The 51,440-nt window shown below is 71.8% G+C and carries 47 protein-coding genes, 2 pseudogenes and 1 riboswitch; of the genes and pseudogenes, 36 read left to right on the forward strand and 13 right to left on the reverse strand.

Translation table 11 applies throughout. The annotated features are described in order from the left end of the window. Positions 1-149: 149 nt before the first annotated feature. Positions 150-380: a DUF7455 domain-containing protein gene (locus ACZ499_RS10810; RefSeq protein WP_371655163.1), complete on the reverse strand. Its 231-nt coding sequence runs from the start codon at positions 378-380 to the stop codon at positions 150-152. A 433-nt stretch (positions 381-813) separates the two neighbouring features. Here ACZ499_RS10810 and ACZ499_RS10815 point away from each other — a divergent pair, with 433 nt between their 5' ends. The 6 genes from ACZ499_RS10815 (at position 814) to ACZ499_RS10840 (ending at position 7,734) form a co-directional block, all read left to right on the forward strand. Then, on the forward strand, positions 814-2,934 hold the full coding sequence (locus tag ACZ499_RS10815) for a DNA gyrase/topoisomerase IV subunit B (RefSeq protein WP_468673743.1): 2,121 nt from the start codon (positions 814-816) through the stop codon (positions 2,932-2,934). A gap of 207 nt (positions 2,935-3,141) precedes the next feature. After that, complete coding sequence (locus tag ACZ499_RS10820; protein WP_468673745.1) at positions 3,142-3,657, forward strand: DUF1453 domain-containing protein; 516 nt, start codon at positions 3,142-3,144, stop codon at positions 3,655-3,657. Then, the gene (locus tag ACZ499_RS10825) at positions 3,654-4,829 is read left to right on the forward strand and encodes a sensor histidine kinase (RefSeq protein WP_468673747.1); all 1,176 of its coding nucleotides are present in this window, start codon (positions 3,654-3,656) and stop codon (positions 4,827-4,829) included. Before ACZ499_RS10820 ends, ACZ499_RS10825 begins: the two co-directional genes overlap by 4 nt. Further along, the gene (locus tag ACZ499_RS10830; RefSeq protein WP_468673749.1) at positions 4,826-5,563 is read left to right on the forward strand and encodes a response regulator transcription factor; all 738 of its coding nucleotides are present in this window, start codon (positions 4,826-4,828) and stop codon (positions 5,561-5,563) included. Before ACZ499_RS10825 ends, ACZ499_RS10830 begins: the two co-directional genes overlap by 4 nt. A 99-nt stretch (positions 5,564-5,662) precedes the next feature. Continuing rightward, positions 5,663-6,139, forward strand: coding sequence for a DUF485 domain-containing protein (locus ACZ499_RS10835; protein WP_468673751.1), 477 nt, complete (start codon positions 5,663-5,665; stop codon positions 6,137-6,139). Then, complete coding sequence (locus ACZ499_RS10840; protein ID WP_468673753.1) at positions 6,136-7,734, forward strand: solute symporter family protein; 1,599 nt, start codon at positions 6,136-6,138, stop codon at positions 7,732-7,734. Before ACZ499_RS10835 ends, ACZ499_RS10840 begins: the two co-directional genes overlap by 4 nt. A gap of 56 nt (positions 7,735-7,790) precedes the next feature. Here ACZ499_RS10840 and ACZ499_RS10845 read toward each other — a convergent pair whose 3' ends face one another. Next, positions 7,791-8,480 carry a response regulator gene (locus tag ACZ499_RS10845; protein WP_468673755.1) on the reverse strand — a complete coding sequence of 230 codons (690 nt, stop codon included), beginning with the start codon at positions 8,478-8,480 and terminating at the stop codon, positions 7,791-7,793. A 134-nt stretch (positions 8,481-8,614) separates the two neighbouring features. Between ACZ499_RS10845 and ACZ499_RS10850 the strand changes: the two genes are divergently transcribed. From ACZ499_RS10850 to ACZ499_RS10860, 3 genes are all read left to right on the forward strand, one after another. After that, positions 8,615-9,460 carry an ABC transporter ATP-binding protein gene (locus ACZ499_RS10850; protein ID WP_468673757.1) on the forward strand — a complete coding sequence of 282 codons (846 nt, stop codon included), beginning with the start codon at positions 8,615-8,617 and terminating at the stop codon, positions 9,458-9,460. Further along, positions 9,450-10,310, forward strand: a complete 861-nt coding sequence (locus tag ACZ499_RS10855) for an ABC transporter permease (RefSeq protein ID WP_468673759.1) — start codon at positions 9,450-9,452, stop codon at positions 10,308-10,310. Before ACZ499_RS10850 ends, ACZ499_RS10855 begins: the two co-directional genes overlap by 11 nt. An 81-nt stretch (positions 10,311-10,391) precedes the next feature. Continuing rightward, positions 10,392-11,432 carry an ABC transporter substrate-binding protein gene (locus ACZ499_RS10860; RefSeq protein WP_468673761.1) on the forward strand — a complete coding sequence of 347 codons (1,041 nt, stop codon included), beginning with the start codon at positions 10,392-10,394 and terminating at the stop codon, positions 11,430-11,432. Positions 11,433-11,488: 56 nt separating this feature from the next. Here the strand turns inward: ACZ499_RS10860 and ACZ499_RS10865 are convergent, their stop codons facing one another. Both ACZ499_RS10865 and ACZ499_RS10870 read right to left on the reverse strand, forming a co-directional pair. Then, the gene (locus tag ACZ499_RS10865; protein ID WP_468673763.1) at positions 11,489-12,166 is read right to left on the reverse strand and encodes a DUF7342 family protein; all 678 of its coding nucleotides are present in this window, start codon (positions 12,164-12,166) and stop codon (positions 11,489-11,491) included. Further along, positions 12,163-13,830 (reverse strand): sensor histidine kinase, encoded by a 1,668-nt coding sequence (locus ACZ499_RS10870; protein ID WP_468673765.1) that lies wholly within the window; start codon positions 13,828-13,830, stop codon positions 12,163-12,165. Before ACZ499_RS10870 ends, ACZ499_RS10865 begins: the two co-directional genes overlap by 4 nt. 38 nt (positions 13,831-13,868) lie before the next feature. Here ACZ499_RS10870 and ACZ499_RS10875 point away from each other — a divergent pair. Both ACZ499_RS10875 and ACZ499_RS10880 read left to right on the forward strand, forming a co-directional pair. Then, positions 13,869-14,165, forward strand: a pseudogene (locus tag ACZ499_RS10875) (hypothetical protein); the annotation flags it as partial. Positions 14,166-14,178: 13 nt separating this feature from the next. After that, positions 14,179-14,427, forward strand: a pseudogene (locus tag ACZ499_RS10880) (alpha-glucosidase); the annotation flags it as partial. A 5-nt stretch (positions 14,428-14,432) separates the two neighbouring features. Here ACZ499_RS10880 and ACZ499_RS10885 read toward each other — a convergent pair. Further along, a complete protein-coding gene (locus ACZ499_RS10885; RefSeq protein WP_468673767.1) occupies positions 14,433-14,642 on the reverse strand; it encodes a hypothetical protein in 210 nt (69 codons plus the stop codon). 253 nt (positions 14,643-14,895) lie between these two features. Here ACZ499_RS10885 and ACZ499_RS10890 point away from each other — a divergent pair, with 253 nt between their 5' ends. Then, complete coding sequence (locus ACZ499_RS10890; RefSeq protein WP_468673769.1) at positions 14,896-16,014, forward strand: CobW family GTP-binding protein; 1,119 nt, start codon at positions 14,896-14,898, stop codon at positions 16,012-16,014. A 34-nt stretch (positions 16,015-16,048) separates the two neighbouring features. Here the strand turns inward: ACZ499_RS10890 and ACZ499_RS10895 are convergent, their stop codons facing one another. Next, positions 16,049-18,499 (reverse strand): DNA gyrase/topoisomerase IV subunit A, encoded by a 2,451-nt coding sequence (locus ACZ499_RS10895; RefSeq protein WP_385545396.1) that lies wholly within the window; start codon positions 18,497-18,499, stop codon positions 16,049-16,051. A gap of 180 nt (positions 18,500-18,679) precedes the next feature. Here ACZ499_RS10895 and ACZ499_RS10900 point away from each other — a divergent pair, with 180 nt between their 5' ends. From ACZ499_RS10900 to ACZ499_RS10915, 4 genes are all read left to right on the forward strand, one after another. After that, complete coding sequence (locus tag ACZ499_RS10900) at positions 18,680-20,032, forward strand: M16 family metallopeptidase (RefSeq protein ID WP_468673771.1); 1,353 nt, start codon at positions 18,680-18,682, stop codon at positions 20,030-20,032. A 17-nt stretch (positions 20,033-20,049) separates the two neighbouring features. Beyond that, a complete protein-coding gene (locus tag ACZ499_RS10905; RefSeq protein ID WP_468674081.1) occupies positions 20,050-21,417 on the forward strand; it encodes a M16 family metallopeptidase in 1,368 nt (455 codons plus the stop codon). A 214-nt stretch (positions 21,418-21,631) separates the two neighbouring features. Further along, positions 21,632-21,792, forward strand: a riboswitch (cyclic di-AMP (ydaO/yuaA leader). Between the two features lie 13 nt (positions 21,793-21,805). Beyond that, positions 21,806-22,576 carry a M23 family metallopeptidase gene (locus ACZ499_RS10910; RefSeq protein WP_468673773.1) on the forward strand — a complete coding sequence of 257 codons (771 nt, stop codon included), beginning with the start codon at positions 21,806-21,808 and terminating at the stop codon, positions 22,574-22,576. A gap of 206 nt (positions 22,577-22,782) precedes the next feature. Beyond that, positions 22,783-23,460 carry a GntR family transcriptional regulator gene (locus tag ACZ499_RS10915; protein WP_468673775.1) on the forward strand — a complete coding sequence of 226 codons (678 nt, stop codon included), beginning with the start codon at positions 22,783-22,785 and terminating at the stop codon, positions 23,458-23,460. 217 nt (positions 23,461-23,677) lie between these two features. Here ACZ499_RS10915 and ACZ499_RS10920 read toward each other — a convergent pair whose 3' ends face one another. Beyond that, positions 23,678-23,959, reverse strand: a complete 282-nt coding sequence (locus tag ACZ499_RS10920) for an HPr family phosphocarrier protein (protein WP_371655179.1) — start codon at positions 23,957-23,959, stop codon at positions 23,678-23,680. Positions 23,960-24,133: 174 nt separating this feature from the next. Here ACZ499_RS10920 and ACZ499_RS10925 point away from each other — a divergent pair, with 174 nt between their 5' ends. The 4 genes from ACZ499_RS10925 to ACZ499_RS10940 all read left to right on the forward strand — a co-directional run bounded on the left by ACZ499_RS10925 (position 24,134) and on the right by ACZ499_RS10940 (position 29,871). Further along, positions 24,134-27,337: a bifunctional acetate--CoA ligase family protein/GNAT family N-acetyltransferase gene (locus ACZ499_RS10925; protein WP_468673777.1), complete on the forward strand. Its 3,204-nt coding sequence runs from the start codon at positions 24,134-24,136 to the stop codon at positions 27,335-27,337. Between the two features lie 36 nt (positions 27,338-27,373). Continuing rightward, the gene (locus ACZ499_RS10930) at positions 27,374-27,961 is read left to right on the forward strand and encodes a DUF5998 family protein (RefSeq protein WP_385545414.1); all 588 of its coding nucleotides are present in this window, start codon (positions 27,374-27,376) and stop codon (positions 27,959-27,961) included. After that, on the forward strand, positions 27,961-29,154 hold the full coding sequence (locus tag ACZ499_RS10935; protein ID WP_385545417.1) for an alkaline phosphatase family protein: 1,194 nt from the start codon (positions 27,961-27,963) through the stop codon (positions 29,152-29,154). The genes ACZ499_RS10930 and ACZ499_RS10935 overlap by 1 nt, the downstream gene beginning before the upstream one ends. Positions 29,155-29,223: 69 nt before the next feature. Further along, positions 29,224-29,871, forward strand: a complete 648-nt coding sequence (locus ACZ499_RS10940; RefSeq protein ID WP_468408545.1) for a thymidine kinase — start codon at positions 29,224-29,226, stop codon at positions 29,869-29,871. Between the two features lie 92 nt (positions 29,872-29,963). Here the strand turns inward: ACZ499_RS10940 and ACZ499_RS10945 are convergent, their stop codons facing one another. After that, positions 29,964-30,737, reverse strand: a complete 774-nt coding sequence (locus ACZ499_RS10945) for a VOC family protein (RefSeq protein WP_468673780.1) — start codon at positions 30,735-30,737, stop codon at positions 29,964-29,966. Positions 30,738-30,961: 224 nt separating this feature from the next. On the opposite strand from ACZ499_RS10945, the gene ACZ499_RS10950 reads away from it, so the two are divergent. Then, entirely contained in the window at positions 30,962-31,810 is an 849-nt protein-coding gene (locus ACZ499_RS10950) for a sulfurtransferase (RefSeq protein ID WP_468673782.1), read from the forward strand. 96 nt (positions 31,811-31,906) lie between these two features. On the opposite strand, the gene sepH is transcribed toward ACZ499_RS10950, so the two are convergent. Next, positions 31,907-32,941, reverse strand: coding sequence for a septation protein SepH (gene sepH, locus ACZ499_RS10955; protein WP_385826520.1), 1,035 nt, complete (start codon positions 32,939-32,941; stop codon positions 31,907-31,909). Between the two features lie 499 nt (positions 32,942-33,440). Here sepH and ACZ499_RS10960 point away from each other — a divergent pair, with 499 nt between their 5' ends. After that, entirely contained in the window at positions 33,441-34,280 is an 840-nt protein-coding gene (locus ACZ499_RS10960) for a hypothetical protein (RefSeq protein WP_468673784.1), read from the forward strand. 4 nt (positions 34,281-34,284) lie between these two features. On the opposite strand, the gene ACZ499_RS10965 is transcribed toward ACZ499_RS10960, so the two are convergent. Together ACZ499_RS10965 and ACZ499_RS10970 are read right to left on the reverse strand one after the other, a co-directional pair. Beyond that, entirely contained in the window at positions 34,285-35,604 is a 1,320-nt protein-coding gene (locus ACZ499_RS10965; RefSeq protein ID WP_468673786.1) for a D-arabinono-1,4-lactone oxidase, read from the reverse strand. Further along, complete coding sequence (locus ACZ499_RS10970) at positions 35,573-36,811, reverse strand: MFS transporter (RefSeq protein WP_468408535.1); 1,239 nt, start codon at positions 36,809-36,811, stop codon at positions 35,573-35,575. Before ACZ499_RS10970 ends, ACZ499_RS10965 begins: the two co-directional genes overlap by 32 nt. A 193-nt stretch (positions 36,812-37,004) precedes the next feature. Here ACZ499_RS10970 and ACZ499_RS10975 point away from each other — a divergent pair, with 193 nt between their 5' ends. Both ACZ499_RS10975 and ACZ499_RS10980 read left to right on the forward strand, forming a co-directional pair. Further along, positions 37,005-38,156 (forward strand): ferrochelatase, encoded by a 1,152-nt coding sequence (locus ACZ499_RS10975; protein WP_468673788.1) that lies wholly within the window; start codon positions 37,005-37,007, stop codon positions 38,154-38,156. Between the two features lie 9 nt (positions 38,157-38,165). Then, entirely contained in the window at positions 38,166-38,996 is an 831-nt protein-coding gene (locus tag ACZ499_RS10980; RefSeq protein WP_468673790.1) for an inositol monophosphatase family protein, read from the forward strand. A gap of 75 nt (positions 38,997-39,071) precedes the next feature. On the opposite strand, the gene ACZ499_RS10985 is transcribed toward ACZ499_RS10980, so the two are convergent. Continuing rightward, positions 39,072-39,245, reverse strand: coding sequence for a hypothetical protein (locus ACZ499_RS10985; RefSeq protein WP_385545444.1), 174 nt, complete (start codon positions 39,243-39,245; stop codon positions 39,072-39,074). Between the two features lie 392 nt (positions 39,246-39,637). On the opposite strand from ACZ499_RS10985, the gene ACZ499_RS10990 reads away from it, so the two are divergent. The 4 genes from ACZ499_RS10990 to ACZ499_RS11005 all read left to right on the forward strand — a co-directional run bounded on the left by ACZ499_RS10990 (position 39,638) and on the right by ACZ499_RS11005 (position 43,217). Then, positions 39,638-40,291, forward strand: a complete 654-nt coding sequence (locus tag ACZ499_RS10990; RefSeq protein ID WP_101390599.1) for a response regulator transcription factor — start codon at positions 39,638-39,640, stop codon at positions 40,289-40,291. A gap of 5 nt (positions 40,292-40,296) precedes the next feature. Then, the gene (locus ACZ499_RS10995) at positions 40,297-41,541 is read left to right on the forward strand and encodes a sensor histidine kinase (protein WP_468673792.1); all 1,245 of its coding nucleotides are present in this window, start codon (positions 40,297-40,299) and stop codon (positions 41,539-41,541) included. 393 nt (positions 41,542-41,934) lie between these two features. Further along, positions 41,935-42,231, forward strand: coding sequence for a DUF4193 domain-containing protein (locus tag ACZ499_RS11000; RefSeq protein ID WP_067165176.1), 297 nt, complete (start codon positions 41,935-41,937; stop codon positions 42,229-42,231). An 11-nt stretch (positions 42,232-42,242) separates the two neighbouring features. Beyond that, a complete protein-coding gene (locus tag ACZ499_RS11005) occupies positions 42,243-43,217 on the forward strand; it encodes a hypothetical protein (RefSeq protein WP_468673796.1) in 975 nt (324 codons plus the stop codon). Between the two features lie 69 nt (positions 43,218-43,286). Here ACZ499_RS11005 and ACZ499_RS11010 read toward each other — a convergent pair whose 3' ends face one another. Further along, the gene (locus ACZ499_RS11010) at positions 43,287-43,754 is read right to left on the reverse strand and encodes a DUF3093 domain-containing protein (RefSeq protein WP_468673798.1); all 468 of its coding nucleotides are present in this window, start codon (positions 43,752-43,754) and stop codon (positions 43,287-43,289) included. A 58-nt stretch (positions 43,755-43,812) separates the two neighbouring features. On the opposite strand from ACZ499_RS11010, the gene ACZ499_RS11015 reads away from it, so the two are divergent. The 8 genes from ACZ499_RS11015 to ACZ499_RS11050 all read left to right on the forward strand — a co-directional run bounded on the left by ACZ499_RS11015 (position 43,813) and on the right by ACZ499_RS11050 (position 51,306). Then, positions 43,813-44,397, forward strand: coding sequence for a PaaI family thioesterase (locus ACZ499_RS11015; protein WP_468408523.1), 585 nt, complete (start codon positions 43,813-43,815; stop codon positions 44,395-44,397). Then, positions 44,394-44,909 carry a dUTP diphosphatase gene (gene dut, locus ACZ499_RS11020; protein WP_067165186.1) on the forward strand — a complete coding sequence of 172 codons (516 nt, stop codon included), beginning with the start codon at positions 44,394-44,396 and terminating at the stop codon, positions 44,907-44,909. The genes ACZ499_RS11015 and dut overlap by 4 nt, the downstream gene beginning before the upstream one ends. Before the next feature lies 1 nt (position 44,910). Beyond that, positions 44,911-45,696, forward strand: a complete 786-nt coding sequence (locus ACZ499_RS11025) for a DUF3710 domain-containing protein (RefSeq protein WP_385545460.1) — start codon at positions 44,911-44,913, stop codon at positions 45,694-45,696. A 141-nt stretch (positions 45,697-45,837) separates the two neighbouring features. After that, a complete protein-coding gene (locus tag ACZ499_RS11030) occupies positions 45,838-46,569 on the forward strand; it encodes an ABC transporter ATP-binding protein (RefSeq protein ID WP_468673801.1) in 732 nt (243 codons plus the stop codon). 137 nt (positions 46,570-46,706) lie between these two features. Then, a complete protein-coding gene (locus ACZ499_RS11035; RefSeq protein ID WP_468673804.1) occupies positions 46,707-49,250 on the forward strand; it encodes an ATP-binding protein in 2,544 nt (847 codons plus the stop codon). 31 nt (positions 49,251-49,281) lie between these two features. Then, positions 49,282-49,971: a response regulator gene (locus ACZ499_RS11040; protein ID WP_468673806.1), complete on the forward strand. Its 690-nt coding sequence runs from the start codon at positions 49,282-49,284 to the stop codon at positions 49,969-49,971. Between the two features lie 186 nt (positions 49,972-50,157). Next, positions 50,158-50,556 (forward strand): OB-fold nucleic acid binding domain-containing protein, encoded by a 399-nt coding sequence (locus ACZ499_RS11045; protein WP_079126363.1) that lies wholly within the window; start codon positions 50,158-50,160, stop codon positions 50,554-50,556. A gap of 3 nt (positions 50,557-50,559) precedes the next feature. Next, positions 50,560-51,306: a DUF3159 domain-containing protein gene (locus ACZ499_RS11050; RefSeq protein ID WP_468673808.1), complete on the forward strand. Its 747-nt coding sequence runs from the start codon at positions 50,560-50,562 to the stop codon at positions 51,304-51,306. Positions 51,307-51,440: the final 134 nt, after the last annotated feature.

The raw sequence follows: 51,440 nt of genomic DNA on the forward strand, positions 1-51,440 counted from the left end.
CTCTCCCCTTACTTCCCCACACCCACACCGCACCGCCCCCCACCCTGGCCGAACCCCCCCCCAACCCCCCCCCCCCCCCCCCCGCCCCCCCCCCCCCCCCCCCCGTCGCCGGTCCTGGACCGGCCCTGGCTCGTCGTCAGTGCGAGGTGTCAGTGATCCTCTTCGCCTGCGGATTCGGGCACCGCGGTGAGGCGGTCCGTCTCGTCCTGTATCTCAGCGGCGATCTTCTTCAGTTCCGGCTCGAACTTGCGTCCGTGGTGAGCACAGAAGAGCAGTTCGCCGCCGCTGGTCAGAAGGACACGCAGGTATGCCTGTGCGCCGCAGCGGTCGCAACGGTCAGCGGCCGTCAGGGGGCTCGCGGGGGTCAGAACAGTAGTCACGTCGCCTCTTCTCTAGCTCGACGAGCTGTCGTACCAGGGTCAACATCCAACCAGGCCGAAAACGTTCCCGCTCGTGCCTTCTCCTTGAAACTTCTTGGTCAAGGTGGCTGTCTGCTGCCGGTTGGCGGCGAATGAGCCGTATTGCGTTGCTTTACGGTTTCGCGTTGCTTGTCTCGGTTTGGTCCTCCCGGCGGGGTTGCCGGTTGTTCATGAGGACGTGCCCGGAGCCTAAATGGTTCATGCCTGGATGGGAACGTGATATCCGCATCACCCCAACGAGGGATCGAACATGCATACGAGGCTGGACTAGCATGAGTATTGCCGAGGGTGGCGTGACAACGGCTCTACCAGGCCTCGGTACCCTCTGACCGGCGACCGACGCCGACCCCCTGCCCATCGGGGGCGAATTGAAATTCAGCGAGGAGCGAACTGCGTGACCGCCGAGACGTCCGTTCCGTCCACTGCGCTGCTCTCCGGCGCCGACCGGGACGGCTCCAACTACACCGCGCGGCACCTGCTCGTCCTTGAAGGCCTCGAAGCGGTCCGCAAGCGCCCGGGCATGTACATCGGCTCGACCGACAGCCGCGGCCTGATGCACTGCCTCTGGGAGATCATCGACAACTCCGTCGACGAGGCCCTGGGCGGGTACTGCGACTTCATCGAGGTGATCCTGCACGACGACGGCTCGGTCGAGGTGCGGGACAACGGCCGGGGCATCCCGGTCGACGTCGAGCCCAAGACCGGTCTGTCGGGCGTCGAGGTCGTCATGACCAAGCTGCACGCCGGCGGCAAGTTCGGCGGCGGTTCCTACGCCGCCTCCGGCGGTCTGCACGGCGTGGGCGCGTCCGTGGTGAACGCGCTCTCGGCCCGCCTCGACGTCGAGGTCGACCGCAGCAGCGCGACGCACTCGATCAGCTTCCGGCGCGGCACGCCCGGCATGTTCACCGAGCAGGGTCCCGACGCCCCCTTCGACCCGTCGAGCGGGCTGCTCAAGGGCAAGCGGGTGCCCAAGACCCGCACCGGCACGCGCATCCGCTACTGGGCGGACCGCCAGATCTTCCTCAAGGACGCGAAGCTCTCCCTGGAGACGCTCCACCAGCGCGCGCGTCAGACGGCTTTCCTGGTCCCCGGTCTGACCATCGTCGTCCGGGACGAGCGCGGCCTCGACGGCGAGGGCAAGACGGAAGAGACGTTCCGCTTCGACGGCGGGATCAGCGAGTTCTGCGACTACCTGGCCCAGGACAAGGGTGTCTGCGACGTGCTGCGGCTCACCGGCCAGGGCACCTTCAAGGAGACCGTCCCGGTCCTGGACGACCGCGGCCACATGACCCCCGCCGAGGTCACCCGCGAGCTCGTCGTGGACATCGCGCTGCGCTGGGGCACCGGGTACGACACCAACCTGAAGTCGTTCGTGAACATCATCGCCACCCCCAAGGGCGGTACCCACGTCAGCGGCTTCGAGCGCTCGGTCACCAAGACCGTCAACGAGGTGCTGCGCTCCGCGAAGCTGCTGCGCGTCGCCGAGGACGACGTCGTCAAGGACGACGCCATGGAGGGCATGACGGCGGTGGTCACCGTCCGTCTCGCCGAGCCGCAGTTCGAGGGCCAGACCAAGGAGGTGCTCGGCACGTCGGCGGCCAACCGGATCGTCGCCAATGTGGTCGCCAAGGAGCTGAAGGCGTTCCTGACCTCCACCAAGCGCGACGCCAAGGCGCAGGCCCGGGCGGTGCTCGACAAGATCGTGGCCGCGGCCAGGACCCGGATCGCCGCTCGTCAGCACAAGGAGGCGCAGCGGCGGAAGACCGCGCTGGAGTCCTCCTCGCTGCCGGCCAAGCTGGCCGACTGCCGCAGCGACGACGTGGAGCGCAGCGAGCTCTTCATCGTCGAGGGCGACTCCGCGCTCGGCACCGCCAAGCTCGCCCGGAACTCGGAGTTCCAGGCGCTGCTCCCGATCCGCGGCAAGATCCTCAACGTTCAGAAGGCGTCCGTCTCGGACATGCTCAAGAACGCCGAGTGCGGCGCGATCATCCAGGTCATAGGAGCGGGCTCGGGCCGGACCTTCGACATCGACGCGGCGCGGTACGGCAAGATCGTGCTGCTCGTCGACGCCGATGTCGACGGCGCCCACATCCGCATCCTGCTGCTGACCCTCTTCCAGCGCTATATGCGCCCGATGGTCGAGGCGGGCCGGGTCTTCGCCGCCGTCCCGCCGCTGCACCGGATCGAGCTGGTCCAGCCCAAGAAGGGCCAGGACAAGTACGTGTACACGTACTCGGACAACGAGCTGCGCCAGACCCTGCTGGAGTTCCAGCGCAAGGGCGTCCGGTACAAGGACTCCATCCAGCGTTACAAGGGCCTCGGCGAGATGGACGCCGACCAGCTGGCGGAGACCACGATGGACCCGCGGTTCCGCACCCTGCGCCGGATCAACATCGGCGACCTGGAGGCCTCCGAGCAGGTCTTCGATCTGCTGATGGGCAACGAGGTGGCGCCCCGCAAGGAGTTCATCACCAGCTCGGCGGCGACGCTGGACCGCTCGCGCATCGACGCGTAACCGCGGCGGGGGCGGCCGGGATGGCCGGGCAGGTCCGGGCTGCCCCGGCGGCCTGGCCCGTCCGGGCGCCCGGGGTGGCGTGTCCACCCGCGGGTGGAGCCGAGAGCTCCACCCACGTTCAACCCCTGCTCCGATGTGTCTGACCAGGCCGTTTCCGTAACTTCGATGGCGTAGGGAAGTCCTGCCGTCGTAGTTCCGGAGGCCCAGATGTCCGCGCTCGTGAATGTGCTGGTGGCAGTGGCCGTCGTCGCGCTGATCGTCTCGCGCCAGGTGCGGCCCCAGCAACTGGCCGGCGCCAAACGCTGGTGGCTCGTCCCAGCGGTCCTGGTGTATTTGGCGATACGGGAAAAGGGCCTGGTCGACCCGGACCACCACATGGCCTCGGTGCTGCTGCTCGGCACGGAGACCGCGACCGGGCTGCTCATGGGCGCGGCCTGGGGCTGGACCAGCAAGGTGTGGACCGAGGCGGACGGCTCGGTGTGGACCAGGGGCACCAAGGCGACGGCGGCCGTCTGGGCCGTGGGCATCGCGGTTCGGGCAGGGCTTGCCGGCATCGGGGCCCTGGCCGGGATACGGATGGGCACGGGCGCGCTGCTGCTTGGCCTGGCGGCCTCGCTCCTGGTCCGCAGCGGCATCCTGGTGTGGCGGGCCCAGCCGCTGCACGCGTCGTACGGTGTTGCTGCCGACGGCTCCACCCGGCCGCCGTGGAAGGACCGCGTGTGAGCATCGACGTCTGGTTCACCTGGCCCTCGCGGGAGGCGCTCTCCCGCGAAGGGCTCAGCCGCGCACGGCTCGGCATCATGTGGGGTGTGCGCGGGCTGCTGCTCGGCGGGATGCTGTGGACCGCGATCAGCGAGAAGGGGCCCGACGGCTGGTCCTGGGCCGTGGGCGTCGCCATGGTGGCGGTGATGGTCGTGCTGGCCCGGGCGTTCTGGCAGCAGACGCTCGCCCACCGGCTTTGGCCCTCGCTGGGGCTGCTCGCGCTGCTGATGGCGTCGGCGCTCGGTGCGCAGCAGACCGACTGGCACATCTTCGCGATCATCGTGTGGTGCGGCTGCGCGATCTCCGCTCTGGAACGGCTCCCGCTGGGCGCCGCCGTCCCTTGCACCCTGGTGGCCCTCGGGGCGTACGCGGTGGTGAACACCGACAACTGGCTGACCACCGCCCTCACCACCGCAGGGCTGGGCCTCGCCGGATATGTGCTGCGGCTGGACGCGGAGGCGCGGGGCAACGCCCAGCGGCTGCTCGCCCAGGAGCGGGCTGCCCGGGCCGCCGAGGCCGAGTCGGCCGCGTTCGCCGAGCGGGCCAGGATCGCCCGAGAGATCCACGATGTGCTGGCACACAGCCTCTCCGCCCAGCTGGTGCATCTGGAGGCGGCCCGGCTGATGATCGAGCGCGAGCCCGCCGGGGACTTCCGGGACCGGATCCTGGAGCGGGTGGTCGCCGCCCGGTCGATGGCGCGGGAGGGCCTGGCCGAGACCCGGCAGGCGCTCTCCGCGCTGCGCGGCGAGATCACGCCGGTCGAGGACTTCCTGCATACGCTCGTCGAAGGCGGCGGGCCCGGCGGTCCGGCCGGGGTCGAAGTGGCGGGGGAGCGGCGGCCGTTGGCGGCCGAGGCCTCCCAGGCGGTGCGGCGTGTGGCGCAGGAGGCTCTGACGAATGTGCGCAAGCACGCGCCGGGCGCCGCCGTGGCCGTCCGGCTGGAGTATCTGCCGGACGAAGTGGCCCTGGAGGTACGGGACTCGGGCGGTTGCCGGGTCGCCGACGAATTGGCAGTGAGCGGTTCCGGATACGGTCTGCTCGGGATGAGGGAGCGCGCCGAACTGCTCGGCGGGACTCTGGAGGCGGGACCGGAGGAAGAGGGCTTCGTGGTGCGGCTGAGGGTGCCGGCATGACCGGGGAAGGGGGCGGTGTGACCGTGGGAGGTGCCGGGGCCGAGGGCGGGCCCGGAAATGGGGGCCGTGCGATCCGCGTGGTCGTGGCGGACGACCAGTCGGTGGTGCGTGAGGGGATCGTGATGTTGCTCGGGCTGCTGCCCGGCGTCGAGGTGGTGGGCGCGGCGAAGGACGGCGAGGAGGCGGTCGCGCTGGTCGCCGAAGTGGCCCCGGACGTCGTCCTGATGGACCTGCGGATGCCGCGCTGCGACGGGGCCGAGGCCACCCGCCGCATCCGCTCCGCGTATCCAAGTACGCAGGTGGTGATCCTGACGACCTACGCCGACGACGACTCGCTGTTCCCGGCGCTGCAGGCCGGGGCGCGCGGGTATCTGACCAAGGACGCGGGCGGCGACGAGATCGTCAGGGCGATACAGGACGTGCTGGCCGGACAGGCCGGTCTGGCGCCCTCGGTGCAACGGCGACTGCTCGAACGGGTGATGGCGCCACCGCCCGCGACGGCTCCGGCGGTGCTGCCCGACGGGCTCACCGGCCGTGAGGGCGAGGTGCTCGGCCTGGTCGCGGAGGGCCTGTCCAACCCTGAGATCTCCCGTGCGCTGCACATCTCCACCGCGACGGTGAAGACGCACATCAACAACATCTTCGCCAAGACGGGAGCCAGGGACCGGGCGCAGGCCGTGCGGTACGCCTATCAGCACGGCCTCTCGCGACCGCCGGGTTCGGCCATCACCTAATGGGGTGAAGAGGGGGGCGTTGAAGAGTGCGAGGGCGTCCCCTCTGCCCATCCTTGGGCACGCGGCCGAACAGGGCCGTGGACTAAGGAGTGTTGTTCGGTGGACAGACAGGAACGGCGCGAACCGGCGGCGGCACGGATCGACGACCCCTGGTACGACGCGCTCGCCTCCGGGTGGGGCGAACTGGACGGCACGGTGCCCGCGTTCGCTCCGCCGCAGCAGCGGGCGGCCGAGCCGGACACGGGGCGCAGCACGGCCGACATCTATCTGGAGGTGCAGCGCAGCGCAGCCTTCCAGGAAGTGCGCGCCCGATACCGCAGGTTCGTGGTCCCGGCCGCGCTCGCGTTCCTCACCTGGTACATCGCGTATGTCGTGGCCGCTACCACCGCGCCGGACCTGATGGCCCATCAGGTGGTCGGGGCGGTCAATGTCGCCATGGTCGCCGGGCTCGGCCAGTTCCTCTCCACCTTCCTGCTGACCTGGGCGTACGCCCGTCATGCGAGGCTGCGCCGGGACAGGGCCGCGCTCGAACTGCGCTGGGACACCCAGGAGATGACACGGGGGATGGCCAGGTGAGCGCCGGCAGGGATCACCAGGCGCTGGCGCTGCTGCTGTTCAGCGCGTTCGTGGCGGTGACGCTGGCGATCACCACCTGGGTGAGCCGCGACCGGCGCGGCTCGGCGGAGGAGTTCTATGCGGGCGGGCGGCTGTTCTCCTCCATGGAGAACGGTTTCGCCATCGCGGGCGATTACATGTCGGCCGCCTCGTTCCTGGGGATCTCCGGACTCATCGCGCTCTTCGGGTACGACGGGATGCTCTACTCCGTCGGGTTTCTGGTGGCCTGGCTGGTGGTGCTGCTGCTGGTGGCCGAACTGGTCCGCAACTGCGGACGGTTCACCCTCGCCGATGTCATTGCCGCCCGGATGAGCGAGCGCCCGGTGCGGATCGCGGCGGGAACTTCCTCGGTCACCGTGTCCGTTCTCTATCTGGTGGCGCAGATGGTCGGCGCGGGCAGCCTGGTGGCGCTGCTGCTCGGCGGATCCAGCGGCGCGGCCCGCTCGTGGACCGTCATCGGCGTGGGCGCGCTGATGGTGATCTATGTGTCGCTCGGCGGGATGCGGGCGACCACCTGGATCCAGATCGTGAAGGCCGTCCTCCTCATGGCCGGAGCGGTCACGCTCACCGTGCTGGTGCTGATGCGCTTCCACGGAAACATCAATCTGCTGCTCAACACGGCGGCCGAACGGAGCGGCCACGGAAAGGAGTTCCTCTCCCCGGGGCTCAGATACGGCGGCGGCTGGACCGCGCGGCTCGACTTCATCAGCCTGGCCCTGGCCCTGGTGCTCGGTACGGCGGGGCTGCCGCACATCCTCTCCCGCTTCTACACGGTGCCGACCGCCCGGGCCGCGCGCCACTCGGTCGTCTGGGCGATCGGTCTCATCGGCGGCTTCTATCTGATGACCATCGTGCTCGGCTTCGGCGCGGCCGCCGTGGTCGGCTCCGCCGAGGTGAAGTCCGCGAACGCGGCGGGGAACACGGCCGTGCCGCTGCTGGCGCTCGATCTGGGCGGCGGCGCGGGTTCCACAGGCGGAACGGTTCTCTTCGCGGTCGTGGCCGCCGTCGCCTTCGCCACCATCCTGGCCGTCGTCGCCGGGATCACCCTCGCCTCCTCCGCTTCCGTCGCCCATGATCTGTACGCCTCGCTGCGGCGGCGCCACGCCAAGCAGCACAGCGAGGTGGCGGTGGCCCGGGTCGCCGCCGCCGGGATCGGGGCGGTCGCCATCGGTCTCGGGCTGCTGGCCCGGGACCTGAACGTGGCGTTCCTGGTCGGGCTGGCCTTCGCGGTCGCGGCCTCGGCCAATCTGCCCGTGCTGCTCTACTCGTTGTTCTGGCGGAACTTCACCACCCGGGGCGCGGTCTGGTCGGTCTACGGCGGACTCATTCCCGCGCTGGTCCTGGTGGCGCTGTCACCGGTGGTCTCGGGCGGGCCCCACGCGCTGTTCCCCGGGGTGGACTTCCAGTTCTTCCCGCTGGAGAACCCGGGCCTCATCTCCATCCCGCTGGGCTTCCTGGCCGGCTGGCTGGGCACGGTGACCTCACCCGAGCCGCCGGACGAGGCCCGCCACGCGGAGACGGAGGTGCGATCGCTGACGGGGGCGGGGGCGGTCTAGCCGCCGACAGGATCGCTCCTCCTGAGGTCAGTGCAGCCCGGCCGCGGCCCCGCCGGTCACACGGCCCAGGCGTACCGGTGTTCCGGGCGGCCCGTCTCCCCGTACCGCAGGGTGAGGCGGAGGCGGCCGGACTGCTCCAGGAGCCGGAGGTAGCGCTGGGCGGTGGAGCGGCTGAGGCCGGTGCGGCCCGCCACCTCATGGGCCGAGAGCGGATGGTCCGCGTGGTGCAGCACCTCACGGATCAGCTCCGCCGTGGGCAGCGAGTGGCCGCTGGGCAGCCCGGGGGCGGTCGCGACGCTGCGCAGCGCCCCGAAGATCCGGTCGACCTGGTCCTGCCCGGTGCCCTCGGCGCCGTCCTCCCCGGCCCGGTCCACGGTGCGGCGCAGGGTCGCGTACGCGTCGAGCTTGGTCCGCAGGCCCGCGAAGGTGAACGGCTTGACGAGGTAGTGCAGCGCGCCGTGGCGCATCGCGGCCTGGACGGTGGCCACGTCGCTGGCTGAGGTCACCATGATCACATCGGTGTGGTGGCCGAGCTGGCGCATCCGGCGGACCAGTGACAACCCGGTCTCGTCCGGCAGGAAGTGGTCGAGCAGTACCAGGTCGACCCGGTGGCGCTCCAGCGTCGCCAGCGCCTGGGCGGCGCTGTGCGCGCGGGCGACGACCCGGAACCCGGGAACCTTCCCGACGTATGCCGCGTTGATCTCGACGACACGGAAGTCGTCGTCCACGACCAGGACGTCTATCAACGTGTTTCCTTCCCGTTGAATCCCCGCAGTTGTAGCGCGAGCAAAACGAGCACAACAGGGGTCAGCGAGCAGAAGTGTGTCTTGCGCCCACAAGACTGCCGCTGTGCCCTGCGCCACATCTACGGTCCCGCTCCATGAGCACAGAGCAGAGGGGCACAGAGCAGGCGGGCCCTCACAGAAGCCCCGCCATCGAGCTGCGGAGCGCGAGCAAATCGTTCCGTACGCCGTCCGGGGCGCTGCACACGGCCGTCCGGGACCTGGACCTGACCGTGGGGCGCGGTGAGTTCGTCGCCGTGGTCGGCCCCACCGGCTGCGGGAAGTCGACGACCCTGACCCTGATCAGCGGTCTGGAGGAGCCCACCGAGGGCGAGGTCCTGGTGGCCGGGGAGCCGGTCGACGGCATCGGCGACAAGGTCGGCTTCGTCTTCCAGCAGGATGCGGTCTTCCCCTGGCGGACCGTCCTGTCGAACGTGATGGCAGGGCCGCGCTTCAGGGGCGCGTCGAAGGCGGAGGCCAAGGAGAGGGCCCGCGCATGGCTGGCCCGGGTCGGACTCGCGTCCTTCGAGGACCGCTATCCGCACCAGCTCTCCGGCGGCCAGCGCAAGCGCGTCGCCCTCGCCGCGACCTTGGTCAACGACCCCGAGATCCTGCTGATGGACGAGCCGTTCTCGGCGCTCGACGTACAGACCAGGGCGCTGATGTCCGACGAGCTCCTCGACCTGTGGTCCGGAACGGGCTCCTCCGTCGTCTTCGTCACCCATGACCTGGAGGAGTCGATCGCCCTCGCCGACAAGGTCGTCGTCATGACCGCGGGCCCCGCGACCGTCAAGCAGGTCTTCGACATCGACCTGCCGCGCCCCCGCAAGGTCGAGTCGATCCGACTGGAGCCCCGGTTCATCGAGATCTACCGGGAGATCTGGGAGTCGCTGGGCGAAGAGGTCCGCATCACCCGGGAGCGGGGTGCCGCCGATGTCGCCTGACACGATCGACGCCGCCCCGGTCAAGCCCACCGAGCGCACCAGGGCGCGGGCGCGCGCCGCCCGCAACCGGCGCTTCCTCGTCTACGGCAGCCGGGTCCTGCTGCTCGTCGCCGTGATCGCGCTCTGGGAGGTCCTGGCACGCACCAAGGCCATCGACCCCTTCAACTTCTCGATGCCGTCGAAGATCTGGGAGCAGATACGCGACTGGGCCGTGCACGGCACCGCACAGGGCTCCCTGTGGGAGCAGATCTGGTACACGCTGTACGAGGCGCTGCTCGGCTGGATCATCGGCGTCCTTGGCGGTGTCGTCCTCGGCATCACCCTCGGCCGGATCCGGTTCCTCGCCGATGTCCTCGGCCCGTACATCAAGGTCCTCAACGCGATCCCGAGGATCGTGCTCGCGCCGATCTTCCTCATCTGGTTCGGGCTCGGCCCGGCCTCGAAGGTCGCGTCGGCGGTCGTCCTGGTCTTCTTCCCGGTCTTCTTCAACGCGTTCCAGGGCGCCCGCGAGGTCGACCGCGATCTGGTGGACAACGCCCGCATCCTGGGCGCGAGCAACCGCCGGGTCACCCTCCAGGTCGTCGTCCCCTCCGCCACGTCCTGGATCTTCACCAGCCTCCACGTCAGCTTCGGGTTCGCCCTGATCGGCGCGATCGTCGGCGAGTACATCGGCGCGACCAAGGGGCTCGGGCTGCTCGTCGCCGCCTCGCAGGGGACGTTCAACGCCGCAGGTGTGTACGCGGCGATGGTCATCCTCGCGGTCGTCGCCCTCTTCACCGAGGGGCTGCTCACCTTCGCCGAACGCCGGCTGTTCCGCTGGCGGCCCGCTGAGCCCGGCACCGAACGCTGAAGGCGTGCCCCCGACAACTGGCGGGCCTACCCCTCCCTGTACTCCCTTCCTCTCTCACACATATCACCGGGACGTGATGACATGCGCAGCCACCACTTCAGCAGAATCCCCGCGGCCGTCCTGGCGGGCGCCCTGGCCGCCACCACCCTGACCGCCTGCGGCTCGGACGACTCCGGCTCCGGCTCGTCGAACAAGGTCAAGATCATGGTCGGCGGCCTGGACAAGGTCATCTATCTGCCCGCGATGCTCACCCAGCAGCTGGGCTTCTTCAAGGCCGAGGGCCTGGACGTCCAGCTGCTGAGCGAGCCGGCCGGGGTGCAGGCCGAGACCGCGCTGATATCCGGCGACGTCCAGGGCGCCGTCGGCTTCTACGACCACACGCTCGACCTCCAGGTCAAGGGCAAGCAGGTCGAGTCGGTGGTGCAGTTCTCGCACGCGCCCGGCGAAGTGGAGATCGTCTCCAGCAAGGCCGAGGGTGACATCGCCACTCCCAAGGACTTCAAGGGGAAGAAGCTCGGCGTCACCGGCCTCGGCTCGTCGACCGACTTCCTCACCAAGTACCTGGCGGTCCGCGACGGGCTGAAGACCAGCGACTTCACACCGGTCGCGGTCGGCGCGGGCCAGACGTTCATCGCCGCCCTGAAGCAGGGCTCCATCCAGGGCGGTATGACGACCGACCCGACGGTCGCCAACGTCCTGGACCAGAAGCTCGGCAAGGTCCTCATCGACATGCGGACGCCCGAGGGGTCGCGGTCCGCGCTCGGCGGCCCGTACCCCTCGTCGAGCCTCTACATGAACGCGAGTTGGGTGAACGGGCACCAGGAGACCGTGCAGAAGCTGGCGAACGCGTTGGTCAAGACGTTGCGGTGGATGTCCTCGCACAGCGCGGAGGAGATCGCGGCGAAGATGCCCGCCGACTACGCGAAGGGCGGCAAGGCGCTCTACGCGCAGTCCATCAAGAGCACCCTGCCCATGTTCACCAAGGACGGAGTGATGCCCGCCGACGGGCCCGAGACGGTCGAGAAGGTCCTGAAGGCGTTCAACCCCAACCTCAAGCACGCGGACGTGGACCTGTCCAAGACGTTCACCACCGAGTTCGTGAACAAGGTCCCGAAGGGCTGAGACGTTCGGATCCCGGTGTCACTCGGACCGCCCCGGGTCTCGCTCGGACCCGGGCGTCAGCGGCCGGTCGTCCACTCGTAGCGGTGCTCGGGGCGGCCGGTCTCCCCGTAGCGCAGACCGAGCCGTACGCGACCCGTCCGCTCCAGAAGCTTCAGATAGCGCTGGGCCGTCTGCCGGCTCACCCCCGCCCGCTCCGCGATCTCCTGCGCCGAGAGCGGGCCTTCGGCCGCGAGCAGCACCTGGCGCAGCAGTTCGGCGGTGGTGGGGGAGTGGCCCTTGGGCAGGTCGGGCTCGCCGGAGACCGAGAGGGCGCCGAAGATCCGGTCCACCTGGGCCTGTTCGGCCTCGCCGCCGCCGTCGAGGGTGCGGCGCAGCGCGGCGTACGCCTCCAGCTTGGTGCGCAGCCCCGCGAAGGTGAACGGCTTGACGAGGTACTGGAGTGCCCCCTGGCGCATCGCGGCCTGGACGGTGCTGACGTCGCGGGCGGCCGTCACCATGATCACGTCGGTGTGGTGGCCGAGCCGGCGCAGCTCGCGTACGACGGCGAGGCCGTTCTCGTCCGGCAGATAGTGGTCGAGCAGGACCAGATCGACGGGGCGCTCGGCGATGATCGCGAGCGCCTCCGCGGCCGAATGCGCCTTCGCCACCACCCGGAAACCGGGAACTTTTTCGGCGTACGCGGCATTGATGTCGGCGACCCGCCGGTCGTCGTCCACGACGAGGACATCGATCATCGCGCCTCCTCATGCAGTACGGTCCCGTTCGCATCCTCGTCCAGGGCCTCGCTCAGCGCCTCCGGCAGGACGACGGTGAACTCGGCCCCGCCGTCCGGGCCCGTCGTCACGCGCGCGTGCCCGCCCTGGCGCTCGGCGAACCGCCGGACCAGGGCGAGCCCCAGGCCCCGCTTGCCGTGGGCGGGGAGATCCTTGGTGGACCAGCCCTCGGTGAAGATCAGTTCGCGCTGCCCGTCGGGGACGCCGGGGCCGCTGTCGACGACCCGCAGCACGGCCGTACGCCCCTCGGCGCGCAGGGTCACCCCGACCGAGGCGTCCGGAGTGCCGGCGGCCGCGTCCAGCGCGTTGTCGACGAGGTTCCCGACGACGGTGACGAGCCCGTGCGGGTCGACCAGCCGGTCGGGGAGCAGGGTGTCCGGGGTGATGCGCAGGGCGACCGCGCGCTCGGCCGCCACGGTGGCCTTGCCGACCAGCATCGCCGCGAGCAGCGGGTCGCGGACCTTCTCGGTGACCTGCTCGGCGGTGGTCCGGTGCACCCCGACGACCTCGGTGACGAACTCGACCGCCTCGTCGTGCATCTCCAGCTCCAGCAGGCCGAGCAGGGTGTGCAGCCGGTTGGCGTGCTCGTGGTCCTGGGCACGCAGGGCGTCGATGAGGCCGTGGGTGGAGTCCAGCTCGCGCCCCAGGCGCTCCAGCTCGGTGCGGTCCCGCAAGGTGGCGACGGCGCCGCCGTCGTCGGTCGGCATGCGGTTGGCGACCAGGACGCGGTGGCCGCGTACGGTCAGCAGATCGGTGCCCGAGACGCGGCCCGCGAGCACATCGGTCGTCCGCCCCGCGCCCAGCACCTCGTCCAGGGGGCGGCCCGCGGCCTCGGGGCCGACGCCGAGGAGCCGCTGGGCCTCGTCGTTGAGCAACCGGATCCGGCCGGTGCGGTCGAGCGCCACCACGCCCTCGCGGATCGAGTGGAGCATCGCCTCGCGCTCCGCGAGCAGCGCGGAGATGTCGGAGAAGGCCAGGTCACGGGTCTGTTTCTGGATCCGGCGGGAGATCAGATACGCGGCGAGCGCGCCTGCCGCGAGGGCGCCGCCCGCGTAGGCGAGCAGCCCGGGGATGGCGGCGAGCAGCCGGGCGCGCACGCTGTCGTACTCGATCCCGACCGACACCGCCCCGACGATCGCTCCGCCGGAGTCCCGCAGCGGCACCTTGCCGCGCGCCGAGCGGCCCAGCGTGCCGCTGTCGATCTCCATGACCTCCTCGCCCGCCAGCGCCTCGCTGGGGTCGGTGGAGACGACCTTGCCGATCTGCTTGCCGTCGGTGTGCGACCAGCGCACCCCGCGCCGGTCCATGACCACCACGTACTCGGCGCCGGTGGCCCGGCGGACCCGCTCGGCCTCGCGCTGAACGGGGCCGTCGGCGGCGGCCCGGGACGCGACCAGGTCCGCCGCGAGCTGCGGCTGGGCGGCCGTCGACTCGGCGATGGCGAGGGCCCGGCGCATCGCCTGGTCGTCGAGCTGGTGGCTGAGCGGGGCGAGGAACAGGCCGGTCGCGAGCACGGTGACACCGGCGGCGATGGCCAGCTGCATCAGCAGCACCTGGGAGAAGACGCGCTGCGGCCAGCCGAACCGCCGCCGTCCGGGTGTGGGGGTGCTGGGGACGGCACTCATGCCTATGCACGGTAGACGGCTCTGCGCCGCATTCCGAAATCTGTTCGCACAAACCGCTGACGAGGACGGCGTGGCCGGTGCCGGGGCTGCTCAGGCGCCAGCTGACCGCGCGCGACTTCCTGATCGGCGCCGTGCTCTGCTTCGCCTTCTTCCCTGGTACCCGATGGCCCGGGAGCTTCGTCCTGGCCTTCCAGAAGACCGAGGACGGGCGGACCACCTGGGCCGGCTGGTCCAACCTCGGTTATGCCTCCCACGACCCGGCGTTCCGGCAGGCCTGGCGCCACATGCTGCTGTTCGACGGACTCGCGCTGGTGCTCGGCTTCGCCGTCCCGTTCCCGGGGACCCGGGCTCACGCTCCACCGCAAGGCCCTGCGGCTGCGCCGGACCCTGCCCGGCTTCGGGGACGGCCCGCTGACCTGGCTGGACGCGCCGCAGGGGGTTCTGACCTTCGCCCGCCCGCATGGCCTGCTCTGCCCGGTCAACCTGGCGGACGCCCCGGTCGGGCTGCCGCGCCACACCGAACTGCTCCTCACCGGCGGTGCCTTGGACGCCGCCGGGCGGCTGCCACGCGACACCGCTGTCTGGCTGCGGGCGTGAATTCCTTATGCGATTTTTATGCGCGCCTCTGTTCTGCTGCGGCCCTCGGCGCGCTCCAGGCTGCCCTCGCGCCGCTGGACGGTGTCGATGAGCCAGCCGCTGACCAGCACGGCAGCCGCGCTCACCAGGGCGGTTCCGGCGAGCGTGGCGGCCGTCCAGAGGGCGAACTTCGCGGTGGAACGGAGCCAGCCGGACGGGGCTGTCGTTCCTGTCATGGGGCCTCCCGGGGGTGGGCAGTCGATCTGCCCGCGAGCCCGCCGGGCGACGCGCGGCCGGGAGGGCGGGTGCGGGTGTTCCGGCCACGGGCAGTGGGCGCTCGGGGGCGGGGGTGTGCGCCGGGACGCGCTGCGGGTGGTCGGGCTGGGCCGCGCTCGCCCGGGCCGCCCCGCCCCGGGGCCCCAATATCCTGGAGCGGCCCGAGGAAAACCCCCGAGCCCCGCCCGCCCCCGCTTGAGAGAGGTCCCCCTCGTGAGTCCGACCGGTCCGGCCCAGCAGATCCCCGTCGTCGTCCTCGCGGGCTTCCTCGGCTCGGGCAAGACCACCTTGCTCAACCATCTGCTGCGGGCCAGCAGGGGCACCCGGATCGGAGCGATCGTCAACGACTTCGGCTCCATCGAGATCGACGCGATGACCGTGGCCGGACAACTCGGCGACTCGACGCTGTCCCTCGGCAACGGCTGCCTGTGCTGCGCCGTCGACGCGAGCGAGCTCGACGTCTATCTGGAGAAGCTGACCCGGCCCGCCGCCCGGCTCGACGTCGTCGTCATCGAGGCGAGCGGTCTCGCCGAGCCGCAGGAGCTGGTGCGGATGGTCCTGGCCAGCGAGAACCCCCGGATCGTGTACGGCGGGCTGGTCGAGGTCGTCGACGCAGCCGAGTACGAGGCGACCCGCGAGAGGCACCCCGAGATCGACCGGCACCTCGCCGTCGCGGACCTCGTGGTGCTCAACAAGACCGACCGGGTGCCGAGGGCCGGCCTCGACCGGCTGCGCGCGTCGCTGGGCGGGACCGCCTCGGTGGTCGAGTCCGTGTACGGCCGCGTCGACCCGGAGCTGTTCTTCGACCGCAGGCCGAGCACCGAGCGGGTCGGCCAGCTCGCCTTCGAGGACCTGCTGGACGACGAGGAGGAGCACGGGCACGGGGAGGCGTGCGGCCCCGGGTGCGGCCATGGGCACGGCCACGCGGCCCATCTGCACACCGCGTACGAGTCCGTCGCCTTCACCTCGGCCGCGCCCATGGACCCGCGCCGGCTGATGGCCTTCCTCGACAGCCGCCCCGAAGGTCTCTACCGCATCAAGGGGTTCGTCGACTTCGGCGCGGCCGACCCGCGCAACCGCTACGGCGTCCACGCCGTCGGCCGCTTCCTGCGCTTCTACCCGGAGCCCTGGCCGCCCGGCGAGGAGCGCCTCACCCAGCTCGTCCTCATCGGCTCCCGCGTCGACGCCGAGGGGCTGCGCAAGTCACTGGACGCGGCCGTGGCCCCGGCGCCGCAGGGCACCCCGGACGAGCACGCCATGTGGGGCGTCCTGCGATACGTACAGCAGGCGGACGAGGACGAGGACGAGGCGGACCTGGGCGCGGAGGCATAGCCCCACCCCCAGGTCCGCCGGCGAACCGGGCCCGCTACGACGCCGGGCCCGCCAGCACCGTCACCGTGTGCCCCAGTGGCGTGCCCGAGCCGTCGCGGCGCGGGTCCGGCTCCGGGAGCTCCACCGGCGTGCCGTTGGCCTGCGCCGCCTTCGCCGGGGCCGCGCCCGCCCAGGCCAGGACCAGCATGTCCTCGCCCTTCAGGAACCGCTGACAGCGCACCCCGCCGGTGGCCCGGCCCTTGCGCGGATACTGGTCGAACGGCGTCAGCTTGACGGTCGCCGCCGAGTCCCCGAGCAGCGTGCCGCGCGAGCCCGCCACCGTGAACACCACCCCGTCCGCCGCCGGGTCGACCACGGTGAACGAGATCACCTTGGCGCCCTCGGTGACCTTGATGCCCGCCATACCGCCCGCCGGGCGGCCCTGCGGCCGCACCTGCGAGGCCTGGTAGCGCAGCAGCTGGGCGTCGTCCGTGATGAAGACCAGGTCCTCCTCGCCGGTGCGCAGCTCCGCCGCACCGACGATCCGGTCGCCGTCCTTGAGGGTGATGACCTCCAGCTCGTCCTTGTTGGCCGGATAGTCGGGCACCACGCGCTTGACCACGCCCTGCTCGGTGCCGATCGCCAGACCCGGCGACGACTCGTCCAAGGTCGTCAGACAGACCAGCGTCTCGTCGGCCTCCAGGGTCAGGAACTCCGACACCGGGGCACCGCCCGAGAGGTTGGGCGCGGCCGCCGTGTCCGGCAGCTGCGGCAGGTCGATCACGGCGAGCCGCAGCAGCCGCCCGGCCGAGGTGACCGCGCCGACGTCGCCGCGCTGGGTCGCGGGCACCGCGGACACGATCACATCGTGCTTGGTGCGCCGCTCGGCCTCCGCGAGCGGTTCCGCGTTCGCCGTACGCGCCAGCAGGCCCGTCGAGGAGAGCAGCACCCGGCACGGGTCGTCCGCGACCTCCAGGGGCACGGCCGCGACCGGCGCGCCCGCCGACTCCAGCAGGACCGTCCGCCGCTCGGTGCCGAACTTCTTGGCCACCGCGGCCAGTTCGGTCGAGACCAGCTTGCGCAGCTCGGTGTCGGAGTCCAGGATCCCGGTCAGCTCGTCGATCTCGCCGGTGAGCCGGTCGCGCTCGCTCTCCAGCTCGATGCGGTCGAACTTGGTGAGGCGGCGCAGCGGGGTGTCCAGAATGTACTGCGTCTGGATCTCGCTGAGCGAGAAGTGCTCGATCAGGCGCTGCTTGGCCTGCGCCGAGTTGTCACTCGACCGGATGAGACGGATGACCTCGTCGATGTCGAGGAGCGCGACGAGGAGGCCCTCCACCAGGTGCAGCCGGTCGCGGCGCTTGGTGCGGCGGAACTCGCTGCGGCGGCGCACCACCTCGAAGCGGTGGTCGAGGTAGACCTCCAGGAGCTCCTTGAGGCCCATGGTGAGCGGCTGGCCGTCCACCAGCGCCACGTTGTTGATGCCGAAGGACTCCTCCATCGGCGTCAGCTTGTAGAGCTGCTCCAGGACGGCCTCGGGGACGAAGCCGTTCTTGACCTCGATGACCAGACGCAGACCGTGCGAGCGGTCGGTGAGGTCCTTGACGTCGGCGATGCCCTGGAGCTTCTTCGAGCCGACCAGGTCCTTGATCTTGGAGATCACCTTCTCCGGGCCGACCGTGAACGGCAGTTCCGTGACGACCAGGCCCTTGCGGCGGGCCGTCACGTTCTCCACCGCCACCTTGGCGCGGATCTTGAAGGTGCCGCGGCCCGACTCGTACGCGTCCTTGATGCCGGACAGGCCGACGATCCGGCCGCCGGTCGGCAGGTCCGGGCCGGGGACGAAGCGCATCAGTGCTTCCAGGTCCGCGTTCGGGTACCGGATCAGATGGCGGGCGGCGGCGATGACCTCCCCCAGGTTGTGCGGCGGCATATTGGTCGCCATGCCGACCGCGATCCCCGTCGCGCCGTTGACCAGCAGGTTCGGGAACGCGGCGGGCAGGGCCACCGGCTCCTGCTCCTGGCCGTCGTAGTTCGGGGAGAAGTCGACGGTGTCCTCGTCGATCGACTCCGTCATGAGCGAGGTGGCGTCGGCCATCTTGCACTCGGTGTAGCGCATCGCGGCCGGCGGGTCGTCGTTGCCGAGCGAGCCGAAGTTGCCGTGGCCGTCGACGAGCGGCAGGCGCATGGAGAAGGGCTGCGCCATCCGCACAAGGGCGTCGTAGATCGACGCGTCGCCGTGCGGGTGGAGCTTGCCCATGACCTCGCCGACCACGCGCGCGCACTTCACGTAGCCGCGCTCGGGGCGCAGGCCCATCTCGTTCATCTGGTAGACGATGCGGCGGTGGACCGGCTTCATGCCGTCGCGGGCGTCCGGCAGGGCCCGCGAGTAGATCACCGAGTAGGCGTACTCGAGAAAGGAGCCCTGCATTTCGTCCACGACGTCGATGTCGAGGATCTTCTCCTCGAAATCGTCCGGCGGCGGGGTCTTCGTGCTGCGGCGGGCCATCGCGGCTGCGGCTCCTTCACCAACGAGTTCTTCTAGCGACCACCAACAAGGTCTGCTGCTGACGCCGACCATTGTGGACCGTCCCACTGACAACGCCGACCGCGACCCGGGAACTTCGCCAGGTGTCGGTGCGCTTGCATACAGTGGCAGGACTTCTTCACCGCGATCGAAGGGACGTACATGCCCATGGGTCACACGGCCACCGCCCAGGCCGGCTCCGGCGGCCTGACAGCGACCGAGCACCGGCTGGCCAACGGCCTGCGCGTGGTGCTCTCCGAGGACCACCTGACCCCGGTCGCCGCGGTCTGCCTCTGGTACGACGTGGGTTCCCGCCACGAGGTCGAGGGCCGCACGGGCCTGGCGCACCTCTTCGAGCACCTGATGTTCCAGGGCTCGCACCAGGTCCACGGAAACGGTCACTTCGAGCTGGTGCAGGGCGCGGGCGGCTCGCTCAACGGCACCACCAGCTTCGAGCGCACCAACTACTTCGAGACCATGCCCACCCACCAGCTCGAACTGGCGCTGTGGCTGGAAGCCGACCGCATGGGCTCGCTGCTCTCCGCACTGGACGAGGAGTCCATGGAGAACCAGCGCGACGTCGTCAAGAACGAGCGCCGCCAGCGGTACGACAACGTGCCGTACGGCACGGCGTTCGAGAAGCTCACCGCGCTGGCCTACCCGGAGGGCCACCCGTACCACCACACGCCGATCGGCTCCATGGCCGACCTGGACGCGGCGACGCTGGAGGACGCGCGGAACTTCTTCCGTACGTACTACGCGCCGAACAACGCGGTCCTCTCGGTCGTCGGCGACATCGACCCCGAGCTGACGCTCGCCTGGATCGAGAAGTACTTCGGCTCGATCCCGACCCACGACGGCAAGCAGCCGCCGCGCGACGGCGAGCTGCCCGGCGTGATCGGCGAGCAGCTGCGCGAGGTCGTCCACGAGGACGTCCCCGCGCGCGCCCTGATGGCCGCCTACCGGCTGCCGCACGACGGCACGCGCGAGTGCGACGCCGCCGACCTGGCGCTCACCGTCCTCGGCGGCGGCGAGTCCTCCCGCCTCCACAACCGTCTGGTGCGCCACGACCAGAGCGCCGTGGCGGCCGGGTTCGGCCTGCTGCGCCTCGCCGGCGCTCCCTCGCTCGGCTGGCTGGACGTCAAGACGTCCGGCGGCGTCGAGGTCCCCGACATCGAGTCGGCCGTCGACGACGAGCTGGCCCGGTTCGCCGAAGAGGGCCCCACGGCCGAGGAGATGGAGCGCGCCCAGGCCCAGCTGGAGCGCGAGTGGCTGGACCGGCTCGGCACGGTCGCCGGCCGAGCCGACGAACTCTGCAGGTACGCGGTGCTGTTCGGCGATCCCCAGCTCGCCCTGACCGCCGTCGACCGGGTGCTCGACATCACCGCCGAGGAGGTGCGGGACGCGGCCCGGGCCACCCTGCGCCCGGACAACAGGGCGGTGCTGGTGTACGAGCCGACCACCGCCGAAGCAGACGACGCGGCCGACGCCGACGCAGAGGGAGCAGAGCAGTGAGCGAGACCGGCGTGACCATGCAGTTCCATCCCCAGCCGGCCGCCGGCACCGCGCGTCCCTGGGCGTTCCCCGCCCCCGGCCGCGCCACCCTGCCCAACGGGCTCACCGTGCTGCGTTGCGACCGCCCCGGCCAGCAGGTCGTGGCCGTCGAGATCTTCCTCGCCGCCCCGCTGGACGCCGAGCCGACGGGCCTGGACGGCGTCGCCACGATCATGGCGCGCGCGTTCTCCGAGGGCACCGACAAGCGCTCCGCCGAGGAGTTCGCCGCCGACCTGGAGCGCTGCGGCGCCACCCTGGACGCGCACGCGGACCACCCGGGCGTGCGGGTCTCCCTGGAGGTGCCGGTCTCCCGGCTGGCCAAGGCGCTCGGCCTGCTCGCGGAGGCGCTGCGCGCCCCCGCGTTCGCCGACGCGGAGGTCGACCGGCTGGTCCGCAACCGCCTGGACGAGATCCCGCACGAGCTGGCCAACCCGGCCCGGCGCGCCGCCCAGCAGCTCTCCAGGGAGCTCTTCCCGGCCACCGCGCGCATGTCGCGCCCGCGCCAGGGCACCGAGGAGACCGTCACGCGGATCGACACGGGGGCGGTGCGGGCCTTCTACGAGGCGTACGTACGCCCGGCGGCGGCCACCGCCGTGATCGTGGGCGACCTGGGCGCCACCGACCTGGACGCGATCCTGGCGGACACCCTGGGCGCCTGGACCGGCACCCCGGCCGAGGAGCGCCCGATGCCCCCGGTCACCGCCGACGACACCGGCCGCGTGGTCATCGTCGACCGGCCCGGCGCCGTCCAGACGCAGTTGCTGATCGGCCGGATCGGCCCGGACCGCCACGACCGCGTCTGGCCCGCCCAGGTCCTCGGGACGTACTGCCTGGGCGGCACGCTCACCTCCCGCCTGGACCGCGTCCTGCGCGAGGAGAAGGGCTACACGTACGGAGTGCGTGCGTACGGTCAGGTGCTGCGCTCCGGCGCGGAGGGCACCGGCGCGGCCATGCTCGCCATCAGCGGCTCGGTCGACACGCCCAACACCGGCCCGGCCCTCGACGACCTGTGGACGGTGCTGCGCAAGCTCGCCGCCGAGGGGCTGACGGACGCCGAGCGGGAGACCGCCGTGCAGAACCTGGTGGGCGTGGCCCCGCTCAAGTACGAGACGGCGGCCGCCGTCGCCGGGACGCTGGCCGACCAGGTCGAGCAGCACCTCCCGGACGACTTCCAGGCGCAGTTGTACGCGCTGCTGGCCGACACGGGCACCGTGGAGGCCACCGCGGCGGTCGTCAGCGCCTTCCCGGTGGACCGTCTGGTGACCGTCCTCGTCGGGGACGCGGCGCAGATCGAGGAGCCCGTCAAGGCGCTCGGCATCGGTGAAGTCACCGTCGTCGCGGGCTGATTGAGCGGACCGGCGCGCGCGGACGCGTGCGCGGGAGGAGGACCCCGGTGGCCGATGTGCCGCCGGGGTCCTCCTGTATGTCCGATTTGTTGGGGAGGTTGCCTGTCTGTCATGTGGCGTGTGCAACAAAAAGACGTGTCTGTTTGGTGATTGAAAGATCAGCCGTCTAGCGTCGGTCGCGCTGTCCGTCACCATCCGTCGCAGTCGCGGCACCGGACAGCGATCGCCGAGTCCCCAACTGGCGCGAGCCAGGGGAGCCGGGGACCCACTCAGTCCCTGGGGTGAATCGGACGCCTCCGCCCGCGGAGGAGCCCGTAGGAGACCTTCCAGCTCCGAACCCGTCAGCTAACCCGGTAGGCGAGATGGAAGGAAAGGACACCGCCCCTTCATGGCGTTCACCCGTGCCACCGGGAAGCACCGTCGTCCGAGCGCCATGTCGCGCAAGAGCGCGAACATAGCGGGCATCGCCACTCTCGCCACCGCCGGAGTCGTGGGCACCCTCGCCTCCCCGGCCCTGGCCGCCGAGACCTCGGCGCCCGCCGCGGCCTCCGTCGAGGACACCGGCATCACCCAGGCGATCGCGGTCGGCGACTCCCTCGCCGACCGCATCGACGCCCAGGCAGCCGCCCAGAAGCACGCCGCCGACAAGGCCCGCGCCGCCGCCGAGGCGAAGCGCAAGGCCGAGGCGAAGGCCAAGGAGGAGCGCGCCGCCAAGGAGCGCGCCGCCCGCGAGGCCGAGCGCAAGCGCCTCAACTCCTTCGTCGCCCCGATCGACGGCAGTTACGTCTCCACCGGCTACAAGACCGGCGGCTCGATCTGGTCCTCCGGCAGCCACACCGGCATCGACTTCCACGCGGGCGAGGGCACCTCGGTGCACGCCGTCGGCCTGGGCACCGTCGTCGAGGCGGGCTGGGGCGGTGCCTACGGCAACAACATCGTCATCCGCATGAACGACGGCACGTACACGCAGTACGGCCACCTGTCGTCCATCGGCGTCTCCGTCGGCCAGCGCGTCGAGCCGGGCCAGCAGATCGGCATCTCCGGCGACACCGGCAACACCACCGGCCCGCACCTCCACTTCGAGGCCCGCACGGGCCCGTCGTACGGCTCGGACATCGATCCGATCGCGTATCTGCGCTCGCACGGCGTCAACGTCTGACGCGGCCGTCCCCGCACCTCCACCGAAGCCCCCGGCGTCCGCGCCGGGGGCTTCGGCGTCGCCGTCGGGCGAGCCGGGAGCCGTCCGTGGCCAAAAGATATGCATTGCATACGGCATGTCACCGGGAATTAACAACCGCTCGAATAGAGTCACCGAACAGGCGTCGATCGACCGCGTTTCGCGGGGATTAAGGCGGAGGTTCGGTCATGCGCATTCCAGCGCAATCGGTATGCACGGCAATCCGCGACGACATCGTCGCGGGACTCTTCGCGCGCGGCAGCCGGCTCACCGAGGAAGTGCTCGCCCGGCGGTACGGGGTCTCGCGCGTCCCGGTCCGCGAGGCGCTGCGCACGCTGGAGTCCGAGGGGTTCGTCACCACGCGCCGGCACGCCGGGGCCTGTGTCGCCGAGCCGACCGAGCAGGAGGCCGCCGACCTGCTCGAACTGCGCGCGATGCTGGAGCCGCTGGCCGCCTCGCGGGCGGCCGCCCGGCGCACCGAGGCCCATCTCAAGGTGCTGCGCGGCCTGGTCAGGCTGGGCCAGGACCGCATCCGGCGGGCCCAGGGCGAGGATCTGCGCTCGCTGGGCGGCTGGTTCCACGAGACGCTGGCCCAGGCCTCCGGCAGTCCCGGCCTCATCTCGCTGCTCACCCAGCTGCGGCACAAGATCGCCTGGATGTACGTGGTGGAGCAGCCCGCGCTGCCCGTCGAGTGCTGGGCGGAGCACGGGGCGATCGTGGACGCGCTGGCGCGCGGCAACGCCGAGCGGGCCAGATCGCTGGCCGCCCACCACGCCGACCGCGCGTTTTCCGCCTATCGCCTGCGGCACCCGGTGGACGTGAGGACTTCGCAACATGCAGTAAACACCGCGAGCGCCCGCGCTTAACGGGGTCGCCGTATACAAAGGGAGTGATTCGGCGGGGTTCTTCCGCGCTGCCCGAAATCGCCGCCGGAAATCAGCGGCGCGGGTAAGAGGTTCGCGCGACCCGTACCACTCGCTTAAAACGAAAGGAGCCGCGGACCCTGAATTCAGGGTCCGCGGCTCCGTTTCGCGAAGTGCGGTGACGCGCCGGCCCGGGCCGGGTTCGGCCGACCGGGTGCGGTCAGACGGTCTCGGGGAGCTCCTCAAGGCCCGCCTCGACCAGCTTCGCCAGACGGTCCAGGGCCGCCTCGGCGCCCTCCGCCTCGGAAGCCAGCACGATCTCCTCGCCGCCCTGCGCACCCAGGCCGAGCACCGCGAGCATGGAGGCGGCGTTGACCGGGTTGCCGTCGGCCTTGGCGATCGTCACGGGGACGCCGGAGGCCGTGGCGGCGCGGACGAAGATGGAAGCGGGGCGGGCGTGCAGGCCCTCGGCCCAGCCGACATTGACGCGGCGCTCAGCCATGGTGATGCCCTTCGAAATCTCTGACGGTTGTCTAGACCAGTCTCTCATGTCCTGCGCAGTGCTCGTGCCGACGTCGGTCCCGGATCCGGCGGCCCTTCGGCCCTGGCCGCCCTCTCCACCTTGCCCCCTACCTTGACCTGACCGCAGCGGCCCCGCGACCCGTAGGCTGCCCGTATGCAGGCTCCGCAGGAGAAGACGCAGGACCCCGCGTACCCGGCCCACTGGGAGGCCGACGTCGTGCTGCGCGACGGGGGGACCGCGCGGATCAGGCCCATCACGACCGACGACGCGGAGCGGCTCGTCTCGTTCTACGAGCAGGTGTCGGACGAGTCCAAGTACTACCGCTTCTTCGCGCCCTACCCCCGGCTGTCGGCGAAGGACGTGCACCGCTTCACCCATCACGACTACGTGGACCGCGTCGGGCTCGCGGCGACGGTGGGCGGCGAGTTCATCGCGACCGTCCGCTACGACCGGATCAACGCGCAGGGCAGGCCCGCCTCGGCGCCGGCCGACGAGGCCGAGGTGGCGTTCCTGGTCCAGGACGCCCACCAGGGGCGCGGGGTCGCCTCCGCACTGCTCGAACACGTCGCGGCGGTCGCGCGCGAGCGGGGGATCCGGCGGTTCGCGGCGGAGGTGCTGCCCGCCAACAACAAGATGATCAAGGTGTTCACGGACGCGGGCTACCAGCAGAAGCGTTCCTTCGAGGACGGCTCGGTCCATCTCACGCTCGATCTGGAGCCGACCGCCGAGTCGCTGGCCGTGCAGCGCGCCCGAGAGCAGCGCGCGGAGTCGCGCTCGGTGCAGCGGCTGCTCGCCCCCGGCTCGGTGGCCGTGATCGGCACCGGCCGCGCGCCGGGCGGCGTGGGGCGCACGGTGCTGCGCAACCTGCTGGGCGCGGGGTTCACCGGGCGTGCGTACGCGGTCAACCGGGCCTTCCCCGAGGGCGGTTCGGAGGTCGACGGCGTCCGGGCGGTCCGTTCGCTCGGCGAGATCGCGGAGCAGGTCGACCTCGCGGTCGTCGCGGTCCCGGCCGAACGGGTGCCGGAGGCGGTCGCGGAGTGCGGCGAGCACGGGGTGCAGGGGCTGGTCGTCCTCTCCGCCGGTTACGCCGAGAGCGGCGCGGCCGGGCGCGAACGCCAGCGCGAACTGCTGCGCCAGGTGCGGTCGTACGGGATGCGGCTGATCGGGCCGAACGCGTTCGGCGTCATCAACACCGCGCCCGGGACGCGCCTGAACGCCTCGCTGGCGCCGGATCCGCCGCAGCGGGGCCGGATCGGACTGTTCACCCAGTCGGGAGCGATCGGGATCGCGCTCCTCTCGGGCCTGCACCGGCGGGGCGCGGGCCTGTCGACGTTCATCTCGTCCGGCAACCGGGCGGACGTCTCGGGCAACGACATCCTCCAGTACTGGTACGAGGACGCGGACACGGACGTGGTCCTGCTGTACCTCGAATCCATCGGCAACCCGCGGAAGTTCACCCGGCTCGCGCGCCGGACGGCGGCGGTGAAGCCGGTGGTCGCGGTGAAGGGCGCCCGCCACAGCGGCTCGACCCCGCCCGGCCACGCGGTCCCGGTGACCCGGGTCCCGGACGCGGCGGTGTCGGCGCTGCTGCGCCAGGCGGGCGTGATCCGGGTGGACACGGTGACCGAGCTGGTCGACGCGGGCGTCCTCCTGGCGGGCCAGCCGCTCCCGGCGGGCCCGCGTGTCGCCATCCTGGGCAACTCGGAATCCCTGGGCCTGCTCACCTACGACGCCTGCCTCACCGAGGGCCTGCGCCCCCACCCGCCCGTCGACCTCACGACCGCGGCCACCCCCGAGGACTTCCGCGACGCGCTGGCGCGGGCCCTGGCGGACGAGTTCTGCGACGCGGTGGTGGTCACGGCGATTCCCTGGGTGGGCGAACCCGGCTACCCCGACGAAGCCCTGGCCACGGCCCTCCAGCAGGCCGCGACGACGGCCCCGGCGAAGCCGGTGGCGGTAGTACACGTGGAACTGGGAGGCTTGGCGGAAGCGCTCGCGAGTGCGGCGAGCACGGCCCGCCGCACCACGCCCGCGCAGCGCGCCCCGCTCACCCCGACGAGGACGGACGGCGAGCCGGGGGCGAGCGCCGCAGCGGCGGCGGCGCCCGGGGCGGAGCCTGCGGTGACGATGCCCGGCGCGGCATCCACGGCGTTGCCCGGGGCACAGCCTGCAAAGACGATGCCCGGCGCGGCATCCACGGCGTTGCCCGGGGCACAGCCTGCAAAGACGACGCCCGGGACGGTGCCCACGGCGTTGCCCGGGGCGCAGCCCGAGCTGGGTGCATGGGCCGCAGGCCCCGCCGGGGTTCCGGGGCGGAGCCCCGAGGGGGCGCGGGGGCGCAGCCCCGCCGCGGGTTCGGGGGCGGCGGCCCCGAGGGTGTCCTCCCGCATCAGCCCACCCCCACCCCCGGAGGGTCTCGGGAAGGGGCGGGGTGGGGGACAAGCCGGCCCCACCCCCACCGGACCCGCACCCGAACCCCCCGCCAAACCCCGCGGCATCCCCGCCTACCCCGCCGCAGAACGCGCCGTACGGGCCCTCGCCGAGGCCGTCCGGTACGGGCAGTGGCGGCGGCAGGCCGCCGAGCAGGGGAAGGTGCCGGAGTACGACGACATCGACGAGGCCGGGGCCGCCGCCGACATCGAGCGGCTGCTCGGGGAGGCGGAGCCGAGGGGGACGACCCTCGCCGCCGCCGAGGCGGAGGCGCTGCTCGGCCGGTACGGGATCCCCGTACGCCCCGCCCTGCCCGCGCCCCACCCGGACGCCGCCGTCGGGGCCGCCGCCCGCCTCGGCTACCCCGTGGCCCTCAAGACCACCGCCCCGCACCTGCGCCACCGCCCCGACCTCGGCGGCGTCCGCCTCGACCTCGCCGACGAGGAGCAACTGCGGCGCGCCTACGCCGAGTTGACCCAGGTCCTCGGCAGGCCGGAGGAGCTGCTCCCGGTCGTCCAGGCGATGGCGCCTCGCGGGGTGGACACCGTCGTACGCGCCGCCATCGACCCGGCCGTCGGCGCCGTGCTCTCCTTCGGCCTCGCCGGAGCCGCCTCCGAGCTGCTCGGCGACACCGGCCACCGTCTGGTCCCCGCCACCGACCGGGACGCCGCCGAGCTGGTCCGGTCGATCCGGACCGCGCCCCTCCTCTTCGGCTGGCGCGGCTCCGCACCGGTGGACACGGCCGCCCTGGAGGAGCTGCTGCTGAGGGTCTCCCGCCTGGTCGACGACCACCCGGAGGTCGTCGCCGTCTCCCTGGAACCGGTCGTCGTCGCCCAGCACGGCCTCTCCGTACTCGGCGCGAGCGTCCGCCTCGCGCCACCGCCGCCCCGCTCCGACCTGGGGCCGAGGCGCCTGCCCAGCTACTGAAACGATCGGGCCCCGGGGCCCCGTAGGATGGAGCTCATGGCGAAGACCGGCACGATGACCCAGGGGCTGCGCGCGGCGATCGAGCGCAGCGGCTACTACCCGGCCCTTGTGGCCGAGGCGGTGGAGGCCGCCGTCGGTGGTGAGCCCATCGCGTCGTACCTGGTCCATCAGGAGACCACCTTCGACGCCAACGAGGTGCGCCGCCACGTGACGGTCCTGGTTCTGACGGGCAACCGCTTCATCGTCAGCCACACCGACGAGCAGAACGCCGACACCAGCTCCCCGACGCCGTACGCCACGACCTCCACCGAGTCCGTGAAGCTCAACCGGATCTCCTCCGTGGTCGTCAGCCGCGTGGTCGCCAACCCCGAGTCGTACACCCCGGGCACCCTGCCCCGCGAGGTCGTCCTGACCATCGGCTGGGGCGCCGTCTCGCGTATCGACCTGGAGCCCGCCGCCTGCGGCGACCCCAACTGCGACGCCGACCACGGCTACACCGGCAACTCCACCGCCGACGACCTCAGCCTGCGCGTCAGCGAGGCCGGGGACGGGCCGGACACCGTGCGCCAGACCCTCGACTTTGCCCAGGCCCTCTCCGAAGCCACCGCGGCCACCGCCCGCTGATGGCCCAGCCCGCCTGGCAGGACCCGGAACCCCTCGCCCTCGACACCGCCCCCGTGCCCGAGTACGGCAGCGGCTCGCTCGCCGATCTGCTGCCCACCCTCGCGGCCGGCATGGGCGTGCCCGGTGTGAGCGCCACCATCCCCGAGCTGGCCCCGGCCGACCGGAACTGCGTGTTCCTGATCGACGGGCTCGGCTGGGAACAGATCAAGGCCCACCCCGACGAGGCGCCCTATCTGCATGGGCTGCTCGCCACCTCGCGCGGCGGCACCGGACGGCCGATCACCGCCGGGTTCCCGGCCACCACCGCCACCTCGCTCGCCTCCGTCGGCACCGGCCTGCCGCCCGCCGCGCACGGCCTGCCCGGCTACACCGCGCGCAATCCGGAGACCGGCGAGCTGATGAACCAGCTCCGCTGGAAGCCGTGGACCGACCCTCACGTCTGGCAGCCGTACCCCACGGTCTTCCAGCTGGCCGACGCGGCCGGCGTGCACACCGCCCAGGTGTCCTCGCCGACCTTCCAGCACACCCCGCTCACCAAGGTCGCGCTCAGTGGCGGAACGTTTCACGGCCGGCTGACCGGCGAGGACCGCATGGACCTGGCCGCCGGGCAACTGGCCGCCGGGGACCGCTCGCTGGTCTACACGTACTACAGCGAGGTCGACGGCAAGGGCCACCGCTTCGGCGTGGACTCGGACGCCTGGCGCGGCCAGCTGATGTACGTCGACCGGCTGGTCCAGCGCCTCGCCGAGCAGCTGCCGCCGCGCTCCGCGCTGTACGTCACCGCCGACCACGGCATGATCGACATCCCCTTCGACGAAGAGTCCCGCATCGACTTCGACGAGGACTGGGAGCTCCGCGCCGGAGTGGCCCTGCTCGGCGGCGAGGGCCGGGCCCGCCATGTGTACGCGGTCCCGGGCGCCGAGTCCGACGTGCTCACCGTCTGGCGCGAGGTGCTCGGCGAGCAGTTCTGGGTGGCGAGCCGCGACGAGGCGATAGCGGCGGGCTGGTTCGGGCAGCCGGGCGCGTGCGACGAGCGCGTGTACGGGCGGATCGGCGACGTCGTCGCGGCGGCCCACGCCGATGTGGTGATCACCGCCTCGCAGAACGAGCCGCACGAGTCCGCGATGGTCGGCATGCACGGCTCGATGACCCCCGTCGAGCAGCTCGTGCCGCTCCTCGAAGTACGCTCGTAACCCTTCCGCACCTCCCCCTGTCTCCTGTACGCGGACGCGTGCGCAGATCCGAAAGGCCGTCAACCTCCCATGCCCGAGCTGGTGTTCTTCTCCGGAACGATGGACTGCGGAAAGAGCACCCTCGCTCTTCAGATCGAGCACAACCGCTCCGCGCGCGGCCTCCAGGGCATGATCTTCACGCGGGACGACCGCGCGGGCGAGGGCAAGCTGTCCTCCCGGCTCGGTCTGGTGACGGACGCCGTCGAGGCAGCCGAGGGCTTCGACTTCTACGCGTATCTGGTCGCCCACCTCTCCAAGGGCGGCCGCTGCGACTACGTGATCGCCGACGAGGCGCAGTTCCTCGCGCCGGGCCAGATCGACCAGCTCGCCCGGGTCGTCGACGACCTCGACCTGGACGTCTTCGCCTTCGGCATCACCACCGACTTCCGCTCCAAGCTCTTCCCCGGCTCCCAGCGCCTGGTCGAGCTGGCCGACCGCGTCGAGGTCCTCCAGGTCGAGGCGCTCTGCTGGTGCGGGTCGCGGGCCACGCACAACGCGCGCACCCGGGGCGGCGAGATGGTCGTCGAGGGAGCCCAGGTCGTGGTCGGGGACGTCAACGGGTCCGAGGACGAGATCGGCTACGAGGTGCTGTGCCGGCGCCACCACCGCCGCCGCATGACGGCCGCGGCCGCGCGCGCGGCCGCGCTGTCGCCGGACGTCCTGCCGGTGGACGCGTAGCGCTCCGCGGGGGCCCGGATTTTGTCTGCGGGCCGGTGGGGGCTGGGCGCGCAAGTCCCCGCGCCCCTGAAGGACGCCCCAGTCGGGCCGGATCAATCGTGCGACCGGACCACCGTGAACACCGCCCCCTCCGGGTCCGTCACCGTCGCCGTGCGGCCGCTCTGGTCCTCGTGCGGGGGTCTGAGCACCTGGCCGCCCAGCTCCGTGATCCGGGCCGCCGCCTCGTCGGTGTCCGCGACCTCGAAGTACGTCATCCAGTGCGCGCCCTTGTCGCGCGGCAGGGCATGGCCCACGCCGTGCAGCGAGCAGACCGGGCGTCCCTCGATGTGCAGCGTCACGTGGTCGAAGTCGGCCGGGACCACCGCCCCCCTCTCGTAGCCGAACACCGACTCGTAGAACTTGCTGACCGTGGCGGTCTCGCGGGTCACCAGCTCGTTCCAGACCGGGGTGCCCGGCGCGCCCGCCACCATCGTGCCGACGTGCGCCTCGGCCTGCCAGGCGCCGAAGACCGCGCCCTCCGGGTCCGAGGCGATCACCAGGCGTCCCGCGTCGCCCGCGTCGAGCGGACCGACGCCGACCGTGCCGCCGCAGTGCCGGATCGTCTCGGCCGTCGCGTCGGCGTCGTCGGTGGCCAGATACGTGGTCCAGGCGATCGGCAGATGGCGGTCGGGCGGCAGCTGCCCGATGCCCGCGACTTCGGCGCCGTCGAGCAGGGCCCGCACATAGGGGCCGAGCGAGGCGGGCCCCGGCCGGAACTCCCAGCCGAACAGCGCCGCATAGAACTCCTGGGTAGGAGCCAGGCCGTGCACCATGAGGCTCACCCAGCAGGGTGTGCCGGGCGTGCGCCGGGTCTCTGCCTGGGACATCGTGACTCTCTCCTCGGACCATCGCTGTGAGAACGCGCCCTGAAGAGGCGGGCGGCCGGGCCGCGCCGGCGCCCACCCCCTCGCAGATGCTTGCACCACCGGCGGTGAAGCGCGCCCCGGCCGCGCCGCTTTTGGCGCGTTCCAGCAGGAGGATGCCCGCTTTGGCATTTCTCATCCGTTTCGCGGCCGTTTCGTGGCGCCGTGCGCTGCGCGAGGATGGCTCCATGAACGCCATCATCAGCGCACCCGAACTGGCGAACGAGCTGACCGGGGCCCGCCCTCCGGTCCTCCTGGACGTCCGCTGGCAGCTCAGTCTGGCGAAGGCGGCCGGCGCCGCCGCCTTCGACGGCCGGGCCGAGTACGAGGCCGGGCATCTGCCCGGCGCGGTCTTCGTCGACCTCGACGCGGAGCTGGCGGGACCGCCCGGCGCCGGCGGCCGCCACCCGCTGCCCGACGTGGCCGCGTTCGGCGCCGTGATGCGCCGCGCGGGCGTGTCCGGCGGGACACCGGTGGTCGTCTACGACGGCGGCCAGGGCTGGGCGGCCGCGCGCGCCTGGTGGCTGCTGCGCTGGACGGGTCACCCCGACGTCCGCGTCCTCGACGGCGGGCTCGCTGCCTGGACCGGCGCACTGTCCACCGACGTCCCGGCGCCCGCCGAGGGCGACTTCGCCCCCGTGCCCGGCGCGGTGGACCTGCTCGACGCGGACGGGGCGGCCGCGCTCGCCCGCTCCGGACTGCTGCTCGACGCCCGGGCGGGGGAGCGGTACCGGGGCGAGGTCGAGCCCATCGACCGGGTCGGCGGCCACATCCCGGGCGCGGTCTCCGCCCCCACCACCGAGAACGTGGGCCCCGACGGGCGCTTCCTGGCTCCCGAGGTCCTCGCCGACCGTTTCAAGGCCCTGGGCGCCTCCGGCACCGAGGTCGGCGTCTACTGCGGCTCCGGGGTCTCCGGCGCCCACGAGGTGCTGGCCCTGGCGGTCGCGGGGATCCCCGCCGCGCTCTACGCCGGGTCCTGGTCGCAGTGGTCCTCGGACGAGTCGCGCCCGGTCGCCACGGGCCCCGACCCGCAGTAGCGCGCGCACACCGAGGGGCCCGCGCTCGGCGCGGGCCCCTCGGCTCGTATGGACGTACCTCGTATCGACGTACGAGACATCGACGTACGAGGCGTCCTACTCCTGCTTCTTGCGCCGGGTGCCGAAGACGATCTCGTCCCAGCTCGGCACGGCCGCCCGCCGCCCGGGACGGACGCCGTCCGCCTCGGCCTGGCGGTCCGTGGTGCCGGTGAGGCGGTCGCGGTGGCCGGCCACCGAACGGGGCATCAGGACGTCCGCGTACGCCGCGCCGGCGCCCGCCGACGCCGCCGGTGCGGGCGGCTCCTCGACCTCGGGCTCCGCCTCCGGCTCGCTCGCCGGGGGCTCCGGCGGCGCGGCGGGCCGCTCGGGCACCACCATGTCGCCGCGGAAGCTCGGTACGGCCTCCAGGAGGCTGGTGAGCGAGTCGCTCTCGTCCGCGGCGGGTTCCGGCGCGGGCGCCGTGGGGCGCTCCAACTGCCGGTCCAGGGCGCGGTCCAGTGGCCGGTCCCGGGGCAGTCTGGCGATCCTCGGCACGAACGGGAAGCTCGGCTCGGGGGTGTCGTCGGTCTCGCCGATCAGCGAGCGGGCCTCGTCGTCGACGGCCTGGACGAGCCGTCGCGGCGGGTCGTAGGTCCAGCTCGCCGCGTGCGGCTCGGTCGCCACCCGGTAGACCAGCAGGACTTCCCAGGTGCCGTCGTCGCGCCGCCAGGAGTCCCACTGGACGCTGTCCTTGTCGGCGCCGCGCAGCAGCAGCCGCTCCTGGACGGCCTCGCCGAGCTGGGGTCCGGTGTTCTCGCCGGGGCGCCGCACGGGGGTCTTGCGCGCCCGCTCGGCCATGAAGGCGCGCTCCGCGAGCACCGGGCCCTCGAAGCGCCGGACCCGGTCGACGGGGATCCCGGCGAGCTGGGCGACCTCTTCGGCCGAGGCACCCGCACGTATCCGTGCCTGGATGTCGCGAGGACGGAGATGGCTCTCGACCTCGATCTCGATCTGCCCGAGTCGGGCGCGGTCGTTGCGCACGGCGGCGCGCAGCCGCTCATCGATCGGAAGCGTGTACTCCGTGCTGTCCGCAGCCTTGAGCACCAGTCGTGTGCCGTCGTTGGAGACGGCCACGACACGCAGTTCGGGCATGGGGACCTCCCGGGTGGTGCCTGCCGACGTCACCTGCGTCGCTGCTTCCGCTAGTCGAGTGTGGCCTGCCCGGGTGCAGCCTGCCACAACCTTGCCGAGTTGCCCGGCGTGTCGGGCATGGGCCCTGGAACGCCGTTATGGCACGGTTACCTGTTTGCAACGCAGAGTGACCGAAGTGGTCGCCCTGGGTAGCTGGCGCCCGTGCGGTGCCGCGGCGCCGCCGGTTCGAGTGCCGCTTTCGGCCCCCTCCCGCAGAGCCCGGAAACCCGAGAGGGAGACCAGGCCCAGGGCTCGCCACAGTACTCCATTCGGGCCACCTGGGTGGACCGCCGCGCCGCCGAAGTTCTCCCTGGGGGCGGGAGTTGGAGGCCGTGCGCCGTGCGGGTGCGCACTTCATACGTGTCGTGCTTCACAGAATCGACAGAAACGGAACTATTCGCTTCGCCCATAGGTCCCCACTACGTACAAGTTGGCGGAGAAGGGCGAACAAAGGTTGCAGATGGGCGACAAGCCGGATTCAGGTACGAAGCAGGACGAGAAGCGACTCGATCTGAGCGTGCCCCAGGTCGCGGGCAGCGCGCTCGCGGCGATCGCGGCCGCCGTGCTCGCCTCCAGACTCGGTGTCTACGGGACGATCCTCGGCGCCGGTGTGGTGAGCGTCGTCGCCACCTGCGGCGGCACCGTGTTCCAACACCTGTTCCGCCGCACCGGGGAACAACTGCGCGACGTCACCGTCCAGTCGCTGCCCAAGCCGCGCCGCGACCCGGGCTCTCCGGCGTACGAGGACACCCGCGAGGGCGAGTTCGGCGCGGCCACCGTCCACGGCACCAGGCTCCGGGGCTGGAAGCGGTCCGCGCTCGGCGCCGCCGTCGTCTTCGCGCTCGCGATGGGCGGCATCACGACGTACGAACTGGCGTCCGGCGGGGAGCTGGGCGGCGGCAAGGGCGGCACCACCTTCGGCTCGGTCGTGAACGGCGGCGGGGGTGGTGGCAAGTCGTCGGAGAAGGACTCGGAACCGGAGCGGCGCACCCCGCACACACCCGGCACGGGCGCCGACGGAGGCGCCTCCTCCTCGCCGGACCCCGGGAAGGAGACCGGCGGAACGGCCACCACCGGCGGCACTTCGGGCCCGGGAGACACGTCGGGCCCGGGAGGCGCCACCCCGTCACCCACTCCTACCCCCTCCACCTCCGCCGGTGGTCCGGGATCCTCGGGCGGCACCCCGAGTCCGCCGCCGACGCCCTCGCCGTCCACGGGCGGGGCCTCCACCGGCTCCGGCACCGCCACCCCCGACCCCGGATCGGGAGCGGGGTCGGCGGCGGCCCCGCCCGCGACGTAGGACGTCAGTCCCCGAGCACCCGGCGCAGATACGCGTTGGCGAACAGCCGGTCCGGGTCGAGCCGGTCGCGCAGGGCCGTGAACTCGCCGAAGCGCGGATAGGCCTCGGCGAAGTACTCGGCGTCGCGGCTGTGCACCTTGCCCCAGTGGGGACGGCCCGCGTGCGCGGTCATGATCCGCTCCACGGCGGTGAAGTACGCCTGGTACGGCGTGCCCTTGTACATGTGGACGGCGATGTACGCGGTGTCCCGGCCCGACGCCGTGGAGAGCGTGATGTCGTCGGCCGGGGCGGTGCGCACCTCGACCGGGAAGCTCACCCGCAGGCTCGACCGCTCTACCAGCGCCCGCACTTCGCGCAGCGCCTCCACGACGGCCTCCCGCGGCACCGCGTACTCCATCTCCACGAACCGCACCCGGCGGGGACTTGTGAAGACCTTGTACGGAATGTCGGTGTACGTACGGGCGGAGAGGGCGCGGCTGGAAACCTTGGCGATCGCGGGAATCGTCGCGGGGACGGCCCGACCCAGTGAACAGACCACCTGGAAGAGGCCGTTGGACATGAACTCGTCCTCGATCCAGCCGCTCACCCTGCCGGGCGGGGCGGCGGGACCGGCGCTGCGGTTGTTGCGCTTGGTGTTGCAGTTGCCTGTGTGCGGGAACCAGTAGAACTCGAAGTGCTCGTTCTCGGCGTGCAGCGCCTCGAACTCCGAAGTGACCTTGTCGAAGGCCATCGGCTCCTCGCGTGCGGTGAGCAGGAACTCGGGTTCCACGGCGAAGGTGATCGCCGAGACGACCCCGAGCGCCCCGAGCCCGATCCGCGCCGCCGCGAAGACGGCTCGCTCTTCGTCGGTCCCCTCGGCCGAACACTTCAGGAGCGAGCCATCGGCCGTGATCAGCTCAAGCCCCGTGATCTGCGCGGCTATCGAGGCCGAGTCGCGGCCGGTGCCGTGGGTACCGGTGGAGGTGGCCCCGGCCACCGTCTGCTCCATGATGTCGCCCATGTTGGTGAGCGAGAGACCCTCGCGCGCGAGGACCGCGTTCAGCCGCTTCAGGGGCGTGCCCGCCTCGACGGTCACCGTCATGGCCGTACGGTCGATCTCCCGGATGCCGGTGAGCAGATCCGGACGTATGAGCACGCCGTCGGTGGCGGCGGCCGTGGTGAAGGAGTGGCCGGTGCCGACCGCCTTCACCTTGAGGCCGTCCTCGGCCGCCCGGCGCACGGCGGCGGCCAGTTCGGCCGCCGAGGCGGGGGAGACCTCCCGCACCGGCCGGGCCGTGACGTTGCCCGCCCAGTTACGCCACGTGCTGCTGCTCGCTCCGCTCATCTGCTCCGAGCCCCTCCCGTTGCGGCGCCGGCCTGCTCAGCCGGCGGTACCCCAGGAACGCCACCGCGGCCGCGAGCGCTCCCGCCACGACGGGCACCAGATACCCCGAGCGCGCGCCCGCCGCGTCCACCACCCAGCCGGCGGCGGACGAGCCGAGCGCCACACCGACCGCCAGCCCGGTACTGGTCCAGGTCATGCCCTCGGTGAGCTTGCTGCGCGGTACGTGCTGCTCGACGAGGGCCATGGTGGTCACCATCGTCGGTGCGATGGACAGGCCCGCGACAAAGAGCGCCACGGCCAGGAACGGCAGGCTCCCGGCCAGTTGGAGCGGGATCATACTCACCGCCATCGCACACACTCCCACCAGCCACCTCGTGGCAGCGGCGCCCTTGAGGCGCAGCAGCCCGAACACCGCTCCCGCGAGGCACGAGCCCAGCGCATACACGGCGAGCACCAGGCTGGCCGCCGCCTTGTGTCCGCGCTCGTCGGCGAAGGCCACGGTGACCACGTCGACCGCGCCGAAGACCGCGCCGGTGGCGACGAAGGTGGCGACCAGGACCTGGAGTCCCGGGGAGCGCAGCGCGGAGCCGCCGGTGTGGTGCTCGCGCGGGTGCGGCACGGGCTCGGTGGCGCGCTGGGCGGTCAGCCAGAAGACGCCGACGACCAGGAATCCGGCCGCGATCAGCGGCCCCGCCTCGGCGAACCAGGCGGTGGAGAGCCCGATGGAGAGGATCGGCCCGACGATGAAGCAGAGCTCGTCGACGATCGACTCCCACGAGTACGCGGCGTGCAGGTTCTGCCCGTCGCCCCGGTAGAGCTCGGCCCAGCGGGCCCGGACCATCGAGCCGACGCTGGGCACGCAGCCCGCGGCCGCCGCGAAGACGAACAGCGACCACTCCGGCGCGCTCTGCTGGGCGCAGACGAGCAGCCCGGCCACGGCGGCCACCGCGGCGAGGGTTGCGGGGCGCAGCACCCGGCGCTGGCCGTGCCGGTCGACCAGGCGCGAGATGTACGGGCCGAGCACGGCGGCCGACATCGCGAGGGTCGCGGAGAGCGCCCCGGCCAGGCCGTAGCGGCCGGTGAGCTGGGAGACCATCGTGACGATGCCGATGCCCATCATGGACAGCGGCATCCGGCCGAGCAGCCCGGCCGCGGAGAACCGCTTGGTGCCGGGGGCGGCGAAGATCGCGCGGTACGGACTGGGCATGGGGGCTCCGGCGGCCGGCTCAACCCTGTGGCTGAAGCGTGTAATTAATATCTAAAGCTTACGGTGTTGAAGTTACGGTGCCGAGTGCCACCGGTGCACGCGGTTTTCCGGACCCGCCCGGTGCGCGTCCTCCCCTCGCCCCCGTTCCCGGCCGGTTCCGCGGTTGTCAGTGGCGGATGGCAGGATCGATGCCATGTCCGATCTGCGCGATCAAGCTCCCGGAGCGGCCGCCGACGCGGCTCCGTACGACGCCCTGCTGCTGCTCTCCTTCGGCGGCCCCGAGGGCCCCGACGACGTGGTCCCGTTCCTGGAGAACGTGACGCGCGGCCGGGGCATCCCCAAGGAGCGGCTCAAAGAGGTGGGGCAGCACTACTTCCTGTTCGGCGGGGTCAGCCCCATCAACGAGCAGAACCGCGCCCTCCTGGACGCCCTGCGCGAGGACTTCGCGAGGAACAGCCTGGACCTCCCGGTCCACTGGGGCAACCGGAACTGGGCGCCGTATCTGACGGACACCCTGCGCGAGATGGCCCTGGCGGGCCACCGCCGTATCGCCGTGCTCACCACCAGCGCCTACGCGTCGTACTCGGGCTGCCGCCAGTACCGCGAGAACCTGGCGGACGCGCTGGCCGCGCTGGAGGCGGAGGGCATCGAGCCGCCGCGCGTGGACAAGCTGCGGCACTACTTCAACCACCCCGGCTTCGTCCGTCCGATGATCGACGGGGTCCTCGCCTCGCTGGCCCAGCTCCCCGAGGAGGTCCGGGCCGGCGCCCACCTCGCGTTCACCACCCACTCGATCCCGGACGCCTCCGCCGACACCTCCGGCCCGGCCGATGAGCACGGGGAGGGCGGCGCCTATGTGCGCGAGCACCTGGCCGTGGCCCGGCTGATCGCCGACGCCGTGGCCGGCGAGACGGGGGTCGAGCAGCCCTGGGAGCTCGTCTACCAGTCCCGCTCCGGCGCCCCGCACATCCCCTGGCTGGAGCCGGACATCTGCGACCACCTGGAGGCGCTGCACGGCAAGGGCGTGCCCGCGGTCGTGATGGTGCCCATCGGCTTCGTCTCGGACCACATGGAGGTCCTGTACGACCTGGACACGGAGGCCACCGCCAAGGCCGCCGAGCTCGGTCTGCCGGTCGTGCGGTCGGCCACCGTCGGCGCGGACCCCCGGTTCGCCGCCGCCGTGCGCGAACTCGTCCTGGAGCGGGCGGCGGCCGAGCGCGGACAGAGCGTCGAGCGCTGCGCCCTCGGCGAGCTCGGCCCCTCGCACGACCTCTGCCCGGCCGGCTGCTGCCCGGCCCGCGCCCCCCGGCCCGCCGCAGCCGGCGCCGACAGCCCGTACGCGTAAGGAGCGACGATGACCGCGCACCACACCGCTGCTCAGCAGGACGAGCACGCCGAGAACGCAGAACTGCTCGCTCTGGCCCTGGAGGCCGCCCGCCGGGCCGGGGCGCTGCTGCGGGACGGGCGCCCGGAGGACCTGGGCGTCGCCGCCACCAAGACGAGCTCCATCGACGTCGTCACCGAGATGGACATCGCCGCCGAGAAGCTGATCACCGGCTTCCTCTCCGAGCACCGCCCCGACGACGGCTTCCTCGGCGAGGAGGGCGCCTCCAGCGAGGGCACCAGCGGGATCCGCTGGGTCATCGACCCGCTCGACGGCACCGTCAACTACCTGTACGGGCTGCCCACTTGGTCCGTCTCCATCGCCGCCGAGCGCGACGGCGTGCGGGTCGCGGGCGTGGTCGAAGCGCCGATGCGGGGCGAGACGTACCACGCGGTGCTCGGCGGCGGCGCGTTCCTCGGCGAGCGGCGGCTGCGCTGCCGCCCGGCCGCCCCGCTCGAACAGTCCCTGCTCGGCACCGGCTTCGCCTACGTCCAGTCGGTCCGGGCCCACCAGGCGTCCGTCGTGGAGCGGCTGATCCCGCGGTTCCGGGACATCCGGCGCGGCGGCTCGGCGGCGATCGACCTGTGCGACGTGGCGGCCGGGCGACTGGACGCGTACTACGAGCGCGGCCTGAACCCCTGGGACCTGGCGGCGGGCGACCTCATCGCGCGCGAGGCGGGCGCCCTGACCGGCGGGCGCGCGGGCGACCCGGCCTCCCGGAAGCTGACGATCGCGGCGACCCCGGAGCTCTTCGGCCCGCTCCAGGCGCTCCTGGAGGAGTACGGCGCCTGGCACGACTGAGCCGCCCGGCGCCCGCCCCCGGACAGCGGAGACCCCCGGCACCGTCCCGCGGTGCCGGGGGTCCCCTCCGGCGCGTCAGTGTGCCGCGACGGCCACCTCGACGCCGTGTTCGGCGGCGAGGCGATGAAGATCGTCGAGCTCGGCCTGCTCGACCTCCGCGAGGAAGTCGTCGCCGCTCTCACGAGCCTGCGTGAGGTCCGTCTCCGTGGCCCTGATGCGCTGCAGGAGTCCTGCGGTGAATGCGTCCATGGTGCCCCCTCGTCGTGGGTCGGTGGCGGGCGGCACGGGGGTGTGCCGACGGTGGGTCCACGATCACGAGCAGCGGGTAGTGGCATGCCACATACAGGGCGTGATCGCGGGTGTGCAGTCGTCCTCCCCCGGCCCGGAGTGCGAGAAACCTCAACTCGCGCGGCAATCCCCGGAATTCCCGGGCGACCCGGGAAGCCGCAGGTCGGGCGGCGGCTGTGCGGCAGCACCGTCTTACCGCCGGTTTATGGCCGTAAGGGGCAGGATGGAAGCACACAGTCACTGCTTCAGCGCCCACAGAACTGCCCGTACGGGCTCAGGAACCGCCCGAGCGGGCCCACAGGCGCCCACGGGGCATCAGCGGCCCGCGAGGGCTCACAGGAAGGAAAAGCGCCGTGCGCGTACTCGTCGTCGAGGACGAGCAACTGCTCGCCGATGCGGTGGCCACCGGACTGCGCCGGGAGGCAATGGCCGTCGACGTCGTGTACGACGGCGCCGCCGCCCTGGAGCGCATCGGGGTCAATGACTACGACGTGGTGGTGCTCGACCGGGACCTCCCGCTGGTGCACGGCGACGACGTCTGCCGCAAGATCGTCGAGCTGGGAATGCCAACCCGGGTCCTGATGCTGACCGCCTCCGGCGACGTCAGCGACCGGGTGGAGGGCCTGGAGATCGGCGCCGACGACTATCTGCCCAAGCCGTTCGCCTTCAGCGAGCTGACCGCCCGGGTCAGGGCCCTGGGGCGGCGTACGACGGTGCCGCTGCCGCCCATCCTGGAGCGCGCGGGCATCAAGCTCGACCCCAACCGGCGCGAGATCTTCCGCGACGGCAAGGAGATCCAGCTGGCCCCCAAGGAGTTCGCGGTCCTGGAGGTGCTGATGCGCAGCGAGGGCGCGGTCGTCTCGGCCGAGCAGCTCCTGGAGAAGGCCTGGGACGAGAACACGGACCCGTTCACCAACGTGGTGCGGGTGACGGTGATGACGCTGCGCCGCAAGCTCGGTGAGCCGCCCGTCATCGTCACCGTGCCGGGCTCGGGATACCGGATCTGACCGCGATGGCCACCACGCCCGCGCCCCCCGCGGCGCCACCGAAACCGACCTGGGACCCCAGGGGAGCCGAGCCACCCTTCCCGTGGGTGCGCCCGACCATCCGCATAAGGCTGACCCTGCTCTACGGCGGCATGTTCATGATCGCGGGCATTCTGCTGCTCTCGATCATCTATCTGCTGGCGGCCTCCGCGCTGCACACCGGCGGGAACCAGCCGTTCAAGATCGTCGGCGGGCAGAACGTCACGGTCACGAGCGGCGGCTGCCAGCTCCCGACCACACCGGGCAACATCACGGAGTTCAACGACGCCATCAGCGCCTGTATGACCCAGCAGCGCCAGCACGCCCTCGACGATCTGCTGACCCGCTCCCTGATGGCGCTGCTCGGCCTCAGCGTCATCGCCTTCGCCTTCGGATACGCGATGGCGGGCCGCGTCCTGTCGCCGCTGGGCCGGATCACCCGGACCGCCCGGCGGGTGGCCGGGACCGACCTGAGCCGGCGGATCGAGCTGGACGGCCCGGACGACGAGCTCAAGGAGCTCTCGGACACCTTCGACGACATGCTGGACCGCCTGGAGCGGGCCTTCACCGCCCAGCAGCGGTTCGTCGCCAACGCCTCGCACGAGCTGAGGACCCCGCTGGCGATCAACCGCACGCTCCTGGAGGTCCATCTGTCCGACCCGGGGGCTCCCATAGAGCTCCACCAGCTGGGCAAGACCCTGCTTGCCACCAACGAGCGCAGTGAGCAGCTGGTCGAGGGCCTGCTGCTGCTGGCCCGGAGCGAGAACGAGATCGTCGACCGCAAGCCGGTCGACCTGGCCGAGGTCGCCTCCCGCGCCATCGACCAGGCCCGCGGTGAGGCCCAGGCCAAGGGCGTGGAGATCCGCGGTGAGCGGGCGCCCGCGGTGGTCCAGGGCAGCGGCGTGCTCCTTGAGCGGATCGCCCTGAACCTGGTGCAGAACGCCGTACGCTACAACGTGCCGGAGGACGGCTGGGTCTCGGTGACCACCGAGCTCAGGGACGGCCAGGCGGTCCTGCTGGTCTCGAACACGGGGCCGGTGGTTCCCGCGTACGAGATCGACAACCTCTTCGAGCCGTTCCGGCGGCTGCGGACCGAGCGGACCGGAAGCGACAAGGGCGTCGGCCTCGGCCTGTCCATCGCCCGATCCGTCGCGCGGGCTCACGGAGGCCGTATCATCGCGGAGCCCCGTGAGGGAGGCGGCCTCGTGATGCGTGTCACCCTGCCCGTCTGAGATGCTTTTCGATGCCATCGAGAAGTTCGCTTTGAGCGGAATTTTCGGGACCTGTTCCGAAGGTATTCGTGTGTGATCAATCACAGGGACAAAATTCCGGCCATCTACTCTCCGTGATCAAGGCTTCCCCCGGAAAACCGGGAAAAGTCCGGGTTTCCGGGGGGTGAGATCACGGGAAGTACACGGGGTGGCGCCCGTGAAGTGCGACATTCGGACCGTGTACGGTCCCGATCGCCACCCAAGACGATCACTCTTGAGGAGTGCGGCTGGGTGTCGATTGAGTAACAGACCTTGATGTGAGGCAAAATCTCCGCCTCGGGTCGGGCACAAGTCCGGCCTCTCACGCGTTACGTGCGCTGGAGACACCGCAACCACCCAGAGGGGGAGAGCGACATGGCAACGGACTACGACACCCCACGCAAGACCGATGACGACGTCGATTCCGACAGTCTTGAAGAACTGAAGGCCCGGCGGAACGACAAGTCCGCCTCGGCCGTCGACGTCGACGATTTCGAGGCCGCGGAGGGCATGGAACTGCCCGGCGCGGACCTTTCCAACGAGGAACTCGCCGTCCGGGTCCTGCCCAAGCAGGCCGACGAGTTCACCTGCATGAGCTGTTTCCTCGTGCACCACCGCAGCCAGCTGGCCAGGGAGAAGAACGGCCAGCCGATCTGCCGCGACTGCGACTGATCAGGCAGGCCGTGGCAGGCGTCGAACCGCCCCGGAAGCGACCGTTCCGGCGAAAGGGTGCCTCGGGTACGCCCGAGGTGTCACAGGGCGGCACAGGCCCGGCAGAGGGCGTCCAGACGCCCGCCGAGCCCTCCGCCCTCCCCGCGGTGAGCTCTGCCGCCCGTGCACATGAGGACGAGCGGGGCCGGCCGGCCTCGCTCGAAGCAGTACTGGACGACCAGGCGGGGCCCGCGGCCGGGGCCCGACGCCTGGACGCCCTGCGCAGAGCAGCCGCCACCAAGGGCGTCCCGGCCCTCAAGAAAGGGGTCCGCAAGAGCGGCGCGGGCGCCAGGGCCGGAATCGGCCACCTCGCCGATCGCGTCATCGAGATCGCCCCACGCATTCCCGTCCGAGACCTGGCGACCCTGCGCGGGCAATTCCCGGGTCTCGGCCCGGAGCAAATCGCGGACAAACTGATCGCGGGCGCCGCGAACGCCACGTCGACGGTGGGCGCGGGCATCGGCGCCGCCGCGATGCTCCCCGTCCCGCCGGCCATGCCGGCCGAGCTGGCCGCCGAGATCACCGGCGTCGCCGCCATCGAACTCAAGCTCATCGCCGAGCTCCACGAGGTCTACGGGTTGCGCCCGCCTGGCAATCTGAAAGAGCGCGCCATGGCGTATCTGACGTCCTGGACCGAGGAGCGCGGCGTCCAGGTGACCAGACCGGCGACCATCAATGCCGCCCTCGGCGGCCAGATGAAGCGCGAACTGCGCCAGCAGATCACCAAGCGCCTGGTCCGCAACCTGCCGAACCTGACGCCGTTCATGGTCGGCGCGGCGGTGGGCGCGGTGATGAACCGGCGCGACACGAAGAAGGTCGCGGCGCACGTCCGCGACGATCTGCGCAAGCACGCGGTTCCCTGGGACGCGCTGCCCGCGCTCCCGGCCCTGGAGCAGCCCGCCGACCCGCTCAGGCCCGGGGAGCTCCCGAAGGAGCTCGGCCACTAGGCCGTCGGCACGGGTTCTGCCCCGGACCCCGCTCCTCAGGCGCCGACGGGGCTGTTTTCCCCGCCGGACTCAGTGCGCGTCGGACGCCCGCAGGGTCTCCAGCACCTGCTTCAGCTTCCGCGGGTCCCGCGTCGACAGATACACGTACGGAGTCGGGTCCTGCGGGTCCGTGACCTCCACCCGTACCGCCGTCGGGATGTAACTGCGCAGCAGCATGAAGGCGCGCGGGTCGGCCTTGTGCAGCCGCCAGGCGCGGGCCTCCTCCGCGTCCAGCACCTCGGGCTCGCCGAGCGCGGTCACCGGGATCCGGGCGTCGCCCGCCACCAGCGTGCCCGCCACGACCCGGATCCGTACCGAGCCGTACGAACTCACCACCACCGCGGCCGCGGCCGTCCCGCCGATGAGGCCCGCCAGGAGCGGCAGGCCGCCCAGCGGCAGCAGCATCAGCGCGCACGCCACCCCGACCAGGGCGGCGATCAGCCACCACGAGCGGGGGGCGGTGAGGCGTTCGGTGTACTGAGGGGCGTTCGGCTGCATGACAGCAAGCTTGGCACGGCGCGACCGGCGCCCGGGACCGCGGGTAAGGTCAGCGGCTGTGACTGCTAGATCTGCGTCTTTGACGCCCCCGGCCGACGCGAAGCCGCCGGTCCGGCACCCCGACGCGCCCGCCCCGGGCGAGCTGCTCGGCGCGCACTACGAGCACTGCTTCGGCTGCGGCGGCGGACAGCCCCACGGACTGCACCTGGAGGCGCGGGCCGGCGCGGGCGTGACCGTCACCGCCGAGTTCACCGTGCGCCCCGCCCACCAGGGCGCCCCCGGCCTCGCGCACGGCGGGGTGCTCGCCACGGCGCTCGACGAGACGCTCGGCTCGCTGAACTGGCTGCTGCAGACGATCGCGGTGACCGGCCGCCTGGAGACCGACTTCGTACGGCCCGTGCCGGTGGACACCGTGCTGTTCCTGGAGGCCGAGGTCACCGCCGTCGACGGGCGGAGGATCTACTCCAGGGCGACCGGGCGGATAGGCGGCCCCGACGGGCCGGTGGCGGTCCGGGCCGACGCCCTCTTCATCGAGGTGAAGGTCGACCACTTCATCGAGAACGGCCGTCCGCAGGAGATCCAGGCCGTCATGTCCGACCCCGACCAGGTCAGGCGCGCCCGCGCCTTCGAGGTGAACCCGTGACCCGTAACCCCGTAGACGTCCTCATCCGCCGAGTCGACCCGCAGGTGCCGATTCCGGCGTACGGGCACCCCGGCGACGCGGGAGCCGACCTCGTCACCACCGAGGCCGCCGAGCTCGCCCCCGGGGAGCGGGCCGTTCTGCCCACCGGGGTGAGTATCGCCCTGCCCGACGGGTACGCGGCCTTTGTGCATCCGAGGTCCGGCCTGGCCGCACGCTGCGGTGTTGCCCTGGTGAATGCCCCGGGGACGGTGGATGCCGGGTACCGTGGGGAAATCAAGGTGATCGTGGTCAATCTCGACCCGCGCGAGACCGTGCGGTTCGAGCGATTCGACCGGATTGCCCAACTTGTCGTCCAGCAGGTCGAGAAGGTGCGCTTCCACGAGGTGGCGGAGCTTCCCGGCTCGGCGAGGGCCGAGGGGGGCTTCGGTTCCACCGGCGGTCATGCCGCTGTGGACGGCACTACGGGTGGGAATCGATACGCTTCGGTCGTATCCGACCGGGAAGGACAGTGACGTGTTCGGACGTCGCAAGAAGAGCGGCTCCGCCGAAGACACGGCGGGCGAGGCCGAGCAGGTCGTCGACGGCATCGACGGTGAAGATGCCGACTACGCCGATGACTCCGCCGACGCGGACGAGCCGCGCAGGATGAACCTGCCGCCGGCGCCCCGGCCGAACGGTCCGTGGGACATCTCCGAGGTCACCGAGGCCGGAGAGGGCCGGGTCGACCTGGGCGGACTGTTCGTCCCCGGAGTCGAGGGCATGGAGCTGCGGGTCGAGGTCGCGGGCGACGCCATCGTCGCGGCGACCGTCGTGCTGCGCGACAGCGCCGTACAGCTGCAGGCCTTCGCGGCCCCCAAGAACGAGGGCATCTGGGGCGAGGTCCGCGAGGAGATCGCCTCCGGCATCACCCAGCAGGGCGGCATCATCGACGAGGTCGAGGGCCCGCTCGGCTGGGAGCTGCGCGCCCAGGTGCCGGTCCAGCTCCCGGACGGTACGAACGGGGTGCAGCTGGTCCGCTTCGTGGGCGTGGACGGGCCGCGCTGGTTCCTGCGCGGTGTGATCTCCGGCCAGGGCGCGGTGCAGCCGCAGGCCGCGGGGCTCCTTGAGCAGATCTTCCAGGACGCGGTCGTGGTGCGCGGCGAGGGCCCGATGGCCCCGCGCGACCCGATCGTCCTGAAGCTGCCGGACGACGCGCAGATGATGCCCGACGGCGTCCAGCAGGAGGAGCAGGAGGGCTCGCGCTTCTCCGGCGGCATGGGCCAGCTCCAGCGCGGCCCGGAGATCACCGAGGTGCGCTGACCGGCTTCCGGTCCTCCGGCGGGCCGTACCCCTTCGCGGGGTGCGGCCCGTCGGCGTTTTCGGGTCCCGTACGCATTGCCCAGACGGGTGCCTCCTGCACATACTGGCGCGGCCGGGGACATACGTACGGGGGGAGCGGACATGAGCGAGAGCACCAGCGGGCGCGGCACGGCCGTCGTGGCGGAGCCGGGCAGCGGGCCGATGGTCCGCGTCGAGGACCTGCGCCGCTCGTACGGGGAAGGCGCCGCCGCCGTGCACGCGCTGCGCGGGGTGTCCTTCGAGGTGCCGCGCGGCGAGCTCGTCGCCCTCAAGGGGCGCTCCGGATCCGGCAAGACGACGCTGCTCAACCTCGTCGGCGGGCTCGACCGGCCGGACGGCGGCCGGATCACCGTCGACTCCACGGACCTGGCGGACCTCGGCGAGGAGGGCCTGCTGGCGCTGCGCCGCGACCGTATCGGCTTCATCTTCCAGTCCTTCGGACTGATCCCGATCCTGTCGGCAGCCGAGAACGTCGGCGTCCCGATGCGGCTGCGCAAGGCCGACCCGCGCGAGCGCGACGCGCGCGTGGAGCTGCTGCTCGCCCTGGTCGGGCTCGGCGACCACGCCCAGCAGCGCCCCGGCGAGCTCTCCGGCGGCCAGCAGCAGCGCGTCGCCATCGCCCGCGCGCTCGCCAACCGGCCCGCGCTCCTGATCGCCGACGAGCCCACCGGCCAGCTGGACGCCGAGACCGGGCTCGCGGTCATGGAGCTGCTGCGCGCGGTCGTGCGCAGCGAGGGCGTCACCGCCCTGGTCGCCACCCACGACACCCAGCTGCTCGGGCTCGCGGACCGCGTCCTGGAGCTGAGCGACGGGCGGATCACCGACCACGGCTGACCGCCCCGGGCCCCACCCCGCGTATCAGAATCGCGTCAATACGGCAGCTCAGCCGCGCTCCCGGTCCGATTTGCCGGAATCGGGGGCCGTAAGGTCGGCACCGCGTACGCAGCAGTTCTCTGAAAGACAATGGGGCCATGGCACGCGGCAAGCTACGGATATACCTCGGTTCGGCACCGGGCGTCGGCAAGACGTACGCGATGCTGTCCGAGGGCCACCGGCGCGTGGAACGCGGCACCGACTGCGTGGTGGCGTTCGTGGAGCACCACGGGCGCCCGCGCACCGAGGTGATGCTGCACGGCCTGGAGCAGATCCAGCGGCGCACCATCGAGTACCGCGGCTCGGTCTTCACCGAGATGGACGTCGACGCGGTCCTGGAGCGCAGGCCCGCCGTCGCCCTGGTGGACGAACTCGCCCACACCAATGTGCCCGGCTCGCGCAACACCAAGCGCTGGCAGGACGTCGAGGAGCTGCTCCAGGCGGGCATCGACGTCGTCTCGACCGTCAACATCCAGCACCTGGAGTCGCTGGGCGACGTCGTCGAGTCGATAACCGGCGTGCGCCAGCGCGAGACGGTGCCCGACGAGGTGGTGCGGCGGGCCGACCAGATCGAGCTCGTCGACATGTCGCCCCAGGCGCTGCGCCGCCGGATGGCGCACGGCAACATCTACAAGTCCGACAAGGTCGACGCGGCCCTGTCCAACTACTTCCGCCCCGGCAATCTGACCGCGCTGCGCGAGCTCGCGCTGCTGTGGGTCGCGGACCGGGTCGACGAGTACCTCCAGCAGTACCGGGGCGAGCACAACATCCGCTCCACCTGGCAGGCCCGGGAGCGGATCGTCGTCGGTCTGACCGGCGGGCCCGAGGGCCGCACCCTGATCCGGCGCGCGGCCCGGATGGCCGCCAAGGGCTCCGGCAGCGAGATCCTCGCGGTGTACGTGGCCCGCAGTGACGGGCTGACCTCGGCCTCGCCCAAGGAACTGGCCGTCCAGCGCACCCTGGTCGAAGACCTCGGCGGATCGTTTCACCACGTCATAGGCGACGACGTCCCGGCCTCCCTCCTGGAGTTCGCCCAGGGCGTCAACGCCACCCAGATCGTCCTCGGCTCCAGCCGCCGCAAGGCCTGGCAGTACGTCTTCGGGCCGGGCGTCGGCGCCACCGTGGCCCGCGAGTCCGGGCCCGACCTGGACGTGCACATCGTCACCCACGAAGAGGTCGCCAAGGGGCGCGGGCTTCCGGTGGCGCGCGGCGCGCGGCTCGGGCGGGCCAGGAGCATCTGGGGCTGGCTCTCGGGCGTCGCGGGACCCGCGCTGCTCACCCTGCTGCTGACCAACGTCGACGCGGACCTCGGGCTCGCCAACGACATGCTGCTCTTCCTGACGCTCACGGTCGCCGCGGCCCTGCTCGGCGGGCTCCTCCCGGCGCTCGCCTCCGCCGCCTTCGGCTCGTTCCTGCTGAACTACTACTTCACCCCGCCCGTCCACCAGATCACCATCGCGGACCCCAAGAACATCCTCGCCATCGCGATCTTCTTCCTGGTGGCGGTCTCGGTGGCCTCCGTCGTCGACCTCGCGGCCCGCCGCACCCACCAGGCGGCCCGGCTGCGCGCCGAGTCCGAGATCCTCTCGTTCCTGGCGGGCAGCGTGCTGCGCGGCGAGACCACGCTCGACGCGCTCCTGGAGCGTGTCCGCGAGACCTTCGCCATGGAGTCCGTGGCCCTCCTGGAGCGGGCGGGCGACGTAGAGCCGTGGACCCGCGCGGGCAGCGTCGGCCCGCACCCCGTGGCCCGCCCCGAGGACGCCGACGTCGACATGCCGGTCGGCGACCACATGGCGCTGGCCCTCAGCGGCCGGGTGCTGCCCGCCGAGGACCGCCGGGTGCTCGGCGCCTTCGCCGCCCAGGCCGCCGTCGTACTGGACCGCCAGCGCCTGGTCGACGAGGCCGAGGAGTCGCGCAAGCTCGCCGAGGGCAACCGCATCCGCACCGCGCTGCTCGCCGCCGTCAGCCACGACCTGCGCACCCCGCTGGCCTCCATCAAGGCCGCCGTCACCTCGCTGCGCTCCGACGACGTCGAATGGTCCGAGGACGACGAGGCCGAGCTCCTGGCGGGCATCGAGGACGGCGCGGACCGGCTCGACCACCTCGTCGGCAACCTCCTCGACATGTCCCGCCTCAACACCGGCACCGTCAGGCCGATCATCCGCGAGATCGACCTCGACGAGGTGGTCCCGATGGCGCTCGGCGGCGTCGCGGAGGACAGCGTCGAGCTGGACATCCCCGAGAGCCTGCCGATGGTCGCCGTCGACTCCGGACTCCTGGAGCGGGCCGTCGCCAACATCGTCGAGAACGCCGTCAAGTACAGCCCCGACGCCACGCCCGTCCTGGTGGCCGCCAGCGCCCTCGGCGACCGCGTGGAGGTCCGGGTGGCCGACCGCGGCCCCGGCGTCCCGGACGAGAGCAAGGAACGGATCTTCGAGCCCTTCCAGCGGTACGGTGACGCTCCGCGCGGCGCCGGAGTGGGACTGGGGCTCGCGGTCGCCCGGGGATTCGTCGAGTCGATGGGCGGCACCCTCACCGCCGAGGACACCCCCGGCGGCGGAATGACCATGGTGCTCACCCTCAGGGCGGTGCCCGGCCCCGGCCCGGTCGTCGCCGACCTCTCCGCCCAGGTCACCTCGTGACCCGCGGCCCACGGCAGAAAGCAGGATCCGCATGACCCGGGTGCTGGTGGTGGACGACGAGCCGCAGATCGTCCGCGCCCTCGTGATCAACCTCAAGGCGAGGAAGTACGAGGTGGACGCGGCCCCCGACGGGGCGACCGCCCTCCAGCTCGCGGCCGCCCGCCACCCCGACGTGGTCGTCCTGGACCTCGGCCTGCCCGACATGGACGGCGTCGAGGTGATCAAGGGGCTGCGCGGCTGGACCCGGGTACCGATCCTGGTGCTCTCCGCCCGCCACACCTCCGACGAGAAGGTCGAGGCGCTGGACGCGGGCGCCGACGACTACGTCACCAAGCCGTTCGGCATGGACGAGCTGCTCGCCCGGCTGCGGGCGGCCGTCCGCCGCGCCGAGCCGGTCGGTGGCGAGGGCACGGACGACGTGGTGACGGTGGAGACCGAGGGCTTCACCGTCGACCTGGCCGCGAAGAAGGTCAACCGGGAGGGCCGGGACGTACGCCTCACGCCCACCGAATGGCACCTCCTGGAGGTACTGGTCCGCAACACCGGCCGGCTGGTCAGCCAGAAGCAGCTCCTCCAGGAAGTCTGGGGCCCCTCCTACGGGACGGAGACGAACTACCTGCGCGTCTACATGGCCCAGCTGCGCCGCAAGCTGGAACTGGACCCCTCGCATCCGCGCCACTTCATCACGGAGCCGGGGATGGGGTACCGGTTCGAGCGCTGAGCCGTGGAGATCTGCTGGGGGTCCGGGGGTCGTTCCCCGGGAGGTACAGCATCGCGGAGCCGGGGATGGGGTACCGGTTCGAGCGGTGAGCGGGCTGTGTCCGTGCGGTGAGCGGGGTGTGAGCGGGCTCGTGGCGGGGTGACCGCGGACGCCTCCCGTGCCGGTGGGGGCCGGTACGCTTTCTGTATGAGTGCTGACCTTCGAACCGAGAAGCCCGCGGGGCGCTTCCGCCGGATGCTCGACCGGCTGTCCACCTCGCAGGAGGAGCTGCACTCCGCGGAACTGCAGGAGGACACGCAGGCCACGGGGTGCACCCGCATCTCCGACTGCGACGACCGCCAGATAGTCAAGGTGACTGGTACCTTGCGGACGGTCACCCTGCGCCCGAGGGCGGGCGTCCCGGCGCTGGAAGCCGAGCTCTTCGACGGGACCGCCCCGCTGGACGTGGTGTGGCTGGGACGGCGCTCGATCGTGGGCATAGAGCCGGGCCGCAAGCTGATCGCCTCGGGCCGGATCTCGATGAGCCACGGCCGGCGGGTGCTGTTCAACCCCAAATACGAACTCCGACCGCTCGGACAGGAGTAGCCGGTGACGTCAGTCGACAAGCCGACCACCACGACCGCCGCCAAGCACGCGCGCACCGCACCGGACGCCGACGCCAAAGCCGTCACCGAAGCCGCACTCTTCGAGGCGTTCGGCGGGATCCGGGGCATGGTGGAGACGTGCCTGCCCGGGCTCCTCTTCGTCACGATCTTCACGGTCAACAAGGATCTGCACAGCTCGGCGATCGCCGCCGTCGCGGTCTCGCTGCTGCTCCTCGTGGTCCGGCTGATCCGCAAGGACACCGTCAAGCACGCCTTCAGCGGCGTCTTCGGCGTGGCCTTCGGCGTGGTCTTCGCGATGATGACGGGCAACGCGAAGGACTTCTATCTGCCCGGCATGCTCTACACCCTGGGCCTGGCCGTCACGTATCTGGTGACCACGCTCTTCGGGGTCCCGCTGATCGGGCTGATGCTGGGCCCGGTCTTCAAGGAGAACCTGTCCTGGCGCACCAGGAACCCCGGCCGCAAGAAGGCGTACGCGAAGGCCAGTTGGGCCTGGGGCCTGATCCTGCTCGCCAAGTGCGCGATCCTCTTCCCGCTCTACTGGTGGGCCAACACCTCCCAGCTCGGCTGGGTGCTGATCGCCCTGAAGATCCCGCCGTTCCTGCTGGCGGTCTGGCTGACCTGGATCTTCCTGGCCAAGGCCCCGCCGCCCATCGACGTGTTCGCGGAGATGGAAGCGGAAGAGGAGGCCGCGAAGGCGGCCAAGGCCGCCGAGGCGGCTGGGAACTGACGGCGCGAAAAGGGGGGCCCGGGGGGGGGGGGGGGGGGGGGGGGCCCTCCCCCCCCCCCCCGCCGTTGTGGGGTTTTTTTTTTTTCCTTTCTCTTCTTTTCGTTGGCGCCGCCACAAGAGGCCCTTCACACCAC

Source organism: Streptomyces sp. NPDC031265 (assembly GCF_055570295.1).

Bases quoted from the DNA above. Each gene is read 5' to 3' on its own strand.
- sepH (WP_385826520.1), bottom strand. From the start codon at position 32,941: ATGCCCGAACTGCGTGTCGTGGCCGTCTCCAACGACGGCACACGACTG.
- ACZ499_RS10910 (WP_468673773.1), top strand. From the start codon at position 21,806: ATGGCGTTCACCCGTGCCACCGGGAAGCACCGTCGTCCGAGCGCCATG.
- ACZ499_RS10960 (WP_468673784.1), top strand. From the start codon at position 33,441: ATGGGCGACAAGCCGGATTCAGGTACGAAGCAGGACGAGAAGCGACTC.
- ACZ499_RS10885 (WP_468673767.1), bottom strand. From the start codon at position 14,642: ATGACAGGAACGACAGCCCCGTCCGGCTGGCTCCGTTCCACCGCGAAG.
- ACZ499_RS10820 (WP_468673745.1), top strand. From the start codon at position 3,142: ATGTCCGCGCTCGTGAATGTGCTGGTGGCAGTGGCCGTCGTCGCGCTG.
- ACZ499_RS10925 (WP_468673777.1), top strand. From the start codon at position 24,134: ATGCAGGCTCCGCAGGAGAAGACGCAGGACCCCGCGTACCCGGCCCAC.
- ACZ499_RS10855 (WP_468673759.1), top strand. From the start codon at position 9,450: ATGTCGCCTGACACGATCGACGCCGCCCCGGTCAAGCCCACCGAGCGC.
- ACZ499_RS10900 (WP_468673771.1), top strand. From the start codon at position 18,680: ATGCCCATGGGTCACACGGCCACCGCCCAGGCCGGCTCCGGCGGCCTG.
- ACZ499_RS10915 (WP_468673775.1), top strand. From the start codon at position 22,783: ATGCGCATTCCAGCGCAATCGGTATGCACGGCAATCCGCGACGACATC.
- ACZ499_RS10935 (WP_385545417.1), top strand. From the start codon at position 27,961: ATGGCCCAGCCCGCCTGGCAGGACCCGGAACCCCTCGCCCTCGACACC.
- ACZ499_RS10830 (WP_468673749.1), top strand. From the start codon at position 4,826: ATGACCGGGGAAGGGGGCGGTGTGACCGTGGGAGGTGCCGGGGCCGAG.
- ACZ499_RS11010 (WP_468673798.1), bottom strand. From the start codon at position 43,754: ATGCAGCCGAACGCCCCTCAGTACACCGAACGCCTCACCGCCCCCCGC.
- ACZ499_RS11000 (WP_067165176.1), top strand. From the start codon at position 41,935: ATGGCAACGGACTACGACACCCCACGCAAGACCGATGACGACGTCGAT.
- ACZ499_RS10945 (WP_468673780.1), bottom strand. From the start codon at position 30,737: ATGTCCCAGGCAGAGACCCGGCGCACGCCCGGCACACCCTGCTGGGTG.
- ACZ499_RS10905 (WP_468674081.1), top strand. From the start codon at position 20,050: ATGCAGTTCCATCCCCAGCCGGCCGCCGGCACCGCGCGTCCCTGGGCG.
- ACZ499_RS10895 (WP_385545396.1), bottom strand. From the start codon at position 18,499: ATGGCCCGCCGCAGCACGAAGACCCCGCCGCCGGACGATTTCGAGGAG.
- ACZ499_RS10870 (WP_468673765.1), bottom strand. From the start codon at position 13,830: ATGAGTGCCGTCCCCAGCACCCCCACACCCGGACGGCGGCGGTTCGGC.
- ACZ499_RS11045 (WP_079126363.1), top strand. From the start codon at position 50,158: ATGAGTGCTGACCTTCGAACCGAGAAGCCCGCGGGGCGCTTCCGCCGG.
- ACZ499_RS10920 (WP_371655179.1), bottom strand. From the start codon at position 23,959: ATGGCTGAGCGCCGCGTCAATGTCGGCTGGGCCGAGGGCCTGCACGCC.
- ACZ499_RS11030 (WP_468673801.1), top strand. From the start codon at position 45,838: ATGAGCGAGAGCACCAGCGGGCGCGGCACGGCCGTCGTGGCGGAGCCG.
- ACZ499_RS10930 (WP_385545414.1), top strand. From the start codon at position 27,374: ATGGCGAAGACCGGCACGATGACCCAGGGGCTGCGCGCGGCGATCGAG.
- ACZ499_RS10970 (WP_468408535.1), bottom strand. From the start codon at position 36,811: ATGCCCAGTCCGTACCGCGCGATCTTCGCCGCCCCCGGCACCAAGCGG.
- ACZ499_RS10985 (WP_385545444.1), bottom strand. From the start codon at position 39,245: ATGGACGCATTCACCGCAGGACTCCTGCAGCGCATCAGGGCCACGGAG.
- ACZ499_RS10940 (WP_468408545.1), top strand. From the start codon at position 29,224: ATGCCCGAGCTGGTGTTCTTCTCCGGAACGATGGACTGCGGAAAGAGC.
- ACZ499_RS10965 (WP_468673786.1), bottom strand. From the start codon at position 35,604: ATGAGCGGAGCGAGCAGCAGCACGTGGCGTAACTGGGCGGGCAACGTC.
- ACZ499_RS11035 (WP_468673804.1), top strand. From the start codon at position 46,707: ATGGCACGCGGCAAGCTACGGATATACCTCGGTTCGGCACCGGGCGTC.
- ACZ499_RS10850 (WP_468673757.1), top strand. From the start codon at position 8,615: ATGAGCACAGAGCAGAGGGGCACAGAGCAGGCGGGCCCTCACAGAAGC.
- ACZ499_RS11040 (WP_468673806.1), top strand. From the start codon at position 49,282: ATGACCCGGGTGCTGGTGGTGGACGACGAGCCGCAGATCGTCCGCGCC.
- ACZ499_RS10980 (WP_468673790.1), top strand. From the start codon at position 38,166: ATGACCGCGCACCACACCGCTGCTCAGCAGGACGAGCACGCCGAGAAC.
- ACZ499_RS10860 (WP_468673761.1), top strand. From the start codon at position 10,392: ATGCGCAGCCACCACTTCAGCAGAATCCCCGCGGCCGTCCTGGCGGGC.
- ACZ499_RS10950 (WP_468673782.1), top strand. From the start codon at position 30,962: ATGAACGCCATCATCAGCGCACCCGAACTGGCGAACGAGCTGACCGGG.
- ACZ499_RS10975 (WP_468673788.1), top strand. From the start codon at position 37,005: ATGTCCGATCTGCGCGATCAAGCTCCCGGAGCGGCCGCCGACGCGGCT.
- ACZ499_RS10995 (WP_468673792.1), top strand. From the start codon at position 40,297: ATGGCCACCACGCCCGCGCCCCCCGCGGCGCCACCGAAACCGACCTGG.
- ACZ499_RS10865 (WP_468673763.1), bottom strand. From the start codon at position 12,166: ATGATCGATGTCCTCGTCGTGGACGACGACCGGCGGGTCGCCGACATC.